The organism is Streptomyces sp. NPDC048462, from assembly GCF_043200175.1.
Lineage (GTDB): Bacteria > Actinomycetota > Actinomycetes > Streptomycetales > Streptomycetaceae > Streptomyces.
The window spans coordinates 1-54,516 of sequence record NZ_JBICXG010000026.1; the positions used below are offsets into that span (position 1 = coordinate 1).

Annotated in this window: 56 protein-coding genes, 2 pseudogenes and 1 riboswitch; of the genes and pseudogenes, 29 read left to right on the forward strand and 29 right to left on the reverse strand. The window is 70.3% G+C overall.

Annotated elements, in window-relative coordinates; translation table 11 throughout:
* Nucleotides 1-158: 158 nt before the first annotated feature.
* From ACGFU6_RS31420 to ACGFU6_RS31440, 5 genes are all read right to left on the reverse strand, one after another.
* Nucleotides 159-515 carry a GntR family transcriptional regulator gene (locus ACGFU6_RS31420; RefSeq protein WP_123523631.1) on the reverse strand — a complete coding sequence of 119 codons (357 nt, stop codon included), beginning with the start codon at nt 513-515 and terminating at the stop codon, nt 159-161.
* A gap of 2 nt (nt 516-517) precedes the next feature.
* Nucleotides 518-1,501, reverse strand: a complete 984-nt coding sequence (locus tag ACGFU6_RS31425) for a DUF1648 domain-containing protein (protein ID WP_393615875.1) — start codon at nt 1,499-1,501, stop codon at nt 518-520.
* A gap of 167 nt (nt 1,502-1,668) precedes the next feature.
* Nucleotides 1,669-2,337, reverse strand: coding sequence for a DUF6304 family protein (locus ACGFU6_RS31430; protein WP_393615877.1), 669 nt, complete (start codon nt 2,335-2,337; stop codon nt 1,669-1,671).
* 96 nt (nt 2,338-2,433) lie between these two features.
* Nucleotides 2,434-3,477: a family 2 encapsulin nanocompartment cargo protein polyprenyl transferase gene (locus ACGFU6_RS31435; protein WP_393615879.1), complete on the reverse strand. Its 1,044-nt coding sequence runs from the start codon at nt 3,475-3,477 to the stop codon at nt 2,434-2,436.
* A 231-nt stretch (nt 3,478-3,708) separates the two neighbouring features.
* On the reverse strand, nt 3,709-5,115 hold the full coding sequence (locus tag ACGFU6_RS31440) for a family 2B encapsulin nanocompartment shell protein (RefSeq protein WP_393615881.1): 1,407 nt from the start codon (nt 5,113-5,115) through the stop codon (nt 3,709-3,711).
* Between the two features lie 175 nt (nt 5,116-5,290).
* Here ACGFU6_RS31440 and ACGFU6_RS31445 point away from each other — a divergent pair, with 175 nt between their 5' ends.
* The 4 genes from ACGFU6_RS31445 (at nt 5,291) to ACGFU6_RS31460 (ending at nt 8,780) form a co-directional block, all read left to right on the forward strand.
* A complete protein-coding gene (locus ACGFU6_RS31445; protein ID WP_393615883.1) occupies nt 5,291-5,740 on the forward strand; it encodes an RrF2 family transcriptional regulator in 450 nt (149 codons plus the stop codon).
* 105 nt (nt 5,741-5,845) lie between these two features.
* Nucleotides 5,846-7,042, forward strand: coding sequence for a globin domain-containing protein (locus ACGFU6_RS31450; protein WP_393615884.1), 1,197 nt, complete (start codon nt 5,846-5,848; stop codon nt 7,040-7,042).
* A gap of 150 nt (nt 7,043-7,192) precedes the next feature.
* Entirely contained in the window at nt 7,193-7,783 is a 591-nt protein-coding gene (locus ACGFU6_RS31455) for an N-acetylmuramoyl-L-alanine amidase (RefSeq protein ID WP_393615886.1), read from the forward strand.
* A 40-nt stretch (nt 7,784-7,823) separates the two neighbouring features.
* Complete coding sequence (locus tag ACGFU6_RS31460; RefSeq protein WP_393615887.1) at nt 7,824-8,780, forward strand: 1-aminocyclopropane-1-carboxylate deaminase/D-cysteine desulfhydrase; 957 nt, start codon at nt 7,824-7,826, stop codon at nt 8,778-8,780.
* On the opposite strand, the gene ACGFU6_RS31465 is transcribed toward ACGFU6_RS31460, so the two are convergent.
* Nucleotides 8,759-10,354, reverse strand: a complete 1,596-nt coding sequence (locus ACGFU6_RS31465; RefSeq protein WP_393615889.1) for a Na+/H+ antiporter — start codon at nt 10,352-10,354, stop codon at nt 8,759-8,761. The genes ACGFU6_RS31460 and ACGFU6_RS31465 overlap by 22 nt on opposite strands.
* Nucleotides 10,355-10,389: 35 nt before the next feature.
* Between ACGFU6_RS31465 and ACGFU6_RS31470 the strand changes: the two genes are divergently transcribed.
* The 3 genes from ACGFU6_RS31470 (at nt 10,390) to ACGFU6_RS31480 (ending at nt 12,273) form a co-directional block, all read left to right on the forward strand.
* Nucleotides 10,390-10,650 carry a UBP-type zinc finger domain-containing protein gene (locus tag ACGFU6_RS31470; RefSeq protein ID WP_123523641.1) on the forward strand — a complete coding sequence of 87 codons (261 nt, stop codon included), beginning with the start codon at nt 10,390-10,392 and terminating at the stop codon, nt 10,648-10,650.
* Between the two features lie 232 nt (nt 10,651-10,882).
* Nucleotides 10,883-11,296, forward strand: coding sequence for an anti-sigma regulatory factor (locus tag ACGFU6_RS31475; RefSeq protein ID WP_014048265.1), 414 nt, complete (start codon nt 10,883-10,885; stop codon nt 11,294-11,296).
* Nucleotides 11,293-12,273, forward strand: coding sequence for an RNA polymerase sigma factor SigF (locus tag ACGFU6_RS31480; protein ID WP_393615891.1), 981 nt, complete (start codon nt 11,293-11,295; stop codon nt 12,271-12,273). Before ACGFU6_RS31475 ends, ACGFU6_RS31480 begins: the two co-directional genes overlap by 4 nt.
* A 63-nt stretch (nt 12,274-12,336) precedes the next feature.
* Here ACGFU6_RS31480 and ACGFU6_RS31485 read toward each other — a convergent pair whose 3' ends face one another.
* The gene (locus tag ACGFU6_RS31485; RefSeq protein WP_393616001.1) at nt 12,337-12,726 is read right to left on the reverse strand and encodes a hypothetical protein; all 390 of its coding nucleotides are present in this window, start codon (nt 12,724-12,726) and stop codon (nt 12,337-12,339) included.
* 235 nt (nt 12,727-12,961) lie between these two features.
* Between ACGFU6_RS31485 and ACGFU6_RS31490 the strand changes: the two genes are divergently transcribed.
* Together ACGFU6_RS31490 and ACGFU6_RS31495 are read left to right on the forward strand one after the other, a co-directional pair.
* The gene (locus ACGFU6_RS31490; protein ID WP_393615893.1) at nt 12,962-13,930 is read left to right on the forward strand and encodes a diacylglycerol/lipid kinase family protein; all 969 of its coding nucleotides are present in this window, start codon (nt 12,962-12,964) and stop codon (nt 13,928-13,930) included.
* A 319-nt stretch (nt 13,931-14,249) separates the two neighbouring features.
* Nucleotides 14,250-14,507 (forward strand): WhiB family transcriptional regulator, encoded by a 258-nt coding sequence (locus ACGFU6_RS31495; RefSeq protein ID WP_003953983.1) that lies wholly within the window; start codon nt 14,250-14,252, stop codon nt 14,505-14,507.
* A gap of 214 nt (nt 14,508-14,721) precedes the next feature.
* On the opposite strand, the gene ACGFU6_RS31500 is transcribed toward ACGFU6_RS31495, so the two are convergent.
* Entirely contained in the window at nt 14,722-16,188 is a 1,467-nt protein-coding gene (locus tag ACGFU6_RS31500) for a sensor histidine kinase (RefSeq protein ID WP_393616003.1), read from the reverse strand.
* Between the two features lie 353 nt (nt 16,189-16,541).
* Complete coding sequence (locus ACGFU6_RS31505) at nt 16,542-17,612, reverse strand: SIS domain-containing protein (RefSeq protein WP_393615895.1); 1,071 nt, start codon at nt 17,610-17,612, stop codon at nt 16,542-16,544.
* Nucleotides 17,613-17,839: 227 nt separating this feature from the next.
* Here ACGFU6_RS31505 and nagB point away from each other — a divergent pair, with 227 nt between their 5' ends.
* Nucleotides 17,840-18,625, forward strand: coding sequence for a glucosamine-6-phosphate deaminase (gene nagB / locus ACGFU6_RS31510; RefSeq protein ID WP_393615897.1), 786 nt, complete (start codon nt 17,840-17,842; stop codon nt 18,623-18,625).
* 280 nt (nt 18,626-18,905) lie between these two features.
* Here the strand turns inward: nagB and ACGFU6_RS31515 are convergent, their stop codons facing one another.
* The 4 genes from ACGFU6_RS31515 to ACGFU6_RS31530 form a co-directional block, all read right to left on the reverse strand.
* A complete protein-coding gene (locus tag ACGFU6_RS31515) occupies nt 18,906-20,462 on the reverse strand; it encodes a glycoside hydrolase family 3 protein (RefSeq protein WP_393615899.1) in 1,557 nt (518 codons plus the stop codon).
* Between the two features lie 8 nt (nt 20,463-20,470).
* On the reverse strand, nt 20,471-21,301 hold the full coding sequence (locus tag ACGFU6_RS31520) for a carbohydrate ABC transporter permease (RefSeq protein WP_393615901.1): 831 nt from the start codon (nt 21,299-21,301) through the stop codon (nt 20,471-20,473).
* The gene (locus ACGFU6_RS31525; protein ID WP_393615903.1) at nt 21,298-22,290 is read right to left on the reverse strand and encodes a carbohydrate ABC transporter permease; all 993 of its coding nucleotides are present in this window, start codon (nt 22,288-22,290) and stop codon (nt 21,298-21,300) included. Before ACGFU6_RS31525 ends, ACGFU6_RS31520 begins: the two co-directional genes overlap by 4 nt.
* A gap of 98 nt (nt 22,291-22,388) precedes the next feature.
* Nucleotides 22,389-23,672 carry an extracellular solute-binding protein gene (locus ACGFU6_RS31530; protein ID WP_393615905.1) on the reverse strand — a complete coding sequence of 428 codons (1,284 nt, stop codon included), beginning with the start codon at nt 23,670-23,672 and terminating at the stop codon, nt 22,389-22,391.
* A gap of 281 nt (nt 23,673-23,953) precedes the next feature.
* Here ACGFU6_RS31530 and ACGFU6_RS31535 point away from each other — a divergent pair, with 281 nt between their 5' ends.
* The 6 genes from ACGFU6_RS31535 to ACGFU6_RS31560 all read left to right on the forward strand — a co-directional run bounded on the left by ACGFU6_RS31535 (nt 23,954) and on the right by ACGFU6_RS31560 (nt 31,281).
* Nucleotides 23,954-24,724 (forward strand): GntR family transcriptional regulator, encoded by a 771-nt coding sequence (locus ACGFU6_RS31535; protein WP_123523651.1) that lies wholly within the window; start codon nt 23,954-23,956, stop codon nt 24,722-24,724.
* 338 nt (nt 24,725-25,062) lie between these two features.
* Nucleotides 25,063-25,269: a DUF3311 domain-containing protein gene (locus ACGFU6_RS31540; protein WP_037787228.1), complete on the forward strand. Its 207-nt coding sequence runs from the start codon at nt 25,063-25,065 to the stop codon at nt 25,267-25,269.
* Nucleotides 25,266-26,894, forward strand: a complete 1,629-nt coding sequence (mctP, locus tag ACGFU6_RS31545) for a monocarboxylate uptake permease MctP (RefSeq protein WP_393615907.1) — start codon at nt 25,266-25,268, stop codon at nt 26,892-26,894. The genes ACGFU6_RS31540 and mctP overlap by 4 nt, the downstream gene beginning before the upstream one ends.
* Before the next feature lie 143 nt (nt 26,895-27,037).
* Nucleotides 27,038-27,550, forward strand: a complete 513-nt coding sequence (locus ACGFU6_RS31550; protein WP_393615909.1) for a GNAT family N-acetyltransferase — start codon at nt 27,038-27,040, stop codon at nt 27,548-27,550.
* Nucleotides 27,551-27,591: 41 nt separating this feature from the next.
* Nucleotides 27,592-27,729, forward strand: a riboswitch (cobalamin riboswitch).
* A 139-nt stretch (nt 27,730-27,868) separates the two neighbouring features.
* Nucleotides 27,869-30,265, forward strand: coding sequence for a ribonucleoside-diphosphate reductase subunit alpha (locus tag ACGFU6_RS31555; RefSeq protein ID WP_393615911.1), 2,397 nt, complete (start codon nt 27,869-27,871; stop codon nt 30,263-30,265).
* Complete coding sequence (locus tag ACGFU6_RS31560) at nt 30,265-31,281, forward strand: ribonucleotide-diphosphate reductase subunit beta (RefSeq protein WP_393615913.1); 1,017 nt, start codon at nt 30,265-30,267, stop codon at nt 31,279-31,281. Before ACGFU6_RS31555 ends, ACGFU6_RS31560 begins: the two co-directional genes overlap by 1 nt.
* 193 nt (nt 31,282-31,474) lie before the next feature.
* On the opposite strand, the gene ACGFU6_RS31565 is transcribed toward ACGFU6_RS31560, so the two are convergent.
* Nucleotides 31,475-32,236, reverse strand: coding sequence for a GntR family transcriptional regulator (locus ACGFU6_RS31565; RefSeq protein WP_393615915.1), 762 nt, complete (start codon nt 32,234-32,236; stop codon nt 31,475-31,477).
* A gap of 289 nt (nt 32,237-32,525) precedes the next feature.
* Between ACGFU6_RS31565 and ACGFU6_RS31570 the strand changes: the two genes are divergently transcribed.
* Genes ACGFU6_RS31570 through ACGFU6_RS31585 form a run of 4 tightly spaced genes read left to right on the forward strand, consistent with a single transcriptional unit; the run spans nt 32,526 to nt 33,623 of the window.
* Nucleotides 32,526-32,786 (forward strand): hypothetical protein, encoded by a 261-nt coding sequence (locus tag ACGFU6_RS31570; protein ID WP_393615917.1) that lies wholly within the window; start codon nt 32,526-32,528, stop codon nt 32,784-32,786.
* Nucleotides 32,783-33,094, forward strand: coding sequence for a hypothetical protein (locus tag ACGFU6_RS31575; RefSeq protein ID WP_393615919.1), 312 nt, complete (start codon nt 32,783-32,785; stop codon nt 33,092-33,094). Before ACGFU6_RS31570 ends, ACGFU6_RS31575 begins: the two co-directional genes overlap by 4 nt.
* Complete coding sequence (locus tag ACGFU6_RS31580; protein ID WP_393616009.1) at nt 33,091-33,237, forward strand: hypothetical protein; 147 nt, start codon at nt 33,091-33,093, stop codon at nt 33,235-33,237. Before ACGFU6_RS31575 ends, ACGFU6_RS31580 begins: the two co-directional genes overlap by 4 nt.
* Nucleotides 33,234-33,623, forward strand: a complete 390-nt coding sequence (locus tag ACGFU6_RS31585) for a hypothetical protein (RefSeq protein WP_393615921.1) — start codon at nt 33,234-33,236, stop codon at nt 33,621-33,623. The genes ACGFU6_RS31580 and ACGFU6_RS31585 overlap by 4 nt, the downstream gene beginning before the upstream one ends.
* 85 nt (nt 33,624-33,708) lie before the next feature.
* Here ACGFU6_RS31585 and ACGFU6_RS31590 read toward each other — a convergent pair whose 3' ends face one another.
* Complete coding sequence (locus ACGFU6_RS31590; protein WP_393615923.1) at nt 33,709-33,921, reverse strand: hypothetical protein; 213 nt, start codon at nt 33,919-33,921, stop codon at nt 33,709-33,711.
* An 81-nt stretch (nt 33,922-34,002) separates the two neighbouring features.
* On the opposite strand from ACGFU6_RS31590, the gene ACGFU6_RS31595 reads away from it, so the two are divergent.
* Both ACGFU6_RS31595 and ACGFU6_RS31600 read left to right on the forward strand, forming a co-directional pair.
* Nucleotides 34,003-34,977, forward strand: a complete 975-nt coding sequence (locus ACGFU6_RS31595) for a helix-turn-helix domain-containing protein (RefSeq protein WP_393615925.1) — start codon at nt 34,003-34,005, stop codon at nt 34,975-34,977.
* A gap of 89 nt (nt 34,978-35,066) precedes the next feature.
* Entirely contained in the window at nt 35,067-36,983 is a 1,917-nt protein-coding gene (locus ACGFU6_RS31600) for a family 20 glycosylhydrolase (protein WP_393615926.1), read from the forward strand.
* Nucleotides 36,984-37,035: 52 nt separating this feature from the next.
* Here the strand turns inward: ACGFU6_RS31600 and ACGFU6_RS31605 are convergent, their stop codons facing one another.
* From ACGFU6_RS31605 to ACGFU6_RS31650, 10 genes and pseudogenes are all read right to left on the reverse strand, one after another.
* Nucleotides 37,036-37,767: a D-Ala-D-Ala carboxypeptidase family metallohydrolase gene (locus ACGFU6_RS31605; RefSeq protein WP_390087150.1), complete on the reverse strand. Its 732-nt coding sequence runs from the start codon at nt 37,765-37,767 to the stop codon at nt 37,036-37,038.
* Nucleotides 37,768-37,929: 162 nt separating this feature from the next.
* Nucleotides 37,930-38,568, reverse strand: coding sequence for a peptide deformylase (gene def, locus ACGFU6_RS31610; protein WP_393615928.1), 639 nt, complete (start codon nt 38,566-38,568; stop codon nt 37,930-37,932).
* 106 nt (nt 38,569-38,674) lie between these two features.
* Entirely contained in the window at nt 38,675-39,667 is a 993-nt protein-coding gene (locus ACGFU6_RS31615; protein ID WP_393615930.1) for a tetratricopeptide repeat protein, read from the reverse strand.
* Nucleotides 39,668-39,758: 91 nt separating this feature from the next.
* A pseudogene (locus ACGFU6_RS31620) lies at nt 39,759-40,028 on the reverse strand (metal-dependent phosphohydrolase); the annotation flags it as partial.
* Between the two features lie 153 nt (nt 40,029-40,181).
* Nucleotides 40,182-41,176: pseudogene (locus tag ACGFU6_RS31625) on the reverse strand (metal-dependent phosphohydrolase); the annotation flags it as partial.
* On the reverse strand, nt 41,173-42,648 hold the full coding sequence (locus ACGFU6_RS31630; RefSeq protein ID WP_393615932.1) for an HD-GYP domain-containing protein: 1,476 nt from the start codon (nt 42,646-42,648) through the stop codon (nt 41,173-41,175). The pseudogene ACGFU6_RS31625 and the gene ACGFU6_RS31630, both read right to left, overlap by 4 nt.
* A 104-nt stretch (nt 42,649-42,752) precedes the next feature.
* Complete coding sequence (rsrA, locus tag ACGFU6_RS31635) at nt 42,753-43,073, reverse strand: mycothiol system anti-sigma-R factor (RefSeq protein ID WP_393615933.1); 321 nt, start codon at nt 43,071-43,073, stop codon at nt 42,753-42,755.
* Nucleotides 43,070-43,726, reverse strand: a complete 657-nt coding sequence (locus ACGFU6_RS31640; RefSeq protein ID WP_018105559.1) for a sigma-70 family RNA polymerase sigma factor — start codon at nt 43,724-43,726, stop codon at nt 43,070-43,072. The genes rsrA and ACGFU6_RS31640 overlap by 4 nt, the downstream gene beginning before the upstream one ends.
* A 273-nt stretch (nt 43,727-43,999) precedes the next feature.
* Complete coding sequence (locus ACGFU6_RS31645) at nt 44,000-44,650, reverse strand: alpha/beta family hydrolase (RefSeq protein WP_393615934.1); 651 nt, start codon at nt 44,648-44,650, stop codon at nt 44,000-44,002.
* A 50-nt stretch (nt 44,651-44,700) separates the two neighbouring features.
* Complete coding sequence (locus ACGFU6_RS31650) at nt 44,701-45,516, reverse strand: SOS response-associated peptidase (protein ID WP_393615935.1); 816 nt, start codon at nt 45,514-45,516, stop codon at nt 44,701-44,703.
* A 65-nt stretch (nt 45,517-45,581) separates the two neighbouring features.
* Here ACGFU6_RS31650 and ACGFU6_RS31655 point away from each other — a divergent pair, with 65 nt between their 5' ends.
* From ACGFU6_RS31655 to ACGFU6_RS31670, 4 genes are all read left to right on the forward strand, one after another.
* Nucleotides 45,582-46,295, forward strand: a complete 714-nt coding sequence (locus tag ACGFU6_RS31655) for a M50 family metallopeptidase (protein WP_123523666.1) — start codon at nt 45,582-45,584, stop codon at nt 46,293-46,295.
* Between the two features lie 91 nt (nt 46,296-46,386).
* On the forward strand, nt 46,387-47,727 hold the full coding sequence (gene aroA, locus ACGFU6_RS31660; RefSeq protein ID WP_393615937.1) for a 3-phosphoshikimate 1-carboxyvinyltransferase: 1,341 nt from the start codon (nt 46,387-46,389) through the stop codon (nt 47,725-47,727).
* A gap of 3 nt (nt 47,728-47,730) precedes the next feature.
* Nucleotides 47,731-48,747 carry a ribosome small subunit-dependent GTPase A gene (gene rsgA / locus ACGFU6_RS31665; protein ID WP_393615939.1) on the forward strand — a complete coding sequence of 339 codons (1,017 nt, stop codon included), beginning with the start codon at nt 47,731-47,733 and terminating at the stop codon, nt 48,745-48,747.
* A 97-nt stretch (nt 48,748-48,844) separates the two neighbouring features.
* A complete protein-coding gene (locus tag ACGFU6_RS31670) occupies nt 48,845-49,168 on the forward strand; it encodes a multidrug efflux SMR transporter (RefSeq protein ID WP_024492250.1) in 324 nt (107 codons plus the stop codon).
* A gap of 28 nt (nt 49,169-49,196) precedes the next feature.
* On the opposite strand, the gene ACGFU6_RS31675 is transcribed toward ACGFU6_RS31670, so the two are convergent.
* Nucleotides 49,197-49,817 (reverse strand): TetR/AcrR family transcriptional regulator, encoded by a 621-nt coding sequence (locus ACGFU6_RS31675; RefSeq protein WP_393615941.1) that lies wholly within the window; start codon nt 49,815-49,817, stop codon nt 49,197-49,199.
* 157 nt (nt 49,818-49,974) lie between these two features.
* On the opposite strand from ACGFU6_RS31675, the gene hisN reads away from it, so the two are divergent.
* Nucleotides 49,975-50,775 (forward strand): histidinol-phosphatase, encoded by an 801-nt coding sequence (hisN, locus tag ACGFU6_RS31680; RefSeq protein WP_393615943.1) that lies wholly within the window; start codon nt 49,975-49,977, stop codon nt 50,773-50,775.
* Between the two features lie 37 nt (nt 50,776-50,812).
* Here the strand turns inward: hisN and ACGFU6_RS31685 are convergent, their stop codons facing one another.
* Entirely contained in the window at nt 50,813-51,034 is a 222-nt protein-coding gene (locus ACGFU6_RS31685) for an integrase (RefSeq protein ID WP_393615945.1), read from the reverse strand.
* 22 nt (nt 51,035-51,056) lie between these two features.
* Nucleotides 51,057-51,230: a hypothetical protein gene (locus ACGFU6_RS31690; RefSeq protein ID WP_393615946.1), complete on the reverse strand. Its 174-nt coding sequence runs from the start codon at nt 51,228-51,230 to the stop codon at nt 51,057-51,059.
* A gap of 264 nt (nt 51,231-51,494) precedes the next feature.
* Here ACGFU6_RS31690 and ACGFU6_RS31695 point away from each other — a divergent pair, with 264 nt between their 5' ends.
* Together ACGFU6_RS31695 and ACGFU6_RS31700 are read left to right on the forward strand one after the other, a co-directional pair.
* Nucleotides 51,495-51,713, forward strand: a complete 219-nt coding sequence (locus ACGFU6_RS31695; RefSeq protein WP_393615947.1) for a hypothetical protein — start codon at nt 51,495-51,497, stop codon at nt 51,711-51,713.
* 776 nt (nt 51,714-52,489) lie between these two features.
* Nucleotides 52,490-52,891 (forward strand): cyclic nucleotide-binding/CBS domain-containing protein, encoded by a 402-nt coding sequence (locus tag ACGFU6_RS31700; protein ID WP_393615949.1) that lies wholly within the window; start codon nt 52,490-52,492, stop codon nt 52,889-52,891.
* Nucleotides 52,892-52,957: 66 nt separating this feature from the next.
* Here ACGFU6_RS31700 and ACGFU6_RS31705 read toward each other — a convergent pair whose 3' ends face one another.
* Nucleotides 52,958-54,427 (reverse strand): catalase, encoded by a 1,470-nt coding sequence (locus ACGFU6_RS31705; RefSeq protein WP_393615951.1) that lies wholly within the window; start codon nt 54,425-54,427, stop codon nt 52,958-52,960.
* Nucleotides 54,428-54,516 lie beyond the last annotated feature (89 nt).

Consider the following 54,516-nt stretch of genomic DNA (forward strand, 5'->3'; position numbering starts at 1 on the left):
CATCTGCCCACCCCAAACACAACGTCGGCCTGACCCACCAACGAGATGGATCAGGCCGACGTCACGACGAAGGGGCATTCGCCAACAGCATCCGCAGGACGGGGGTGGCCCCTCACCCGTGCAGTCCGGTAAGCATCACCCGTTGAGTCCGGCACGGATCACCCGTTGAGTTCGGCACGTACGAGGGCCAGCAGCTCGTCCTCCGTCATCCCGAGCTCACGGGCGTCACCGACGACCTCGCGCACCCGCTCCAGCAGCCGGGCACGGTGCGGGGAGACGCCCGCGGCGACCATCGCGCCGCGCCCCCGGCGCAGTTCGATGAGCCCTTCCTCGCGGAGCCGCTGGTAGCCGCGCAGCGCCGTGTGCACATTGACGCCCAGCGATTCGGCGAGGACCCGGGCGGCGGGCAGCCGCTCGCCGGGGGCCACCGTCCCGTCGGCGACGGCACGGCGCACGCAGGCCGCGATCTGGTCACCGAGCGGCACGGTGGAGGTGGGATCGACCCGGAAAAGCATGGTCATTTTTCCGTTCGACGCTGATCGATCAGGGTGTTGAGAAGTGCTGCGGCGGTCGCCGAATCCTGGACGGTCACCGCGAAGGACCGTCCGCCCGCCAGTTGCGCCACGATTCCCTCTCCGGACCGCGTCATGACTCCGGTACGCCCGGGGCGGATCCGGTAGCCCCAGCCGCCGTATTCGGCCAGCGGGTTGATCCTACGGCTGCTCGCCGCCTCGATCCGGTCCAGCGGGACCCGTATCCGGGGCCACGGCAGCACTCCGGAGACCGTGATGCCACGCCGGTCCACCATGACGTACGGACGGGCGAAGACCGCGAGGAGCACACCCGCCACGAGAGCCGGAACCGCCGCGATCCAGCCGGCGGTGAGCAGCAGGGCGATGCCGCCCGCGCACACGGCGAGCGGGACCGCCGGCAGCCACCAGGCCGCGGCGTTGCGCGCCCACCCCGCGATCTCACCGTCGGCCAGCGCGATCCGTTCACCGCCACCGGCCGGTCCGCGGCCGGCCGGGGCCTCTTCCGGCGGGAGGAGCGCGGCAAGCAGCAGCCCGAGCCCGAAGGCGAGCGCGGCGACTCCCAGGGCAACGGCCATGTGCCACATCGGGAACGAGACGCCCTGGGCCCGGCCCTGCGCGTCCTTGGCGGCGTCCACGTTGATGAGCAGGGTGACCGCCATCAGGTAGCCGAGGCCGCCGGCGACGGCATAGCCACTGGCGACGGTCCTCCGGTACGCGGAGCCGGTGAACCTTCCCGCGACCGCCATCAGGGCCCACAGGGCCCCGATCCCGGCGAACAGCACCACGACGACGGCGATGTACGCCCCCTGGCTCGCATGGTCGTCCACCTCTCCGTTGCCCACGAAGTGGCTGGCCAGCCGCGCGGGAAGCCGGTCACGACGGGTGGCGAAGATGATGAGGTCGGCGGCCAGGGCGAGTGCGAACGGCAGCGCGGCGAGGCTCACGCGGCCAGCGTTTCGACGGTTCATAGAAACCTCCATTGTTTGCATGCTAGTAGAACAATGGAGGTGGGGCAATGCGGAGCCCGCCTGACGGTGACGCGCTGTCAGGCGGGCTCGGTGACGGTCGGGTACGGGCGCTGAGCGGTATGTGCGGTCAGCCGCCCTGCGGATCAGGCGGTCAGGCGGTCAGGCGGTCAGGCCAGTTCGAGGGGGAACGCTCCGCGGTGTCCGGTGCCCGCGCCGGCCGTCGGCCTCGGCTCGAACTCCGGGCAGCTCCAGGTCTCCTGGACGAATCCGCTGCGCCGGTCCCAGAGGTCGAGGACATCGCCCCGGCCGTCCGCTCCCCGGTACTCCTCCTTGGCACCCCGGAAGCAGGCGAGTCCACCGGAGAGACCCCGTTCGGGGGCCGGGAAGTAGTCCGAGAAGGCGCAGGCGATACAGGTCTGGAGCCGGACCCCGGGCGGAAGGACCCGCTGGATGGTGGCGAGCGCGGAGCCGAAGTCGCTCTCGGCCCGGTGGGACCGGAAGCCCGCTCCGCCGAACTGCAGCTCCAGGTAGAGGTACGGGTCCGGCCTGCGCAGGGACAACAGGCAGCTGAGCCGCGCCTGCTGGGGCACCCCGTCCGCGGTGACCGGGAACGGCAGGTCCCATTCCAGGACGCAGTCGTTGAGCACACCGTCCGCCAGGGCGAACACCTCGCCCTGGTCCGGCGTGCCCGCCGCGGGGCGCAGCCCGTCGAAGCTCTCGCCCTCGAAGTCCACTCCCCGGATACGGAGGCGGAGTTGCTGTCCGTCGGTGGTGAGGATGACGGCATCGGATCCCTGCCGGTCCCGGTACCACCCTGCCCACGACTCATCTGTCATGGGCAGGGACTGTAGCCCGTGCCTCGGACACTCCCTCCTGCCGCCCTCCACTTCCCCGTACGAGGCCTGTGACCTCGGCCGATCATTCCCTCCCGCTCAGTGGGTCCGGCGGGTGACGAACTCCGCCAGGGCCAGGAGATCGCCCGCCGCGGACAGATCGGGCACCGCGCGGGAAAGGTGGTGCACGGCGCGCGCCATCCGGTCCGCGGCGCAGCTCTGCGCCCAGTCGCGGCCGCCGGCCCTGTCGACGGCGTCGGACGCGCGGCTCACCTCGCCTGCGGTGTTCATCGCACCTCGGTAGAGCGCGGCCAGCTCCGTGGCCGCCGCCGTGCCGGAGGTGAGCGCGGCGACCACGGGCAGCGACTTCTTGTGGGCGGCGAGATCGGCCCCGACCGGCTTCCCGGTCTGGGCCGGGTCGCCCCAGATGCCAATGAGGTCGTCGATGAGCTGGAAGGCCAGCCCCGCCTCCCGGCCGAAACCGTCCATCGCGCCGACGGCACGCTCGTCGGCGCCCGCGTAGAGCGCACCCAGTGCGCAGGCGCAGCCGAGCAGGGCACCCGTTTTGGCCGTCGCCATGGTGAGGCACTCGTCCAACGAGACCTCCTCCGGGCCTCTTTCCTCGAAGGCGCAGTCGGCCTGCTGACCGGCACACAGTTCGATGATGCAGGTCGAGAGCCGGGCCGAGGCGCGCGGCGACACCGCTCGGGCGTCCTCGGCGAGCAGCCGCTGGGCGAGGGCCAGCACGGCGTCACCCGCGATGACGGCGTCCGGGATGCCGAACACCGTCCACGCCGTGGCGCGGTGACGGCGGGTCCGGTCCTCGTCGATGACGTCGTCGTGCAGCAGGGTGAAGTTGTGGGCCAGCTCCACGGCGACGGCCGCCCGCACGGCGTCCCTGGGGTCGCCCCCGAGCGCCCGGGTGGCGGCCAGCACGAGCGCGGGTCTGATCGCCTTGCCCGCACCGCCGTCGGCCGGGCTTCCGTCGGCGTGCTGCCAGCCGAAGTGGTACATGACGACGCGCCGGATCGATCCGGGCAGCGAGTCGACCGCCGCCCGCAGATGGGGGTCGACGAGGGCTCGGGTGTACTCCAGCAGAGCCGCGGCCTCGTTGCCCTCGGTCGCGGCGTCGGTACGGGTCATGGTCAATCGGTCACCCCGGTCGTTGCCGTCCCGGCCCGGTCGCTGTCGCCCCGGGCCGGGACGTGGGTGGTTGCTGTGTGTGCCGCGGACTGCGGCGCGTTCGGGGCGGGGCCGGCCGGTGGCGCCGGCCCCGCCCGGACACGCCCCAGGGGCTGTCGTCGAACTGCCGTCGTCGCCCGGAGGGCGGCCGCGCATGGCGCCGCGCGGCAGACGGCAGTTGGACGACAGGCCCTAACGCCAGCGGCTCACTTCGACGTTCTCCAGGACACCGAGGGCGTCCGGGACCAGTACGGCCGCCGAGTAGTAGGCCGTCACCAGGTAGGAGATGATCGCCTGCTCGTCGATCCCCATGAACCGGACCGACAGGCTGGGCTCGATCTCGTCGGGAATGCCCGTCTGCTGGAGCCCGACGACTCCCTGCTCGGACTCGCCGGTCCTCATGCAGATGATCGAGGTGGTGCGGGCGTCGCTGACCGGGATCTTGTTCGACGGGAAGATCGGCACTCCGCGCCAGGCCGCCATGCGGTGACCGCCGACGTCCACGCTCTCCGGGACCAGGCCGCGCTTGCTGCACTCCCGGCCGAAGGCGGCGATGGCCCGCGGGTGGGCCAGGAAGAGCTTCGATCCGCGGCGGCGGGACAGCAGTTCGTCCATGTCGTCCGGGCCGGGCACGCCGTCGTGGGGCTGGAGCCGCTGGTCGTAGTCGCAGTTGTTGAGCAGGCCGAACTCGCGGTTGTTGATCAGCTCGTGCTCCTGGCGCTCGCGCAGCGCCTCGACCGTGAGCCGCAACTGCTGCTCGGTCTGGTTCATCGGCTGGTTGTAGAGGTCGGCGACCCGGCTGTGGACCTTCAGCACGGTCTGCGCGACGCTCAGCTCGTACTCGCGCGGCGCGGCGTCGTAGTCGACGTACGTGTGCGGAACGAGGGCCTCCCCGACATGCCCCGCGGACAGGTCGATCGCCGCCTCGCCGTACTTGTTGGTGCGCTGCTGCGGGATGGCCAGCAGTCCGGCGAGATGCTCGCGCAGCGAGTCGGACCGCTCCGCGAGGTTGAACACGTCAGCCCGCTGCAGCGTCAGTACGGTGCAGTCGGTGACGGCGCGGGCCGTGTACTCCCAGAGGGCGTCGCCCTCGATGAGGGAGTGGTCACCGAAGTAGGCCCCGTCGGCATGCACTCCGAGCACCGTCTCGTCCCCGTAGGGACCGGTGCCGATCTTCTCGACCTTGCCGTGCGCCAGCAGGAAGACCCGGTCCGCCGCGTCACCGGCCGTGGCCAGGAGCTGGCCGGCGGGAATGTCACGCTGCTCGCACCTCCGGGCCAGCTCCGCGAGCGCCTCCTCGTCCCCGAAGTCCCGCAGGGCCGGGAGTTCACCGAGCTCGGCGGGGATGACCGCCACCCGGTCACCGGTCTGTACGAAGGTCACCCGGCCGTCGCCGACCGAGTAGCTCAGCCTTCGGTTCACCCGGTATGTGCCGCCCTGCACCTGGACCCACGGGAGCATCTTCAGCAGCCACCGCGAGGTGATCTCCTGCATCTGCGGGGCGGACTTGGTGGTCGTCGCGAGGTTCCGTGCGGCTGCCGTGCCAAGACTCTGCTGCGGCGGCACCTGCACGTTCTGAACCTCTTCACCAACGGACATCTGACGTCCTCTCGATCATCGGCTGACCTGCAGAAGAAGCCTTTCAGCACGTGACCCGGCGCGCCATTACACAAAAGAGTGTGACTAATCGGGCTTTGGGCTGGGCACAACGCTGCGCGATGCCCGACGAGCAGTTAATTTGCATCCCAGATACCAATTATCTACGGTGACGCTCATGCGGCTGACGAGATTCACCGACGTGTCACTGCGCGTACTCATGCGCCTCGCCGTCATGGAGAACGAAGAACCGCCGACCACCCGCGAGGTGGCAACGGCCATGCGGGTGCCGTACTCCCACGCCGCCAAGGTCGTGGCCCGCCTCCAGCACCTCGGCCTGGTCGAGGCGCGACGGGGCCGGGGCGGCGGACTCGCCCTCGCCGCGGGCGCCCGGACCGCCTCGGTCGGCGGGCTCGTCCGCGAACTGGAGGGCCCCGGCGACGTCGTCGAGTGCGAGGGCGCCACACCGTGCCCGCTGCGGTCGGCGTGCCGGCTGCGCGGCGCCCTGCGTGACGCGACGGAGGCCTTCTACGCCACGCTCGACCCGCTCACCGTCGCGGAGCTCGTCGCCTCCCCCACCGGGCCGCTCCTGATCGGCATCAGCAGCGGCCGGCCGCCCGGCGACTGAACCGCACCCGCACCCACTCCGGGTGAGAGGGCCGGCCCTCTCACCCGAATCCGGTGAACCCGTGAATATGCATCTCGGATACCAATTCAAACACGAGGAGTCACGATGCTCTCCGAGCCGTCGACCGTCACCGTCCGCGCCACCCTCCCCGCAGTCGGCGCGGCCATCGGAGACATCGCGGACCTCTTCTACCGCAAGCTGTTCGACGCCCACCCCGAGCTCTTGCGCGACCTCTTCAACCGGGGCAACCAGGCCTCGGGCGCGCAGCGCCAGGCGCTCGCCGGCTCCATCGCCGCCTTCGCGACCCAGCTGGTCGAGCACCCGGACACCCGCCCCGACGTCATGCTCGGCCGCATCGCGCACAAGCACGCCTCGCTCGGCGTCACGGCCGCCCAGTACGACGTCGTACACACCCACCTGTTCGCCGCCATCGCGGAGGTGCTCGGCGACGCGGTGACCCCGCAGGTCGCCGCCGCCTGGGACGAGGTCTACTGGCTGATGGCCAACGCGCTCATAGCCATCGAGGAGCGGCTGTACGCGCGGCGGGGCGTACTCGCCGGTGACGTCTGGCGGGACTGGGAGGTGGTTTCCCGGACCGAGGAGACCCCGGACGTCGCCACCTTCGGGCTCCGCCCCGCCGACGGGTCGCCCGCCCCCGGCTTCCAGCCCGGCCAGTACGTCTCGGTGCGGTGCGAGCTCCCGGACGGCGCACGCCAGATACGCCAGTACAGCCTCTCCTCGGCCCCCGGCTCCCCGCTCCGCGCCATCACCGTCAAGCGGGTGCGCGGCGAGGGCACCCCGGACGGCGAGGTCTCGCGCCGGCTCCACGAGCGGGTCCGGCCGGGCGGCCGGCTCCAGGTCTCGGCCCCGTACGGCGACCTCGTGCTGAAGTCGGCCCAGGCCCCGCTCCTGCTCGCCTCCGCGGGCATCGGATGCACCCCGATGCTCTCGGTGCTGGAGCACCTGGTGAGCGGCGGGCACCGCGGCCCGGTCACCGTCGTGCACGGCGACCGCTCCCCCGACGACCACGCCCTGCGCAGCGATCACACCGTGCTCACCGGCGAACTCCCGGACGCCTCGGCACACTTCTGGTACGAGAACCCCGGGCCGGGCCACCCCGCGAACCGCACGGGCCTGGTCGACCTGACGGGCCTGGCCATCGCCTCCGGCACCCACGCCTACCTCTGCGGCCCGCTGCCCTTCATGCGGTCGGTGCGCACCCAGCTGCTCGCCAAGGGCGTCCCCGCCGCCGACATCCACTACGAGGTGTTCGGCCCCGACCTGTGGCTCACCAAGGACTGAACCGGGTCCGGCGCTCGCGGAATTGACCGGATCGGCTCGCACACCGCCCGAACAGAACCCCGTGATCAGCCCATGACTGGCTCGGGGCCCGGTTCGCCGGGTACAAGCGCTGTACGGGCATCTCTCCCCCACGCGCAAAAGGAGTCGGCCATGTCCTCACCCATGTCCGCGAGCACCTTCCTCGCCGCCCTGAAGAACGAGGGACTCACCGTCGTGCAGGTAGGCGACTGGCGAACCCACAACCGCAACCAGCAGGGCGACTGGGGCCCGGTCAACGGCGTGATGATCCACCACACCGTCACCAAGGGCACCGACGCCACCGTCCGGCTCTGCCGCGACGGCCACAGCGACCTGCCGGGGCCGCTGTGCCACGGCGTCATCGCCAAGGACGGCCGCGTCCACCTGGTCGGCTACGGCCGCGCCAATCACGCCGGCCTCGGCGACGACGACGTGCTGCGCGCCGTCGTCGCGGAGAAGGGCCTGCCGCCGGACAACGAGACCAACACCGACGGGAACCGGCACTTCTACGGCTTCGAGTGCGAGAACCTCGGCGACGGCAAGGACCCCTGGCCCGACGTCCAGCTCGAAGCCATCGAGAAGGCCGCGGCCGCGGTCTGCCGTCATCACGGCTGGACCTCCAAGTCGGTCATCGGGCACCTGGAGTGGCAACCGGGCAAGGTGGACCCCCGCGGCTTCACGATGGCCGACATGCGGGCCCGGATCAACGCCCGCATGAAGTAGCCGCCTGCCTCCGGGACCGCGGCCCGTCCACAATGGGGACATGCCCGCCACACCACCCGGTCCCCCCGGTCCGTCCGGCCTCTCCCGGCTGCGGCCGGTACTTCCGTCACCCCTGCTGCCGGTCGAGGACGACCGCTTCGGGCGGTACGGCGTACGGCTGCTGCTCAAGCGCGACGACCTGATCCACCCGGATCTGCCGGGCAACAAATGGCGCAAGCTCGCCCCCAACCTGCTCGCCGCCGCCGGACGTCCCGTGCTGACGTTCGGCGGGGCGTACTCCAACCACCTGCGGGCCACGGCCGCCGCCGGACGGCTGCTGGGCTTCCGTACGGTCGGCGTCGTCCGCGGCGACGAGCTGGCCCACCGGCCGCTCAACCCCACGCTGGCGCGGTGCGCCGCCGACGGCATGCGGCTGCACTTCGTGGACCGCCGGACGTACCGCGCCAAGGCCGATCCAGAGGTCCTGGCCGGGCTGCTGAGCGCCCACGGGGAGTGCGAGGTCATCCCGGAGGGCGGCAGCAACGCCCTGGCCGCACAGGGCTGCACAGAGCTCGGGCACGAGCTGCGCGGGCGGGCCGACGTGGCCGCGGTGGCCTGCGGCACCGGTGGCACCCTGGCCGGCCTCGCCGCCGGTCTCGCACCGGGCCAGCGCGCGCTGGGCGTCCCCGTACTGCGCGGCGGCTTCCTGGGCGACGCGGTACGCGGCCTCCAGCAGGAGGCGTTCGGCGGACCGGCCGGCGACTGGTCCCTGGACGAACGCTTCCACTTCGGCGGCTACGCCCGCACCACCCCCGCCCTGCACGCCTTCGCGGACGACTTCGAGGACCGGCACGGGCTGCCGGTCGAACGGCTCTATGTGGCCAAACTCCTCCACGCGCTCACGACGCTGGCCGGGGAGGGCGCGTTCCCCGCCGGGAGTGCGGTCGCCGCCGTGATCACCGGGCGCCCGGACCCCGCCGAACCGTCCGGCGCCCCTCAGTCCGACTCCTCCCGGTAGGCCGCCGCCTCCTCCAGGTCGAGGCGCCTGAGCAGGGTCCGCATCATCTCGTCGTCGATGCCCCGCTCGTCCCGCAGCCGCACGAAGACCTCGCGCTCGGCCTCGATCATCTCGCCGGCCAGCCGCCGGTAGGTGTCGTCCGCCGACTCCCCCGTCACCGGGTTCGACGCCCCGAGCCGCTCCCACACGGCGTTGCGGCGCCGCTCCAGCACGGTGCGCAGCCGGTCGGTGAGCGGCTGGGGCAGCCGGTTGCGCTCGTCGCCGAGCAGCTCCTCCAGGCGCGCCTCGGCGGCCGTGGACGCCTCGCTCTGCGCCTGCGCCTCCGCGAGGGTCTCGGCCTGCCGGTCGCGCCCCGGGAGCCGCAGCACGCGCACCAGGAGGGGCAGCGTGAGCCCCTGGATGACCAGGGTGCCGATGACCGTGGTGAACGTCAGGAAGAGGACCAGGTTGCGGGCCGGGAAGTCCGCGCCGTCGGCCGTGACCATCGGGATGGAGAACGCGATGGCGAGCGAGACGACCCCGCGCATCCCGGCCCAGCCGACGATGAGCGGCGCGGTCCAGTCGGTCCCGGGCTCCCGGTCCCTGATCCGCCTCGACAGCCGGGGCAGATAGGTCGCCGGGTAGACCCAGATGAAGCGGACCACGACGACCGCCAGGAACACCGCCACCGCGTACCAGAGCGCGTCCGCGACGGCGTACGTACCGAGCCCCTTCAGTACGAAGGGCAGCTGGAGGCCGATCAGCGCGAAGACGGCGGACTCCAGGATGAAGGCGACCATCTTCCAGACGGCCGCCTCCTGGAGCCTGGTGGCGAAGTCGACCTGCCAGGAACGGTGGCCCAGGTAGAGCGCGACGACGACCACGGCGAGCACTCCGGAGGCGTGCACCCGCTCGGCCGCCGCGTACGCCACGAAGGGGATCAGGAGCGACAGGGTGTTCTGGAGCAGGGGCTCCTTCAGGTGGGTGCGCAGCCAGTGCAGCGGCACCATGAGCACCAGCCCGGCCGCGACACCGCCGACCGACGCGAGGAAGAACTCCCCGATCCCGGCGCCCCAGCTCATTCCCTCGCCCACGGCCGCCGCGAGGGCCACCTTGTACGCGGTGATCGCGGTGGCGTCGTTCACCAGGGACTCGCCCTGGAGGATGGTCGTGACCCTGGCGGGCAGGCCGACCCGGCGGGCGATGGCGGCGGCCGTGACCGCGTCCGGCGGGGCGATCACGGCGCCCAGCACCAGCGCGGCGGTGAGCGGCAGATCGGGCACCAGCCGGTATGCCAGCCAGCCGACCGCGACGGTCGCGAACAGCACGTAGCCGACAGAGAGCAGCGCGACCGGGCGCAGATTGGCCCGCAGGTCGAGGTAGGAGCTGTCGACGGCGGCGGTGTAGAGCAGCGGCGGCAGCAGGAGCGGCAGCACGATGTGCGCGTCCAGGGTGTAGGTCGGCACTCCCGGCACGTAGCTGCCGATGAGCCCCATGGCCACCAGCAGCAGCGGGGCCGGTACCGGAGTGCGGCGGGCCAGCCCCGCCATCGCCGCACTCGCCGCGACCAGTGCCACCAGTGGCAACGCGTCCATCTCAGGGTCCTCGCATCCGTCGTAACCTGGCAATCATGAGTGAGTGCCCGCACGTATCAGATCTGCCGCGCCCCGAGCCCGCACCCCTCGGCGAGACCTGTCCCGAATGCCGGGCAGCGGGCACCCACCCCGTGCAGTTGCGGCTCTGCCTGGTCTGCGGCCACGTCGGCTGCTGCGATTCCTCACCGATGCAGCACGCCACAGGGCACTTCAAGGAGACCGGTCATCCGGTGATGCGGAGCTTCGAACCCGGCGAAAGCTGGCGTTGGTGCTTCGAGCACGGTTCGATCGTCTGACGTCTGGGTACGTCAAACCGGCGCCTGTTGTTCGTAATTGACCGCCGCAGACCTCTAGCCACTGTGTGTACTCATGGGCTTACCATGAGTGACAGTCATGGGACGGGGTCTTGGCGACACGGCATCATGGATCGCGATAGCGTCGCCGGACCAAGAACCGAAGACGTACCGCATGGCTCCGGGGCACTCTTCCCGGATCCTCGAATGAGTTTGTGCCACCTTGGAGGTGAGGGTGTCCCAGATCGCAGGCGAGCCCGGGAATCAGGACTTCGTAGAGGTCCGACTGCCCGCTGCGGGTGCCTACCTGTCGGTGCTGCGTACGGCCACGGCCGGTCTCGCAGCGCGCTTGGACTTCACTCTCGACGAGATCGAGGATCTTCGCATCGCGGTCGACGAGGCCTGCGCGATCCTGCTTCAGCAGGCCGTGCCCGGTTCCGTCCTCAGCTGCGTCTTCCGTCTCATCGACGATTCTCTCGAGGTGACGGTATCGGCCCCCACGACGGACGGGCGGGCCCCGGAGCGTGACACCTTCGCCTGGACGGTGCTCTCCGCACTGGCGGGCAAGGTCGACTCCACGGTCGCCGACGACCGGACGGTCAGCATCAGCCTGTACAAACAGCGCGGCGCGGGACCCGGGCCGGCGTGAGCAACGGGAACGGGGACGGTCCTGTGCGGGACGAGACGATCCGACCAGGGGTGGTGCACGCGGCAGGCATCCCGGAGCAGCAGGCCATGACTCATCCGGTGGACGAGGCCGACCTGCCTCGTGCGGTGGACGGGGCGGACGGGCCCGCTGGCCGTACGGTCGCGGTGGAGCAGTCGCAGGCGGAGCGGGCAGGCCAGATGAGCGAGCACAGGCACCACGATCCGAACGACCGCAGCGCGGCGCGGGCGTTGTTCATCGAGCTGGGCAAGCTCCCCGAGGGCTCGCCCGAGAAGGCCGAGCTGCGCAATCGGCTGGTGCGGATGCATCTGCCGCTCGTGGAGCATCTGGCCCGGCGTTTCCGCAACCGGGGCGAGCCGCTGGACGATCTGACCCAGGTCGCCACGATCGGCCTGATCAAGTCGGTGGACCGGTTCGATCCGGAGCGGGGTGTCGAGTTCTCGACGTACGCCACGCCCACGGTCGTCGGTGAGATCAAACGCCATTTCCGTGACAAGGGCTGGGCGGTGCGGGTGCCGCGCCGCCTCCAGGAGCTGCGGCTCTCGCTGACCACGGCGACCGCGGAGCTCTCCCAGCAGCACGGCCGCTCACCCACGGTGCACGAGCTGGCGGAGCGGCTCGGCATCTCCGAGGAGGAGGTGCTGGAGGGGCTGGAATCGGCCAATGCCTACAGCACGCTCTCCCTGGACGTGCCGGACACCGACGACGAGTCCCCCGCGGTCGCGGACACACTCGGCTCGGAGGACGAGGCGCTGGAGGGCGTCGAGTACCGCGAGTCGCTCAAGCCGCTGCTGGAGGACCTGCCACCGCGAGAGAAGCGGATTCTGCTGCTCCGGTTCTTCGGCAACATGACCCAGTCGCAGATCGCGCAGGAGGTCGGCATCTCGCAGATGCATGTCTCACGGCTGCTGGCCCGCACCCTGGCCCAGCTGCGCGAGCGGCTGCTCGTCGAGGAGTAGCCGGACGGTGTGCGCGGCCCCGGGAGACCGGCGGCCGCCCGCACCCCGGTTCACCCGTACGCGTCAGGCGTCCGGGTCCGTGTCGGGCTCCGCGCCCGGCCGCCGGATGCCCAGCGCGACGATCGTCGTCGGCCTCGCCAGCTGGTACAGCGCCGTCAGCGACACCGCCGCCAGGACGATCCCGGCCGGGATCAGCACGCCCTGGGACCGCAGCAGCGTCCACGCCACCGGCAGCGCGATGATCTGGGTGATGAGGGCGGGGCCGCGGCTCCAGCTGCGCCGCAGCAGCAGCCCACGGGCGGCGAACAGCGGGATCAGCCCGAGGGCGATCAGCGTCAGACCGCCCATTTCGGCCTGCTGCGGGCTCTCGGGACGGCCGAGCAGCCCCATGACCAGCATGTAGATCCCGCCGATGACGAGGGCCGCGCCCTCCAGGGCGTTGAGTCCGGCCACGAGCGTGATCCTGGCCGGCTTCGGCGGCTCGGCCAGAGGCATCGACGAGGGCGCGTTCTGCTGAGTACTCACCCATGCAGGTTGGCACCCCGGAGCCGCCGAAGCGAAGCCGGGGTCACGGATCCACCGGAAAGATGCCGTCGCGATCGGCCCACCGCGCCCGGGCCGTCACCCTGCGTGAGGGTCAACGGGCAGGAATTCAGGCCTGTATCCCGCGGTAGGTAGTCTGGCGGTCATGCGCGCACTTCTTGTGGTCAATCCAGCTGCTACCACCACCAGTGCACGCACCCGTGATGTGCTCATCCACGCACTGGCCAGCGAGATGAAGCTGGAGGCCGTGACCACCGAGTACCGCGGGCACGCCCGCGATCTGGGGCGTCAGGCCGCCGACAGCGACGACATCGATCTCGTGGTGGCACTCGGCGGTGACGGCACGGTCAACGAGGTCGTGAACGGCCTGCTGCACAAGGGCCCCGACATCGACAACCTGCCGAAACTCGCCGTCGTCCCGGGTGGCTCCACCAATGTCTTCGCGCGCGCCCTCGGCTTGCCCAACGACGCGGTGGAGGCGACCGGCGCCATCCTGGACGCACTGGCAAACCGCACGGAGCGCACCGTCGGCCTCGGCCTGGCGGCCGGCACCCCGGGCACGGAGGACGAATCCGTACCCGAACGCTGGTTCACCTTCTGCGCCGGCCTCGGATTCGACGCCGGAGTCATCGGCCGGGTCGAACAGCGACGGGAACAGGGAAAGCGTTCGACCCATGCGCTGTACGTCCGCCAGGTGCTGCGTCAATTCCTCGAGGAACCGCACCGGCGGCAGGGAATGATCACGCTGGAGGTTCCCGGACACGAGCCGGTCACCGATCTCGCGCTCTCCATAATCTGCAACACGGCACCCTGGACCTACCTGGGGAATCGCCCGATGTACGCCTCCCCGAAGGCCTCGTTCGACACCGCCCTGGACGTCCTCGGCCTGCAGCGGCTGTCGACGGCTGCGGTCACCCGCTACGCGACCCAGCTGCTCACTTCGAGTCCCGAGAAGGGTCCACACGGTAAGCACGCGGTTTCACTGCATGACCTCACAGACTTCACCTTGCATTCAAAGGCGCCACTGCCCTTCCAGATGGACGGTGACCACCTGGGGGTGCGCACAAGTGTGACGTTCACAGGCGTACGCCGTGCACTGCGTGTGATTGTGTGAGTGGAAGGGACCAAAGTCCTTTGACTCGAACGTTTGGACTGGCTTCCACCCTCTAGAAGTACGGCTGTGACCTAGCCGACACCGAGGAATCAAAAAAAACTTTCCTGAAGGGGTTGTATCCGCCGCCGAGGTTTGCGAATCTCTACATGGCGATCGGGACGGCCCGCAACAACGGCCTCCACTGAGAGCCAGAACCCCTCCTCACTTAAACAGGACCACATCCAGTTCATCTGGGCGTCGGCCCGACAGCTGCGGGGGGATTCGTGAAAGCGTTCACATTCACAAGCCACAGTACGTATACCAAGGAGAGGTAGCAGCCATGGACTGGCGTCACAACGCCGTTTGTCGTGAGGAAGACCCGGAGCTGTTCTTCCCCATCGGCAACACCGGTCCTGCGCTGCTGCAGATCGAGGAAGCCAAGGCCGTCTGCCGTCGCTGCCCCGTCATGGAGCAGTGCCTGCAGTGGGCGCTCGAGTCCGGCCAGGACTCCGGCGTCTGGGGTGGCCTCAGCGAGGACGAGCGCCGCGCAATGAAGCGCCGCGCCGCTCGCAACCGGGCGCGCAACGCCAGCGCCTGACGCCACCGCTACGAACCTCAGCCAGGCGGCGCGTACGGAGTGTACGCATCACCCCGCCCCCCGAGTCGCAGCGCGCAGTACCCCCGAAGCGCATGCTTGACCAGAGAGCCCGGACCGTTCACCAACGGTCCGGGCTCTCTGCTGTGCCGCTCGCCCCGAGCGCTGTGCCGCTCGCCCTGAAGGGGTTGCCGCTGCTTGCCGGCGGGAGTGCCGCTTACTTGTCGGCGCTGACCGGGATGTCGAGGATGACCTGGGTGCCGCGCTCGGGCGCCGGCACCATGCCGAACGTCCCGCTCAACTCGCCCTCCACCAGCGTCCGCACGATCTGGAGCCCCAGATTTCCGGTGCGCTGCGGGTCGAATCCCTCGGGCAGCCCGCAGCCGTCGTCCTGGACCGTGATCAGCAGCCGCGTCTCCGTGGGCGAACCGCCCCGTACCGCGGAGACCTCGACGGTGCCGGACTCGGCGACACCGAAGGCGTGCTCCAGCGCGTTCTGCAGCACCTCGGTGAGGACCATCGCCAGCGGAGTGGCCACTTCCGCGTCGAGGATGCCGAAGCGCCCGGTCCGGCGGCAGGTGACCTTGCCCGGTGAGATCTCCGCGACCATGGCGATGACCCGGTCCGCGATCTCGTCGAACTCCACCCGCTCGTCCAGATTCTGGGACAGCGTCTCATGAACGATGGCGATCGAACCGACGCGCCGAACCGCCTCGTTGAGCGCCTCGCGGCCCTGCTCGGAGTCCATCCGGCGGGACTGCAGCCGCAACAGGGCAGCCACCGTCTGGAGGTTGTTCTTCACCCGGTGGTGGATCTCCCGGATGGTGGCGTCCTTGGTGATCAACTCACGCTCGCGGCGGCGCAGTTCCGTGACGTCGCGCAGCAGCACCAGGGAGCCGATCCGCACCCCCTTGGGCTTGAGCGGGATCGCCCGGAGCTGGATCACCCCACCCGTGCACTCGACCTCGAACTCACGGGGCGCATAGCCACTGGCCAGTTTGACCAGGGCCTCGTCCACCGGCCCCCGGGAGGGCGCCAGTTCGGCGGTGATCCCGCCGAGGTGCTGGCCGACGAGGTCGGAGGCGAGGCCGAGACGGTGGTAGGCGGAGAGGCCGTTGGGGCTGGCGTACTGGACGACGCCGTCGGCGTCGAGCCGTACCAGGCCGTCACCGACCCGCGGCGAGGCGTCCATGTCGACCTGCTGGCCGGGGAACGGGAAGGACCCGGCGGCGATCATCTGGGCCAGGTCGGACGCGGACTGGAGGTAGGTGAGTTCCAGCCTGGACGGGGTACGGACGGTGAGGAGGTTGGTGTTGCGCGCGATCACGCCCAGCACCCGGCCCTCCCGGCGTACGGGGATCGACTCGACCCGTACGGGAACCTCTTCGCGCCACTCCGGGTCGCCCTCGCGCACGATCCGGCCCTCGTCCAGCGCCGCGTCGAGCAGCGGACGGCGGCCGCGCGGCACCAGGTGGCCGACCATGTCGTCCTGGTAGGAGGTGGGGCCGGTGTTGGGCCGCATCTGGGCGACGGACACGTAGCGGGTGCCGTCGCGGGTGGGGACCCAGAGCACCAGGTCGGCGAAGGAGAGGTCGGAGAGCAGCTGCCACTCCGAGACCAGCAGATGGAGCCACTCGAGGTCGGTGTCACTCAGGGCGGTGTGCTGGCGGACGAGGTCGTTCATGGAGGGCACGCGTGTGAGCGTACCTGTGGATGTGCGCAGGTACCGAACCGGACGGCCCGGCCGCACGTGCGGTAAGAAGGGCCGGAAATTACCGTGCCCCATGGATGGACAGGCATGAATGGTCTAGTCCACAATGCAGGAGACAGAGCCTCCGCTCTCCCCGCACAGGAGAGCGGAACGAGGTACCCGCGCTCTCTGCCCTGACTGCGCCGGTACCTCTCCCGGGCCGGGGGCACCGCACACCGCCGGCCTGGCTGACCGCCCTTCGGGCGGTCTTACTCCGGGCTGCGGTGCTGGTCGGGCTGAGGGTCCCGGCCCGGCGCCGTGGCCCGCGGGTGTTTCCGGGGGCGCGCTCAGCGCGTTTCGGTGACCTTCGCCAGCGCGCGCGGGGCGTCCGGGTCCTGGCCCCGGGCGATCGTCACCTCGTACGCCAGCATCTGCAGCGGCAGGATCTCCAGGATCGGCTGGACCTCCTCCGCGACTCCGGCCGTCGGCAGCACGAACCCCGCCGACGCCGCCTGCACCTGGGCCTTCGGGCCGACCACGAAGAGGTCGGCGCCGCGCCCGCGGAGCCGGTCGAGCACCGGCTGGAGGGCCTCGCCGCCCCGGCCGTCGGTGACCACCGCGATCACCGGGGAGATGTTGTCGACCATGGCGAGCGGGCCGTGCAGCAGGTCGGCGCCGGAGTAGGAGAGGGCGGGGATGTAACTCGTCTCCATCAGCTTCAGGGCGGCTTCCTTGGCCGTGGGATAGCCGTAACCGCGCGAGGTGATGACCATGCGCTCGGCAAAGCGGTAGCGCGACGCCAGGGCCTTGACCTCGTCCTTGCGGGCCAGGACCGCCTCGGCCAGCTCCGGCAGGATCGCGGCCGCCGCGCCGTCGCCGCCGCGCAGCCCCTCCACGAACAGGTACAGGGACAGCAGCGAGGCGGTGTACGTCTTGGTGGCCGGCAGGGCCTTCTCCGGGCCCGCCAGGATGTCGATGTGGTACTCGGAGACGGCGGCCAGCGGCGAGTCCGGGTTGTTGGTCACCGCCAGTGTCACCGCGCCGGCCTCCCGGGCGGCCTTGGTGGACGCGACCAGGTCGGGCGAGCCGCCGGACTGGCTGACGGTGATGACCAGGACGTCCCTCAGATCCGGCTTCGCGCCGTACGCGGTGGTGGTGGACATCGAGGCCAGACCGCAGGGCAGCCCGAGGGTGATCTCGATCAGGTACTTCGCGTAGAGCGCGGCGTTGTCCGACGTGCCACGGGCGGTGAGCAGGACGAAGCGGGGCCTGCGCGCCGCGACCTCGGAGGCGACCGCCCGGATGGCGGGGGCTCCCTCGGCGAGGATGCGGCGGAGCATCCCGGGCTGCTCGGCCATCTCTCCGGACATGATCCGGCCGGGGAGTTCGCCCTCGTCTGCCGGGTACGTGACGGACATGTCTGGTGCCTCCCGGGGATGTGCCGATGCGTCGGCCGGAGCCGGTCCAAGTCGAACACGGGGCACCGAGGGGCCGCCAGCGGTGGGCACCCGGCGGGATTGCGCACGGCGCACAAGGGGTTCACCCGGCGAGCGCCCGGGGGCATCGTCCGCGTGCGCCGGGTCTGCTAGATTAGGACTTTGATTGGTCTATACCACATGATTCACTCCAGATCGGCAGGCCCCGCGTGGAAGTTGTCATCGTCCCGGACGCCAAGGCAGGCGGCGAACTGATCGCGGGGGCCATCGGCGCCCTGCTGAGCCGTAAGCCCGACGCCGTTCTCGGCGTTGCCACCGGCTCGACCCCGCTGCCCATCTACCAGGCACTCGCGGACAAGGTCCGCTCCGGTGCCGTGGACGCCTCGCGCGCCCGCATCTGCCAGCTCGACGAGTACGTCGGGCTGCCGACGGGCCACCCGGAGTCGTACCGCTCCGTGGTCCTGCGCGAGGTCGTCGAGCCGCTCGGGCTCTCCGAAGCCTCCTTCATGGGTCCCGACGGCTCCGCCGAGGACGTCCAGGCCGCCTGCGAGGCGTACGACAAGGCGCTCGCCGAGGCCGGCGGGGTGGACCTCCAGCTCCTCGGCATCGGCACCGACGGGCACATCGGCTTCAACGAGCCGTGCTCCTCGCTCGCCTCCCGCACCCGGATCAAGACGCTGACCGAGCAGACCCGGGTCGACAACGCGCGCTTCTTCGACAACGACATCACGCAGGTGCCGCACCACGTGATCACCCAGGGCATCGGCACGATCCTGGAGTCCCGCCACCCGATCCTGCTCGCGACGGGCGAGGGCAAGGCCGATGCCGTGGCGGCGACGGTCGAGGGTCCGGTCGCCTCGGTGGTGCCCGCGTCGGCGCTGCAGATGCATCCGCACGCGACGATCGTGGTCGACGAGGCGGCGGCGTCGAAGCTGAAGCTGGCGGACTACTTCCGCGCCACGTATGCGGCGAAGCCGCTGTGGCAGGGTATTTAGTACTTCGCGGTACGCGCGAGGGGCCGGGCACCTGGTGGTGTCCGGCCCCTCACGTCTGTACGGGTGCGTCGTGGTGGACGCCTTGTCCTCAATCGCCGGACGGGCTTGATTTTCGGCCCTGCTCGTCCGGCGCGAGGGCATGTCCTCAATCGCCGGACGGGCTGGGATTTCGGGCCTGCTTGATTTTCGGCCCGGCTCGGATTTCGGGCCTGCTCGTCCGGTGGGAGGTGTCGTCCTCAATCGCCGGACGGGCTTGAAGTGCCCGGCGCCCGGAGTGGTCTCAATCGGCCGACGGGGTGGATTGCGTTGACGCGATCTTCTCTGCCGCTGCCAGGCCGCAGACGCGGGCGGCTCCGTGGGTGGCGATGTAGAAGGCTCCCCTCGGTTCGGCCTGGGGTACGCCCATCTCGACCACGATCGTGTCCGCACGCGCCGCCAGCAGCGCGTCGAGGGCCTCCGTCATCCACGGGTGGCGGTGCGCGTCGCGGACGACCGCGACGATGCGCCGCTCCCCCGCGGCCCGCAGCACCTCGGCCGCGAGTGCCTCGTGCTCGCTGCCGTAGGTGTCCGTCCCGGTGCCCGGCACCAGCCGGGCCAGTTCGGCGGCGACGCCCCAGGGCGTCTCGTCCCCCACCGCGATGTTCGCGACCGGGGTGAGCGCGGCGACGTAGGCCGGACCGGTCAGCGGTTCGGCCGGGCCCGTCACCACGACGGCTCGGCGGGCCGCGACCAGGCCGATGTCGGAGCTGATGCGCGTGCTGCCCCCGGTGCCGGGCGCGGTCCCCTCCTGCACCGCCGCGCCCGGCTCCGGGACAGCCCCCCCGGCCCGTCGCGTCCAGGACGCGAGGGCCCGTACCCGGGCGGCGGCGTCGGCCAGCCGCTCCTCGGGCAGTTCACCGGCACGGACCGCCTCGACCAGCGCGTCGCGCAGCCGGAGCACCGTGCTGTCGTCGTCGAGGCCGCCGCCGACACAGAGCGCGTCGGCGCCCGCCGCGATCGCGAGGACCGAGCCTCGCTCGATCCCGTACGTCGAGGCGATGGCCTGCATCTCCACGGCGTCGGTGACGATGAGTCCGTCGTAGCCCAGCTCCTCGCGCAGCAGACCGGTGAGGATCTGCGGGCTGAGGGTCGCCGGGCGGTGCGGGTCGAGCGCGGGAAGCAGGATGTGCGCGCTCATCACGGATTTGGAACCCGCCGCGATCGCCGCCCGGAAGGGCACCAGTTCACGCGCGTGCAGGGTTTCCAGGTCCACGTCGATGCGCGGCAGCGCGTGGTGCGAGTCGACCGCTGTGTCGCCGTGCCCCGGGAAGTGCTTGGTACAGGCGGCGACGCCGGCGGCCTGGAGGCCCTCGATGTACGCGGCGGTGTGCCGGGCGACCAGCTGGGGTTCGGCGCCGAAGGACCGCACCCCGATGACCGGGTTGCCGGGATTGGAGTTCACGTCCGCGGACGGCGCCCAGTTGAGGTTGACGCCGCACGCGGCGAGCCGGCGGCCCAGCTCCTGGGCGACGGCGCGGGTCAGCGCGGTGTCGTCGACGGAGCCGAGCGCCAGGTTGCCGGGGAAGGACGAGCCGTGGCGCACCTCCAGCCTGGTGACGTCCCCGCCCTCCTCGTCGATCGCGACGAGTACGTCATCGCGTTCGGCGCGGAGCTGGGCGGTGAGCGCGGTGAGCTGTCCGGGCGTCTCGATGTTGCGGCCGAACAGCCCGACGGAGGAGAGGCCTTCGCCGATCCGGCGCAGCAGCCAGTCCGGTGCCGTGGTGCCGGTGAACCCCGGCTGCAGGACGGCGAGGGCGTCGCGGGTGACGGTGTCCGTGGTGGATACGAGGGTGGTCATGGGGTGCGTTATCCCTTCACGGCACCGTCGGTGAGACCGCTGACGGCCTTACGCTGCAGGAAGACGAAGAGGATCAGGATCGGGATCGCGAAGATCGAGGCCGCCGCCATGGTGGCGCCCCAGTCGTCGCCGAACTGACTCTGGAACTGGGAGAGCCAGAGCGGCAGCGTCTTGGACTCGGGCTCCTTGTTGAGGATGAGCACGAGCGGGAACTCGTTCCACGCCGTGATGAAGCCGAAGAGCGAGGTCGCCATCAGACCGGGGGCGAGCAGCGGCAGGATCACCTTGATGAAGGCCTGCGGGCGGCTGCACCCGTCGACCATGGCGGACTCCTCCAGCTCCTTGGGCACGGCGGCGACGTAGCCGCGCAGCGTCAGGATCGTGAAGGGCAGCACCATGACCATGTAGAAGAGGGTCAGCGGGACCAGGCTGTTGAGCATGTCCGCGTCGCGGACCAGCATGTAGATCGCGATGACCATGACTTCCCACGGGGCCATCTGCGCGATCATGAAGACCAGGATCATGCTCTTGCGGCCCTTGAACCGCATCCGCGCCAGGGCGAACGACGCGAAGAGCGCGATGATGAGCGAGAAGACGACCGCGAGCACGGTGACGGTCAGTGAGTTCCTGACCAGCGTGAAGAAGTCCGGTGCGTGGTACGCCGTCTTGAAGTGGTCGAACGTGACGTCGGTCGGGAACCAGACCGGCGTCTCCGTGATGATGTCGCCGGTCGGCTTGAACGCCGTGCTGAACATCCAGTAGACGGGGAAGACGAAGACGGCGAAGAGGAAGATCGCCGCTGCGTTGGGCCAGATGCGGCTGAGCAGTGAGCGCTTCACAGCTCGTCCTCCTCTTGCTTGAGAACGATGCGGAGGTAGTACGAGGTCAGCCCCAGCATGATCAGGATGGTGAGCAGTGAGATCGCGGCGCCCATGCCGTAGTGCTGGTTTCCGACCCCTTCGACGAAGGCGTAGATGGGCAGCGTCTCGGTGAGGCGGTTGGGACCGCCCTCGTTGATGGTGAAGAGCTGCGGGAACGCCTTGAACACCCAGATGACCTCAAGGAAGGTCGTGGCGTAGAGGAAGGGCCGGATGAACGGGAACGTCACCGAGGTGAAGCTCTTCCAGCTGCCGGCTCCGTCGAGCGAGGCGGCTTCGTACAGTTCCTTGGGGATCGTCGTGGTGGCGGCGTAGAGGTTGATCGCCACGAAGGGGACCGACCCCCAGACGATCAGCAGCCCGACCACGAAGAAGGTGGAGAGCTGCGAGCCGGTCCAGTTGTACTCGGCCATGGAGTGGAAGCCGATTTTGTCGAGTACGTAGTTCACGATGCCGAACCGCGAGGCGAAGAGCCACTGGTAGACCGTGGACGCCGCGACGACGGGCATGGCCCAGGCGAGCACGAGGCCCAGCAGCAGCGTCAGCCGCATTCTCTTGCCGAGGCGTGCGAGCAGCAGTCCGACCAGCGTGCCGAGCAGCATGATCAGCGCGACGTTGATGCTGGTGAAGACGATGGTGCGGACGGTGACGCGCCAGAAGTCCTCACCACCGAGGATCTCCTTGTAGTTCTTGAACCCGTTCCATTCGGTGGCGTGCCGGATCAGCTGCCCCATATTGAGGTTCTGGAACGACAGCATGCCGTTCTTCACCAGGGGATAGCCGAGGAGGAGCGCCGTCACGGCGAGCGCTGGTACGAGCAGCAGATAGGCCGCTGTCCCCGCGCCCAGCTTCCGCCCGGGTTTGCCGCCCGGTCCGGCGGGTGGCTGCCCGCCGTGGCCCCCGCCTGCGGCTGTCTTAGCCACGTCCGACGGATTGGTCTCTACTGCCATGCTCGTCATCACTTCCAACAGAGCCCTACAGGAACGGTGCGTACAGCCGGGGCGGCGGGTGGATGCCCGCCGCCCCGGAGTGTGTCGCGCTGCTGCGACTACTGCTGCTGGCTCAGGCGCTTGTTGAGCTCGCCCTCGACCTGCTTGGCTGCTGCGGCGGACGACTTACCCTGCAGGACCAGTGTCATGTAGGTCTTGATCGGGTTCGGCGGGTTCTCGACCGGCGCCCATTCCGGGATCAGCGGCGTCGTGCCACCGGACTTGGCGGCGGCGGGGCCGGCGGCCTCGGCGGCGGGCTGGCCCACGGCGAACTTCTGCATGGCCTCGGACTTCGGGGTCCAGCCGGCCTCCTTGACGAGAGCGCCGTCGTTCGCCTCGCTGAGGGCGATCTTCAGGAACTCCTTGGCGAGGTCCTGCTTCTTGCTGCCCGCGGCGACGGCGAAGTTGGAGCCACCGAGGAAGACACCCTCGGGCTTCTCGGCGGTCTCACCGGGGATGGTGAAGAAGCCGATGTCCTTCTCGAGCTTCGGGTTGGCCTTGATGGCCGTGCCGGCCTCGTAGCCCATCGCGATGATGGCGCCGGTCTTGCCCTTGGCGAAGACCTCGGCCTGCTGCGGGGTGGCCTCGTCCTTGTCCTTGGGGGCCTTGGAGTAGGACTGGTACTTCTTGTACACGTCCATGGCCGCGGCGACCTTCGGGTCGGCCAGGTTGGAGACGTACTTGTCGCCTTCCTTCTTGACCGGCTCGACACCCTGGCCGACGAGCAGACCGTCGAAGAAGTACCAGTTCTGGCCGGGCAGGTAGATCGGCTCGGCGTCACCCTTCTTCTTGATGGCGTCGAAGGCCTTGAAGAGATCCGCGCGGGTCTTCGGCGTCTCGGTGATACCGGCGTCCTTGAAGACCTTCTTGTTGTACATGACGACGCGGTTACCGAAGTACCACGGCAGCGCGTACTGCTTGCCCTCGAAGACGGAGGGGGCGTTGACCGCGTCGGGCCAGGCGCCGCCGATCTCCTTCTTCACGTCGGCGAGCTCGGCGAGACCGCCGGTCTTGGCGTACGCCGGGGTCTGGGTGTTACCGATCTCCAGCACGTCGGGCGGGTTGGACTCGGAGAGCGCCGTGGTGACCTTCTGCTGAATACCGTTCCACTGCTGGACTTCGATCTTCAGCTTGGCCTTGGTCTTCTTCTCGAACTCGTCGGTGACCGTCTTGGTCCAACCGGGCGGGTTCGAGCCGGACATCGTCCAGACAGTCAGGGTCTGGCCCGCGTATCCTTCGGCACCGGCCTTCTTGCCGTCGCCGCTGTCGTCGTCCGAACCACAGGCCGCCATGCCGAACACCATGCCCGCGACGCCGATCGCCGCGATGAGCTTGCGCTTCACGCCACCCTCCTCAGGGATGCTGCAACCCCCGCCCACCGCGCAAATAACGTCGACGAGTACTACTGGGGCTGGAACCTGGTCTTTAATGGTTTAGACCAGTACCGGGAGCTTGGCCTAGACCTTTAGGGGTGTCAAGGGTGTATAAGAAGTGCACTCGCGTCCGTTATAGGACCGACATCTGAGGGAGGGCGACGAGCCGTGACCGGACCGTGCCACCATGTGAGCCGCGACAGACGGAGGAGCCGGTGACGGCAGCAGCGCAGCAGTCGGGAAGGCGGGCCATGGGCGTCGACGGGGGCAGTTCGGAGACCGAGACGGGCGGGGGCGCCGGGACGCGTACCGCGCGCGTTCCGAAGTACTACCGGCTGAAGCGGCATCTCCTCGACATGACGGACACGATGCCGCCCGGCACCCCCGTACCCCCGGAACGGACCCTGGCGGCCGAGTTCGACACCTCGCGCACCACCGTGCGCCAGGCGCTCCAGGAACTGGTCGTCGAAGGCCGGCTGGAACGCATCCAGGGCAAGGGCACCTTCGTCGCCAAGCCGAAGGTCTCGCAGGCCCTGCAACTCACCTCGTACACCGAGGACATGCGCGCCCAGGGACTGGAACCGACGTCCCAGCTGCTGGACATCGGCTACGTCACGGCCGACGACACGCTCGCCGGACTCCTCGACATCACCGCCGGCGGCCGCGTGCTGCGGATCGAGCGGCTGCGGCTGGCGAGCGGTGAGCCGATGGCGATCGAGACCACCCACCTCTCGGCCAAGCGCTTCCCGGCGCTGCGGCGTTCACTGGTGAAGTACACCTCCCTCTACACGGCCCTGGCCGAGGTGTACGACGTCCGGCTGGCCGAGGCCGAGGAGACCATCGAGACCTCGCTCGCCACCCCGAGCGAGGCCGGACTGCTCGGCACGGATGTGGGCCTGCCGATGCTGATGCTCTCCCGTCACTCGCTGGACGAGCAGGGTGAGCCGGTCGAGTGGGTCCGTTCGGTCTACCGAGGTGACCGCTACAAGTTCGTGGCCCGCCTGAAGCGTCCGCTGGACTGACCGGCACCCCCGGCGCACCACCCCGACAGCCCCCGTGGAACGGCTTCCGCGGGGGCTTTCCCGTCCCCCGGTCAGCCCTTCGTCCCGCCATTGGTCTGAACCACATCCCCCACCACTTGGCCGGCGCCGGGGACCATTCCTGCCACCCGCCGCCGGCCGGAGGACCGTTGCCGGACCGCAATGCGGACAGGGGGTGACGCTGGCCGGGACCCTCGCCTAGATTTCCTGCGCATTGCAAAGGTGATCAGCGAGGGGACGGAGTCGCCGCCATGTCAGCAGACCCAGAAGGAAAGCCAGCGGACCCAGGAGGAAAGCCGCCCACGGTCACACCCGTGCGGGTGGTCATCGCCCTCTGCCTCATCGCGCCGTTCGTGGCGATGCTCTGGGTGAGTTCGTACGCCAAGATCGACCCGACCTTCATCGGCATCCCGTTCTTCTACTGGTACCAGATGCTCTGGGTGCTCATCTCGACCGCACTCACGATGATCGCGTACAAGCTGTGGCAGCGTGACCAGCGCGCCCGCAAGGGGGGTGCGTCCGCATGAAGGACGGCGTGAACGGCATCGCGCTCGGCGTCTTCATCTTCTTCTTCCTGGCCGTCACGGTCGTCGGCTTCATGGCCGCCCGGTGGCGCAAGGCGGAGAACGAGGCCAGCCTCGACGAATGGGGCCTGGGCGGACGGTCCTTCGGCACCTGGGTCACCTGGTTCCTGCTCGGCGGCGACCTCTACACCGCGTACACCTTCGTGGCCGTACCGGCGGCGATCTACGCGGCCGGCGCGGCCGGCTTCTTCGCGGTGCCCTACACCATCCTGGTGTACCCGCTGATCTTCACCTTCCTGCCGCGCCTGTGGTCGGTCTCGCACAAGCACGGCTACGTCACCACCTCGGACTTCGTCCGGGGCCGGTTCGGCTCCAAGGGGCTCTCGCTGGCCGTCGCGGTCACCGGCATCCTCGCCACCATGCCGTACATCGCGCTCCAGCTCGTCGGCATCCAGGCGGTGCTGGACGTGATGGGCGTCGGCGGCGGCGAGGACACCAACTGGTTCGTCAAGGACCTGCCGCTGCTGATCGCGTTCGCGGTGCTCGCCGCGTACACGTACTCCTCGGGCCTGCGCGCACCCGCGCTGATCGCGTTCGTCAAGGACGGGCTGATCTACCTGGTCATCCTCGTGGCGATCATCTACATCCCGATCAAGCTCGGCGGCTTCGACGACATCTTCGCCGCCGCGCAGGAGAAGTTCAACGGCCCGCCGGGCTCCAAGCCGACCGGTGCGCTCGCGCCCGGCGTGGACGGCCAGTGGGGTTACGCCACGCTGGCGCTGGGCTCGGCGCTGGCGCTCTTCATGTACCCGCACTCCATCACGGCGACGCTCTCCAGCCGCAGCCGCAACGTGATCCGCCGCAACACCACGATCCTGCCGCTGTACTCGCTGATGCTGGGGCTGCTCGCGCTGCTCGGCTTCATGGCGATCGCCGCCGGGGTCAAGGTGGACAACGGCCAGCTGGCCATCCCGCAGCTCTTCGAGAACATGTTCCCCGACTGGTTCGCGGGCGTGGCGTTCGCCGCCATCGGCATCGGCGCCCTGGTCCCCGCGGCGATCATGTCGATCGCGGCGGCGAACCTCTTCACCCGGAACATCTACAAGGACTTCATCAAGCCCGACGCGACGCCCGCCCAGGAGACCAAGGTCTCCAAGCTGGTGTCGCTGCTGGTGAAGGTCGGCGCGCTCGCGTTCGTCCTCACCATGGACAAGACGGTCGCGATCAACTTCCAGCTGCTCGGCGGGATCTGGATCCTCCAGACGATGCCCGCCCTGGTCGGCGGCCTCTTCACCCGGTGGTTCCACCGCTGGGCGCTGCTCGCGGGCTGGGCGGTCGGCATGGTCTACGGAACGGCCGCGGCCTACGGGGTCGCCAGCCCCACCCAGGCGCACTTCGGCGGCTCGTCCAAGGAGATCCCGGGCATCGGCGAGATCGGCTACATCGGCCTGACGGCGTTCGTGCTGAACGTCGTGGTGACCGTCGTCCTCACCTTCGTCCTGAACGCCGTGAAGGCGCCTGCGGGGATCGACGAGACCTCTCCCGCCGACTACACCGCCGACGCGGGCGACCCGGGCGTGAAGACGGAGCTCCCGCCGGCCACGGCCGGTGCGCCCGGCGGTCACTGACCGAGGCGCCACGGGCCGCCGCACCCCAGCACGTGGGGAGCGGCGGCCCGTTCGCGCGTCCGGGGAACCCTCGGGCAGCGCCGCCGGAGCCGCCGGGGAAAACCCGTGCCGGCGCCGCCCGCGGGTGCGGCAGACTTCCGTGCATGGACATAACCATCAGGCCGGTCGAGCCCGCCGAGTACGCCGCCCTCGGCGAGATCACCGCCGAGGCCTATCTCGGGGACGGGCTGCTGGACTTCGGCGCCGACGACCCGTATCTGGTGCAACTGCGCGACGTCCCCCGGCGGGCCGCCGAGGCCGAGGTGCTCGTCGCGGCGGACGCGCGGGGCCGGGTCCTCGGCGGGGTCACCTACGCGCCGCCGGGCAACCGCTGGGCCGACATCGCGGCGCCGGACGAGGCCGAGTTCCGGATGCTCGCGGTCTCGCGCGAGGCACGTGGGGCCGGGGCGGGCGAGGCGCTCGTCCGGGCCTGTATCGACCGCGCACGAGCCACCCCGGGGGTCACCGGCATCGTCCTGTCGACGCAGCCGGCGATGCGCGGGGCCCATAGGATCTACGGGCGCCTCGGCTTCGTCCGGACCCCCGAAAAGGACTGGTATCCCATCGAAGGGCTCTCGCTGCTGACATACCGCCTGGAGTTCCCGGCGGTCTCTTGATCGGTCACGCGACACAACATGTGGGGGCTGCCTCATCCAGCGGCCCCCACATGTATGCTCGTGCTCGCTGTCGCCGCAGGGAAATCCGGTGCGAATCCGGAACTGTCCCGCAACGGTGTATTCGGTGTGCTTTTGCGCACCTCCGAGTCCGAGGACCTGCCGACAGCGCATCCGGCTCGACCGAACCGGATGCCCAGACGTCCGGGCCTCGTGGATGGGCCGGTGGACGCCGCACGGAGTGCTGCCCCGACCGGGCCCCGCTCCGCCCGGCTGCCCCGCTCCCCCGCCGGCCCAGAGCCGAGCGAGGGAGAGCACCACGTGACCATCGCGCCAGCCGATCCGGTTTCAGCGGCCGAATCAACGGGACCCACGAGCGACGGACCGGGCACCGCACTTCTGCGGACCCTCACCGCCCTCACCGCGGACCTGCCCGACACCGACCCCGGACGCGTCGCCGGCGCCGCGCTGCGCGGCCGCAACGCCCGGTCGGACGAGGCCGAGCTGAGCTCGCTGGCCACCGAGGCCGCGGCGGGCCTGATCTCCGAGGATCCCGCCTACTCCCGGCTCGCCGCCCGCCTCCTCACCCGCACCATCGCGGACGAGGCGGCCGGCCAGGGCGCGACGTCCTTCTCCGCGTCCGTCGCCGTGGGCCACCGCGAAGGCCTGATCGCGGACCGCACCGCCGAGTTCGTGACGCTGCACGCGGCCGCTCTCGACGCGCTGGTCGACCGGGCCCTCACCGACGGCGCCGACGACCGGTTCGGCTACTTCGGGCTGCGCACCCTGCACAGCCGCTACCTGCTGCGCCACCCGATCACCCGCCAGGTCGTCGAGACCCCGCAGCACTTCATGCTGCGGGTGGCCGCCGGGCTCGCGGAGGACGACTCCGAGCGCGCCCTGGACGAGGTCGCGGCCCTGTACCGGCTGATGAGCCGGCTGGACTACCTGCCCTCCTCCCCCACGCTCTTCAACTCCGGCACCCGGCACCCGCAGATGTCCTCCTGCTACCTGCTGGACTCGCCGCTGGACGAGCTGGACTCGATCTACGACCGCTACCACCAGGTGGCGCGGCTGTCGAAGCACGCGGGTGGCATCGGCCTCTCGTACTCCCGCATCCGGGCCCGCGGTTCGCTGATCCGGGGCACCAACGGGCACTCCAACGGCATCGTGCCGTTCCTCAAGACGCTCGACGCCTCCGTCGCCGCGGTCAACCAGGGCGGCCGGCGCAAGGGCGCCGCCGCGGTCTACCTGGAGACCTGGCACGCGGACATCGAGGAGTTCCTGGAGCTGCGCGACAACACGGGCGAGGACCAGCGGCGCACGCACAACCTGAACCTGGCGCACTGGATCCCGGACGAGTTCATGCGCCGGGTGGACGCGGACACCGAGTGGTCGCTGTTCTCCCCGGCCGACGTGCCCGAGCTGGTCGACCTGTGGGGCGACGCGTTCGACGCCGCCTACCGGGCGGCCGAGGCCAAGGGCCTGGCCCGCAAGACGATGCCGGCCCGTGAGCTGTACGGCCGGATGATGCGGACCCTCGCCCAGACCGGCCAGGGCTGGATGACGTTCAAGGACGCCTCCAACCGGACCGCGAACCAGACCGCCGAGCCGGGCCGCGTCGTGCACTCCTCGAACCTGTGCACCGAGATCCTCGAAGTCACCGACGACGGCGAGACGGCCGTCTGCAACCTGGGTTCGGTCAACCTCGGCGCGTTCGTCGAGGGCGGCACGATCGACTGGGAACGGCTGGACGCCACCGTGCGCACCGCCGTGACCTTCCTGGACCGGGTCGTCGACATCAACTTCTACCCGACCGAGCAGGCCGGCCGGTCCAACGCCCGCTGGCGGCCGGTGGGGCTGGGCGCGATGGGTCTCCAGGACGTCTTCTTCCAGCTGCGGCTGCCCTTCGACTCCCCCGAGGCCCGCGCGCTCTCCACGAAGATCTCCGAGCGGATCATGCTCGCCGCCTACGAGGCGTCCTGCGAGCTGGCCGAACGCTCGGGCCCGCTGCCCGCGTGGTCCGAGACGCGGGCCGCGCGCGGTGTGCTGCACCCCGACCACTACGAGACCGAGCTGAACTGGCCGGAGCGCTGGGACACGCTGCGCGCCCGGGTCGCGAAGAGCGGCATGCGGAACTCGCTGCTCCTGGCCATCGCGCCGACCGCCACGATCGCCTCGATCGCGGGCGTGTACGAGTGCATCGAGCCGCAGGTCTCCAACCTCTTCAAGCGCGAGACGCTCAGCGGTGAGTTCCTCCAGGTCAACGCCTACCTGGTGGACGAGCTGAAGAGGCTCGGCGTGTGGGACGCGCGGACCCGCGAGGCGCTGCGCGAGGCGAGCGGCTCGGTCCAGGGCTTCGCGTGGATCCCGGAGGACGTGCGGGCGCTGTACCGCACGGCGTGGGAGATCCCGCAGCGCGGACTGATCGACATGGCGGCGGCCCGTACCCCGTTCCTGGACCAGAGCCAGTCGCTGAACCTGTTCCTGGAGACGCCGACGATCGGCAAGCTCTCCTCGATGTACGCGTACGCCTGGAAGCAGGGGCTGAAGACGACGTACTACCTGCGCTCGCGCCCGGCGACCCGGATCGCGCGTGCCGCGTCCGGCCAGACGGCCGCCGCCGCCCCCATTCCCGTACAGCAGGCGACCGCGCCCGACGCGGACGCGATCGCCTGCTCCCTCGAAAACCCCGAGTCCTGCGAGGCCTGCCAGTAATGAGCACATCCGAGAACAAGAACCTGCTGGACCCGGGCTTCGAACTGACCCTGCGGCCGATGCGCTACCCGGACTTCTACGAGCGCTACCGGGACGCGATCAAGAACACCTGGACGGTGGAGGAGGTCGACCTGCACTCCGACGTCGCCGACCTCGCCAAGCTGTCGCCGGGCGAGCAGCACATGATCGGGCGGCTCGTCGCGTTCTTCGCCACCGGTGACTCGATCGTCTCCAACAACCTCGTGCTGACGCTGTACAAGCACATCAACTCCCCCGAGGCGCGGCTGTACCTGTCGCGGCAGCTGTTCGAGGAGGCCGTGCACGTCCAGTTCTATCTGACGCTGCTCGACACCTATCTGCCCGACCCGGCCGACCGGGCGGCGGCCTTCGACGCGGTCGAGGAGATTCCCTCGATCCGTGAGAAGGCGCAGTTCTGCTTCAAGTGGATGGACTCGGTCGAGAAGATCGACCGGCTGGAGACGAAGGCCGACCGCCGCCGCTTCCTGCTGAACCTGATCTGCTTCGCGGCGTGCATCGAAGGGCTGTTCTTCTACGGCGCGTTCGCCTACGTCTACTGGTTCCGCTCGCGCGGCCTGCTGCACGGCCTCGCCACGGGGACGAACTGGGTCTTCCGCGACGAGACCATGCACATGAGCTTCGCGTTCGAGGTCGTGGACACCGTCCGTAAGGAGGAGCCCGAACTCTTCGACGACGCCCTCCAGCAGCAGGTCACCGACATGCTGAAGGAGGCCGTCGAGGCGGAGCTGCAGTTCGGCCGTGACCTGTGCGGCGAGGGCCTGCCGGGCATGAACACGGAGTCCATGCGCGAGTACCTGGAGTGCGTGGCCGACCAGCGGCTCGCCCGGCTGGGCTTCCCCGCGGTGTACGGATCGCAGAACCCGTTCTCGTTCATGGAGCTCCAGGGCGTCCAGGAGCTCACGAACTTCTTCGAGCGCCGCCCGTCGGCCTACCAGGTGGCGGTCGAGGGCACGGTCGGCTTCGACGACGAGTTCTAGACCCCGCTCTTACGGCAGCGCCGCTCCACTGTGCGTTCGGCACGGTGGGGCGGCGCTGTGGCGTTGAGTCAGGCGACGTCGAACGTTCCGGCCCGCGCGCTGGCGACGAACGCGGAGAAGGGCCCCGTGCGAAGTCGACAGCAGAACGCATCACCACGCGCGCGAGGTGGGGCGGTGCTCGGAACTGGACCCGTCACGCGTCGAAGTCGTACTCCAGGACGTAAGCCGCCGCGTCCAGGACCATCTCGTTGACCTCCACGGGGCGGCGGCCCTCCTCCGCGAACGCGGTCCGGCAGATGAGCATGACGGGCGTACCCGCCGGAAGGCTCAGCTGCGACGCCTCCTCCGGCAGGGGCATCCGAGAGCGGATCTCCTCCCGGAAGTGGACCGGGGCGTGGCCCAGTTCGGCCAGTCGCGCGTAGATGCCTCCCGGGCCCGTGTCCGGCTGGGTGATGGCTGAGCCCGCGACCAGGGATGCGGGGAGGTACGAGGTCGACAGCAGCACCGGCTTACCTTCCAGGACGAACCGGCGGCTCCTCACGCAGACCTTCTCCCCCGCCTCAAGGCCGAGCACCCGCGCTGCGTTCTCCGAGGCGATCCCCTCGCGTACTTCCACCTGATCCACCGCCAGGTCTCGCCCCTGAAGGTCCGCTTCCCAGACGGAGCGTCCGGACCCCCACCGCTCGCTCGCCAACCGCTGAATCCCACTCCGCCTCAGTGGCTGGAAGGCACGAACGAAAACGCCCACACCTTTCCGGGCTTCCGTCAGCCCTTCGCTCTGGAGCACGCTCAGCGCCTGCCGAACCGTCATGCGCGCTACGCCGTACTGCGTCATGAGGTCGTTCTCGCCTGGGAGACGGCTCCCCGCCCCCAATGCTCCAGACCGGATCTCCGCCTTCAAGGCGTTCGCGATCCGCTGGTACTTGGGCTCACGGCGGCCGGCGTCGGTGGCCATCAACGGGTTCCTCTCCTTTCCGGACAGCTTAGGCCCGCCAGTCACTCACGCGACATCCGGGCACGACCCCGTGCGCCGATCAGCAGGCCCACCTGGGCGTTTGTAGGGGTGCGTAAGTCGACTCACGCACCCCTACCCAGATGCGAACAGCAGAGCCACACGAATGCAAGCCGATCGGTTAACATCTCTAGAGACCTCTAGTTCTCTAGAGATGTCACGAGATTCGGCCCCACGCTGAGCGGCTCCATCTGTCGCCCGGCAAACACCGCGACGGCACGAGGAGCGATCGATGTACGGCGAGAACTTACGTCCGCATATCCAGGAACCCCCTGACCTCCCCGCCCCTGGAACCCTCCTGGTCGACACCAGCCGCAACAACCGCGTCGGCGAGTTCCGGGGGGTCGCCGGCTTCCACTGGTCGCTGCGGCCGATGGGCGGCGGCACCGAGTGGGAGGCCGAGCCCCGTTACGTACGGCCCGCGCTCCCCATAGAGCAGCTCCGTGCCCGTACCGCGCGGGCCAACGCCCGCAGCCGGGGGGAGGTTCTGTGAACCCCACCGTACGGTTGCGGGCTCGGCTGGTCCTGCTCTTCGGAGCCGCCGAGATTCACCTACGGCTCCGGCTCCCCCGACTCACCTGGGCTCTCACCCGGCGTTCGCACCACCCCGCCAGACCCTTCGACGAACTCGTACGCATCGAATCCGACCCCGCCTATCGGGCCCTGTTCTTCGCGGAGTTGGACGCGGCCCTCGGCGAACGCCTCGCCGCCCACACCGACGTGGCGGAGGCGATCGAGGCGGCGGCCGACCGGCTCCGGGACCTGCTCATCGACTCCGGCGACCACGAGCGTGCCGCATGAACCGCCTGGGTTACGCCGCCGAGGTCACCGTGTCGGACAGGCAGCGGTTCGCCTCGCTCGGTGGCGTCACCGTACGCAGCCGTCGGCTCGCCCTCCTGTCCGACGGCACCACAGACGATCTACGAGGACGCCCCCAGCCATGAACCAGTGCACCGCCGTCGCCCTCCTCCCACCCCCGGACAACGTCGTCGCCCTGTCCGTCCCCGGACACCGCCCCGAAGCCGGATACATCCTCTGTGAACTCGGCGAGGACCACGACGACCAGCACGCCGCCATGCTCTGGGACGAGGGCGGGCGGCCCGGAAGTGCCGTCTGGGTCCGATGGAAGGGCGCAGGGCACGCCCGGCTCACGCCGCTCCCCTGGTGTTCCGCGCGCGATCCCTTCGACGAAGCCTGCGAACTCTTCGCCGCACACCCCTCCGCACACAGCTGGGGCGTCACCGACCCCACCGATGAAGCCATCACCCACAGCCTCGCCCATCAGCATCCTCATCTGTTCCCCGAGTACCGGGACGAGGACGGGAGGTAGGGCCGCGCCCGGAGGCTTCTGCTAACCCACCGAACCCGGCCCCGGCCCAGCCACGCAGGGCGATACACCGAGGCCTCCAAGCCCTTCAGATCCTCGCCCAGCTCCTCACGTACGGACGCCGTGCGGCCTTCACCGGCTGCGCGGCGTCCGCCGTTGTCGGTGGTGCTGTTCTCCGGCTCCGTTCCGCGTCCCGGAGCTCGCGGTCGATGCGGAGCTCGCGGGCGATCCCGATCAGCGCCGGGAGCAGGACGAGGACGATAACAGCGGATATGCCCAGGACGTTCTGGAATGTGTTCATGCCTCTACTGTCGTCCGTCCGGGCAGAATCCGGCAGTGGCAGGACTGTCATGGAGCATCGAATTACTGCCACACTGGGGCCATGCTGAAAAACGTCGCCGTCCTGCTGCTCGACGAGGTCCACCCCTTCGAACTCGGCGTGCTCTGCGAGGTGTTCGGCCTCGACCGCAGCGAGGAGGGCCTGCCGGTGCACGATTTCGCCGTGGTCTCCGCCGACGGCCCGGTGCTCCGGACACACGCGGGGTTCACCATCAGCACCCCGCACGGCCTCGACCGCCTGGAGGAGGCCGACCTCATCGCCGTACCGGCCGGCAGCCGCTTCACGGACCGGGAGTACCCGGAAGAGGTGCTGGAGGCCCTGCGCAGGGCCGTGGACCGGGGCGCCCGGGTGCTGAGTGTCTGCTCGGGGGCGTTCGTGCTGGGCGCGGCCGGACTGCTGGACGGCCGCCGCTGCACCACGCACTGGCGCCACTCCGACGCGCTGGCCCGCCGCTTCCCGCGCGCCTGCGTCGAGCCCGACGTGCTGTACGTGGACGAGGGTTCCGTCATCACGTCGGCGGGCACGGCCGCGGGCATCGACGCCTGCCTGCACCTGGTCCGCCAGGCGTACGGGCCCGCCGCCGCGAACACCATCGCCCGCCGCATGGTGGTGCCGCCGCACCGCGACGGCGGGCAGGCGCAGTACATCCAGCGGCCGCTGCCCCGCGACCGCTGCGACACGGTCGGCGAGACCCTGGTCTGGATGGAGCGCCATCTGAACGAGGAGATGACCGTCGAACAGCTCGCCGCCCAGGCGCACATGTCGCCGCGCACCTTCGCCCGGCGCTTCCAGCAGGAGACGGGCACCACGCCCTACCGCTGGCTGCTGCGCCAGCGGGTGCTGCTGGCCCAGCACCTCCTGGAGACATCGGACGAAACGATGGACACGATCGCGGGACTGGCTGGCTTCGGCAACGCCGCAGCCCTGCGTCATCAGTTCGTGCGTTCTTTGGGCACCACGCCGAACGCCTACCGGCGGACGTTCCGCGGGCCGTCGGAACTGACCGAAGTCGCCTGACCCCGGCAGCGTTGACATCCGATCATTCGTCCAACCCTTTCCCTCACCTGTCCATGGACCCGGGCCCGGCGACGGGCCAGGGTCGGACGATGGACATCCGGACGGCAAGACGAAGGACCATCGGGGCCGTGGTGGCCGCGCTCGCCGCCACTCTGCTGCCCTGGCAGAGCGCTGCGGCCGTGGACAAACCGGCCGCCGCTCCGCCGCCCGAGGTGCTGCCCTCGCTGCGGCAGTGGCAGCCGGGCGAGGGGGAGTTCACCCTCACGGACCGGGCCAGGATCGTGCTGGACGGGGTGCGGGAGCAGCGCACCGCCGATGACGCGAAGACGTTCGCGGGCGAGCTGAACGGCGGCGCTCCGGTGTCCCGGGGCCGGGCGCGGGCCGGCGACGTGGTGCTGCGCCAGGACGCCTCCCTGAAGGGGTCGCTGGGCGCGGAGGGCTACCGGCTCGATGTCGGGGACCGGGTCACGGTCACCGCGGCGACCTCCACCGGCGTGTTCTACGGCTCGCGCACCGTGCTCCAGCTGCTGAACGACGACGGCCGCGCGGCCCGGGGCTCGGCCACCGACGTGCCCGCGTACCGGGAGCGCGGCGTCGGGGTCTGCGCCTGCTACATCAACGTGTCCCTCCCCTGGTTCGAGCGGCTGATGAAGGACATGGCCTCGCAGAAGCTCAACCAGCTCTGGATCGAGGCGAAGGTCAGGAGCGACACCGACCCCGAGTCGGCGTTCTGGGGGTACTACACCAAGCCGCAGATCCGGTCCCTGGCCGCGATGGCGAAGAAGTACCACATCGAGCTGGTGCCGGAGATCAACTCCCCCGGCCACATGGACACCTATCTGGAGAACCATCCCGAGCTCCAGCTCAAGGACAAGGACGGCGTCGCCTCACCGCCCCGGCTGGACATCTCCCGGCCCGAGGCGCTGACGTACTACACCTCCCTGGTGGACGAGGCTCTGAAGGTGTGGGACAGCCGCACCTGGCACATGGGCGCCGACGAGTACATGATCGGCTCCTCGTATCCGGACTACCCGCAGCTCCAGGCGGCCGCGACCGCGAAGTTCGGCGCGTCGGCCACCCCCGACGATCTCTTCGTCGACTTCATCAACCAGGTCAACGCACATGTGAAGGCCGGCGGCCGCTCGCTGCGGATCTGGAACGACGGCCTGACCGGCCACAACGCCACCGTGCCGCTGGACCGCGACATCACCGTCGAGCACTGGCTGGGCGGCGGCGCCATCCAGCAGCCGTCAGAACTGCTGGCCGAGGGCCGTCCGGTGATGAACTCCGCCTACTCCCTCTACCTGGTGCGCGGCGGCTTCACGATGGACACGCGCAAGCTGTACGAGAGCGACTGGACGCCGTTGGGCTTCGAGGGCGAGACGCTGCCCGCCGCGGCGGCGAACCTGACCGGCGCGAAGATCAGCCTCTGGCCGGACAGCGCGGCCGCCGAGACCGAGAACGAGGTCGAGGCGAAGGTCTTCATGCCGCTGCGCTTCATCGCCCAGGCCACCTGGGGCGGCCCGAAGCCGAGTGACACGTACGCCGGTTTCGAGGCCCTGGCCCGGCGGATCGGCCACGCGCCCGGCTGGGCGAACACCGACCGCACCCCGCTCCCCGACGGCACGTACCGGCTGACGTCCGGCGCGAAGGCGCTCGCGCCCGGCGCGGACTCCGGGGTGTCGCTGACCCGGGGCGCGATGGCGGGCTGGACGCTCACCGCTACCGCCGACGGGTACTACACCGTCCGCTCGGCCGGGAACGGGACGTGTCTGGACGCGGTACGGGGGAAGAAGTACCTGGGCGCACCGCTGGAGGTGGGTGCCGAGCTGTCGCTCGGGACCTGCTCGGCGGGCGCGCGCACCCAGCGCTGGCAGCTGGACACCGGGGCCGGTGCGCTGGTCCTGCGCAACGCCGTCTCGCAGCTCCGGCTGACGGAGCGGGCCGCGGACGGCGCGGCGGTACAGACGACGGGCGGGACGCGCCTGACAGCGAAGTCCGCCTGACGCGCGACTGTGGGGCCCGCCGTGACGGCGGGCCCCACACGTGCGCCGGAGGTCAGATACCGCAGTTCGGCGCCGACCAGAAGTGGCTCGGGCCCTGGTTCACGTGGACGTGGTCGTTGTGGTCCGGGTACCCCGGGCCGAGGATGCCGTTGAACCCGTGGTTACGGGCCTCCTTGGCCAGGGTGCAGAAGGCGATGCCACCCAGGTCGGCCGCGTCGCCGTACAGGTGCCGGCTGTTCGAGGCACCACCGACCGAACTGTTGCAGGACGTGGAGCGGAAACCGCTGTTGATGGTGATGGGGTGGTCGCCGAGCGCGTGGCGCAGCGCCTCCAGTTTCCACATGGTGCTCAGCGCGTTGGCCTTCGCCGTTCCCGCCGCGACCGCGCCACCGGCCCAGGTGCTGTTGCACTTGTTGAGTTCGGCGTAGGTGAAGTGGACGGGCGTGCAGTCGTTGTCCTGGAGGGCGTAGAGCTTGGCCTGGGTGGCCGGGCCCGCGACGCCGTCGGCGGCCAGCCCGTAGGCGGCCTGGAAACGCTTGACGGCGGCTGTGGTGGCCGGTCCGTAGGAGCCGTCGACGGCCAGTACGGAGTTGTACCCGGGGTATCCGGCGACCCTGATCTGGAGCTGGACGACATCGTTGCCGGTGGCGCCCGGCGAGAGGGTCCGGGTCCAGGTGTAGCAGCCGTCGGCCTGGGCGGTGCCGGCCGTGACCACGGCCCCGCCCAGCGCGAAAGCCATGGTCATGACAAGGCCGAGCAGAAGTCTCGCGGAACGTCTGAGCATGAGGGCTCCCTACCACGACGAAGGTGTGAGCAGAGAGACTGTCGGACGAGTCGACGCGCGTCAACTACGCCCAGGAGAAGGCTGGTTGACGGACGGGAGACAGCGGGGCCCTGCCCCGGCGTACCGGAACAGGGCCCCGCGTCAGCTGCGAAGCCGCCGGTGTCAGTCGTTCGGCACGATCTCGTAGCGCGGGGTGTTCTCCTCCATCTGCCGGAGCGCGTCCTTGCGGTCACGCTTGGAGAGCCGGTCGATGTACAGGTACCCGTACAGGTGGTCCGTCTCGTGCTGGAGGCAGCGGGCGAAGTAGCCGTTGCCCCGCACCTTGACCGGATTGCCCTTCGCGTCCTGTCCGCGCACCACCGCGTAGTCCGGGCGGGCCAGCGAGGCGTACGCCGTCGGGACCGAGAGGCAGCCCTCGTTGGCGTCGTCCAGGACGCGCTCCTCGGGCGCCAGCTCGTCCAGCACCGGGTTGCAGATGACGCCGGTGTGCCGCACTCCGTCGTCGTCGGGGCAGTCGTAGACGAAGACCTTGAGGTCGACGCCGATCTGGTTGGCGGCCAGGCCCACGCCCTCCGCCGTCCGCTGGCTGGCGAACATGTCGTCGATCAGCGTGGCCAGCTTGTCGTCGAACGCGGTGACGTCCTTGCACTCCTTGTGCAGGACCGGGTTGCCCACCACCGTGATCGGGCGCGAGGTGCCGCGCTCGCGGTAGGCCGCCTCACGCGCCTCACAGTCCTCGGTGTCGACGAGGAAGCCCTCGCCGTCGACGCTGATCTGCTCGTCCGTCTGGTGCTGCGCCATGTCCGCCGTACGCCTTCCTCACAACGTGAAACCCGGGATCCGCGGCTCACGAGGACCCGGGCACCCGAACACCGGAATCGGTGCGCACACAGCCTACGGGTAGCGGTCAGCAGACCTCTTCCAGATCCCGCCACTCGCGGCTGTCCGGACTGTCCGCGACCCATCCGTCCAGCAGCCCGCGCACCAGCCCCGCGGGCGCCGCGAGCCCGCACTCACGCTCCGGTACCCACAGCTCACCCGCGGTGCGGTGACCCAGCGGGCCGGGGTGACCCGGCTCGCTGTGGTCGTGCGGGTCCAGGTGCTCGCCGTCGCCCTCGTCGCTCTCCATCCGGCTCTCCGAGCAGGCCCGGCAGAGCAGCCGGACGGACGAGGACCAGTCCTCGGCGGCGAAACCGGCGTCGGAGGCCAGCTGCTCCAGGGCGTCCCGGTCCTCCTCGGTGGCGGCTTCGAGGAGCACCACCCAGGTCGGCACGGGGGACGGCGCCCACAGCTCGATCTCGTCGAACACGGGGTAGGAGGGCCCGGCCGCGGTGATCCGTTCACCGTTCGGCACCCCGTCGTGCAGCACGACCTCGCCCCAGCGCCGCCCGGAGGACGGCAGCGGGATCGACAGCACTTCCATCCGCGCCGGGTCCAGCCTGCGGCCCCACACGACCTCGGCCTCGCCCTCGGGCGACAGCCGTACGGCCGCGCTGCCCAGGTCCAGGCCGACCGGCTCGCTGTTGGAGGCGGGGGTCTGCTGCCCGCCTCCGGGCACCCTCAGCCCGTAGGCCTGCCAGGCCCGGCGCGCCAGCGGCCAGTCCTGCAGCGCGGTGGCCGCGATCCCGACGTTCCACCAGTCGGGGGCGCCGGATTCCTTGTCGAGCAGCGCCACGGCGCGCAGCCCGGCGGCCCGCGCCTGCTCCCAGTCATGCCGGAACTTGTGCAGCAGCGCCAGGTTGAACCATGACTCGGAGAGCCAGGGCTCCAGGTCCGCCGCACGCGTCAGCAGTGCGCCCGCGTCCTCGTACCGGCCGTCGCCGATCAGCGTGAACGCGCGGTCCGTGGCCTGCCGCCAAGAGGCGGAGGGCCGATGCCGTACCTTCCCGAAGATCCTCACGATTCCCGCCTGTCCCGACTGGACACCCTCGTTTTCCGCTCTCCTTCGCATCCAACCATGCCTGGCCGGACGCTCGCTCATTACCCATGGGTTACCCAGGCGGGACGGGGGTCAGACCGCCCCTGGCCAGAACCCGGGCGAGCGATTCCACGACCTGGGGCTGGTAGTCGTGGCCGGTCCCGAGCCTGAGCCGCTCCAGCGCGCCGAGCGGCCCGCCGGCGCTGTCCCCGCACAGGTCGTCGTACGCGTTGACCGCCCTGACGATCCTGGCGGACAGCGGCTGCTCGCGGAAGGGGTCCGCCTGCTGCTCCACGACGACGGCGACCCTCGCGTCCACCCCGGTCTGGCGGACCACGGCCCCGGGGGGGGGGGGGGGGCGGGGGGGGGGGGGGGGGGGGGGGGGGGGGGGGGGGGGGGGCCGGCGGCCGGGGGGGCGCGCGGGGCGGGCGGGGGGCCCGGCCCCCCCCCCCGCCCGCCGCCCCCCCCCGCCCCCCCCCGGGGGGGGCGCCCCCCGCCCCGGCGGGCCCCCGGCCGGCGGGGGGGCGCGCCCCCCGGCAGGGTGGCGGTGGCCCCCTCCGGGACCGGGTCGACCAGCGAGAGCTGCCCGATGTCGTGCATCAGGGCCGCGTACTCCAGGACCGTGAGATCGGGCCCGGAGAGCCCCAGCTCACGGCCGACGGCCGTGCAGAGCGCCGCCACCCTGCGGGCGTGGCCGTGCGGGGTGTACCCGGCGATCTCGGTGGATCGGGCCAGCGAGGCGATGGTCTGCCGGTAGGTGGTGCGCACCGCGGCGTAGCGGCGGAAGGAGAGCTGGGTGAGCAGCAGCGGTACGCACAGGACGGGCAGCGCCCACAGCCCGGCCGCGGCGACCCCGAGCGCCATCACCGCACCGGTCGCGCAGACCGCCGATCCGATGCCGATCAGGGCCCGCAGCTCGTCGCGGAGCAGCGGGCCGTACGGGACGGTGGTACCGGCCCGCAGCACCAGGGCGCCCAGGACGGCGTCGCACAGCGCGGTGAGGCCGAGCAGCAGGAGCAGGAAGGCCGCGTAGTACGGGCCGTCGCCGAACCAGGTCTCGGACCGGCCGGAGTTGTAGAGCGGCTGGAAGCACACGGCCGCGAATCCCACGGTCAGGATGCGGCGTGCCACCTGGTCCGGGCCGGGCCCGCTGCCGCGTGCCACATGGGGCACCGAGGCGACGAGCTGGGCCGCGACGAGCACGGCGATCACCTGGAGTGCGCCCTGGCCGGTGGGCTGCCCGCCGCTGCGCCCGAGCAGGGCGTACGCGAGGGCTCCGGCGGCGCCGAGCGGCGCGGGCTCCCGCTCCCCGGGGAGGGCGCCCCAGCGGGCCAGCTCGCCGATGGCGATGAGCACCCCGAAGGCGAGGGCGTGGCCCGGGTCGTGGATCCCGTGCCAGAGGGTGTGCCCGAGCGCGGCGGCGGTGAGCGCGAGGGCGGCGCCGCGCACGAGCGGGGTGACGGGTGCCGGCCGGACCCGCTGTGCCCTCACCGCCGCCGGCCCGGCCGTCGGGGGGCCGGCGGGGGCGGCACGCCGAATCCGGCCCCGCCGTCCGCCGAATCCGGCGACGCGCCGGGACCGGGCCCGTCCGGCGGCTGTGGACGAGCCGGCCCCCGGGCGGCGCCGGAGCCCACGCCCGGCTCCCCGCCGCGCGCTCCCGGCACCTCCGCCCCCGTAACGGCGGACGACACCCACCCGTGCCGTTCCAGGCCGCGCGCCAGCGCCCGCACCATCTGCGGATCGAACTGGGTGCCGGCACACCGCTTGAGCTCCGCCACGGCGGCCGGCACCGGGCGCCCCGGCCGGTAGGACCTGGTCGAGGTCATCGCGTCGAAGGCGTCGGCCACGGCGACCACCCGGGCGAACTCGGGGATCTCGCGGCCGGTGAGCCCGTACGGGTAGCCGCTGCCGTCGAGCCGTTCGTGGTGGTGCAGGATCGCGGCCCGTGCCTCACCGAGGAATCCGATGCCGCGCACGATCTCGTGCCCGTACTCCGGGTGCAGCTCGATCACCCGGCGCTCGTCCGGGGTCAGCGGCCCGTCCTTGCGCAGTACCCGGGTCGGCACGCCGAGCTTGCCGACGTCGTGCAGGATGCCGGCGAACCGGAGCACTTCGACGCGGTCCCGCGCCATGCCCAGCTCATCGGCGATCAGCACGGAGGCGCGCCCCACGCGCTCGCTGTGGCCCCGGGTGTAGGTGTCCTTGATGTCGACGGCCTGCACCAGGGCCCTGATCGTGGCGCGGTGCGCGGCGTGCTCGCGGTGGTACTGGGCGAAGACCCAGCAGGAGATGTACATCGGCAGCAGGACGAAGAGCGCGGCCAGCGGCCCGTACGAGCTGTTCCACAGGACCGCCATCATCAGTCCGGCGAAGCCGTGCACGAGGTGCGGGCCGAGCGAGCGGGGCAGCAGCCCGCTCCAGGCGCGGCGCAGCGGCAGCTGTTCGGCCGCGGCCAGGATCGAGCCGTCCAGCGCGCTCAGCACCAGGCTGAAGGCGAGGGCGGCCGCACAGGCGGGCAGCAGCGCGTACGGGAGGTCGGGCAGCCGTCCGGCTCCCGATCCGCCGAGTGCGGCGGGCCCGCCGAGCAGGGCGTGGACCCGGGAGGCCGCCCAGACGGTGAGGGCGAGCTGTGCCGCCCGCCAGATCCGGCGGGCGGCGGCCGGGGGGTTCTCCACCCGCCCGGCGAACGAGCCGGGTATCGCGACCAGCGCCGCCGCTCCCGGCGGCAGCAGGAAGGCGGCGGCGAGGAGCAGCGGGAAGAACGATCCGGCGCTGACCGGCACGGAGCTGCCGAAGAAGGGGCAGCGGCCGGGAAGTTCACAGAGGAGGTAGAGCCCGGTGAGCAGTGCGAGGGTGGTCCACGGGGTGCCCGCGCCGGGGCGCAGCGCGGGCAGCACGCAGAGGGTGGCGCAGAGCGCGACGGCCAGGATGTACGCCCGCGCCGCGCCGCGTGTGGCTCTCACCCGTTCCGCCCGCCCCCAGCATCGCCAAATGGAGGCGCCAGGCTAGCGAGTTGGGTGGCCGGGCTCGGTGCCGACAGCCAGGATTAGCACGTTCGGGTGATGCGTCAGTCCTTGGCGCCGGCCGGCAGCTCGCTGTCGGAGACCGTCACGTCCTGCTCGGGCACGGCCTGGCCGGAGCGGATCAGGTCGATCCGCCCCATCACCTTGGAGCGCAGGTCGGTCGGCACGTCGTCCTGACCGCAGCAGCGCTTCACCAGCTTCTTCACGGCCTGCTCGAGACCGTACTTCTCCAGGCAGGGCGAGCACTCACCGAAGTGCGTCTCGAACTTGGTGCAGTCGCTGTCGGGCATCTCCCGGTCGAGGAACTCGTAGAGGTGGTCAAGGACCTCCGAGCAATCCGTCTCGTGCGGCTCTCCGCAGCTCATGAGCCCGAGCCTTTCCGATCGTCCGACTCACCGGCGCCCGCCGGGACGAGCCCGCGGTCACGGGCGTAGTCCTCCAGCATGCCGCGCAGTTGACGGCGGCCCCGGTGCAGTCGGGACATCACCGTACCGATGGGAGTCCCCATGATGTCCGCGATCTCCTTGTAGGCAAAGCCCTCGACATCGGCAAGATAAACCGCGATGCGGAACTCTTCGGGGATCGCCTGCAGCGCAGACTTCACATCGGAGTCGGGCAGGTGGTCGAGGGCCTGGGACTCGGCGGAGCGCAGACCGGTCGACATGTGCGACTCGGCACGCGCCAGCTGCCAGTCCTCGATCTCCTCGGCCGCGCTGCGCTGGGGTTCGCGCTGCTTCTTGCGGTACGAGTTGATGAACGTGTTGGTGAGGATGCGGTACATCCACGCCTTGAGGTTGGTGCCCTCACGGAACTGGTGGAAGGAGCCGTACGCCTTGGCGTACGTCTCCTGGACCAGGTCCTCGGCATCCGCGGGGTTGCGCGTCATGCGCAGCGCGGCCGAGTACATCTGGTCGAGGAAACCGAGGGCATCGCGCTCGAAGCGCGCGTTGCGCTCGGCGGTCGTCTCCTGCGGGCGGCCGTCGTCGGTCCCTGTGTCGGTCCCAGTGACCGGACCCACCTCCTCCAACGCTGTGGCGGATCCGAAACCGGACCCGCTCGAATCGGAGAATAGTCGACCTTGGTCGAGCGCGGGCTGTCGATCCGATCCGCTCAGTGCCCGCTCGGGAGTGGTCTTGGCCGCATGCAGCACCGTCCACTCCAGGTCAGCGGCGTTCGAGCGACGCGGGCAGATGGTCGAACCCATGCGACGGACTCCCTCTCCACATACGACGTTGGTGTACCGACACACGGCACAACAGTGGCCCCCCGCCCAACATTCCCGGCTGCCGTGTCAGACGATTCCGGCCAGCCATCCGGTCACGGCCGAGGTGAGGATCTCCATCGCCTGATCCTCGGTCACCCCCGACCGCTTCGGTACGGCGAACCCGTGGTCCCCGTGCGGCACCTCGGTGATCCGGTACTCCCCCGACGGGAATTCGGCGGGCCTGCCGAACGGGTCGCTGCCGCCCTGGACGACGAGGGTGGGTACGCCGGAGCCCAGCAGTTCGTCCGCGCGGGACTTCTCCGGCCGGCCCGGCGGGTGCAGCGGGAAGCTGAGCGCGAGGACGGCACGGGCGCCGAGTCCGGCCGCGGTCCGGCAGGCGACCCGGGCCCCGGCGCTGCGCCCGCCGGCCACGACCGGGAGCCCGGCGGCCGCCAGGGCGGGCCACAGGCCGCGCCAGCCGGTGTCCAGGGTCTTCGGGGCGGGCGCGAGCTTCTTCCCGGCGACCCGCCAGGGCTGCTCCACCAGAGCGACGCTCACTCCGTGGGCGGGCAGTGCGGCGGCCAGGGCCCGCAGGTCCCGGGCCTCGATGCCGCCGCCGGCGCCGTGGCCGAGGGCGAGCAGGAGGCGGGGTTCCTTCGCGGGCAGCCAGCTGATCCGGGCGGTTCCGGCCTCGGTGTCTACCGTCTCGGTGCGGGGGTCCTTCTCGGTGGCTTTCACACCCCCATCCAACCAACCCGTGGCGGGCCGGCCGGGGTCCGGCGCGTACCTCAGAACAGCGTGCTGACCTCGGGCGCGGCGAGCTCGTCCTTCAGCTCGGGTCCGTTGTTGCGGACGTTGCTGACGGCGGTGGCCACCGGGTAGGCGCGCATCAGGCCGCCGGGCGGGGGCGTGAGCAGGCCCCGCAGTTCCTCCATGTCGGTGTGCGAGGGGTCCAGCCAGTCGTCCCAGCGGTCCGGGGTGAGCATCAGCGGCATCCGGGGGTGGATGTCGGCGAGCGCGGCGGGCCCCTCTGCTGGGGCGACGGCGAGCGGGCTCGTCTCCGCCTCGGTGGTGATCACCGAGCAGGTCACCCACCAGGCCTGCGGATGGTCGTCGGGCAGGGTCCGGTCGCGCCAGAACTCGTAGAGCCCGGCCATGGCGAAGACCGATCCGTCGGCCGGGGTCACGAAGTAAGGCTGCTTGCGGGGCCGCTTCTTGCGCCCCTTCTCCTCCAGCTGCCGTTCCTCGCTGCCGGTCACCCACTCGTAATAGCCGTCGGCCGGCAGGATGCAGCGGCGCGAGACGAAGGGGCGGCGGAAGGACGGCTTCTCGTGCACCGTCTCGGCGCGGGCGTTGATCATCCGGGCGCCGCCCTCCGGCGATTTGGCCCAGGAGGGGACGAGCCCCCATTTCAGTGCGCGCAACTGGCGAACCGGACGCTGGTCATCCGCGTCTTTCACCGGACGCTCCAGTACGGCGTAGACCTCCTTGGTCGGCGCCACGTTGTAATCGGGCTCCAGCGTCTCGGCCGGTTCCCACTTCTCCACCTGGAAGAGTCCGGTCAGATCCTCGGGCCGCCGACTCGCTGCATACCGTCCGCACATAAGTGCCAGACTGCCACGACCGTCACCCCGACCGGACGTCAATACCGCAAGGAGCCGCCCGCGCCATGGACAGCACCGATCTCGGCAATCTCTGGGACCGCGTCTTCGGCACCCAGCCGGCCCCCGAGCAGTGGCTGGTCGTGGTGACCGCCACGGCCGCGCTCATCGCCGTCGTGCCGAACTTCATATGGCGGCTGACCCGCAACGCGATCACCATCGCCCACGAGGGCGGTCACGGACTCATCGCGCTGCTGAGCGGGCGGCAGCTGTCGGGCATCCGGCTGCACTCGGACACCAGCGGGCTGACGGTGAGCCGGGGCAAGCCGACCGGTATCGGCATGGTCCTCACCGCGGCGGCGGGCTACACCGCGCCGCCGCTGCTGGGGCTCGGGGGCGCCTGGCTGCTGGCCAACGGCCGGATCACGCTGCTGCTCTGGCTGGCGACCGCGCTGCTCGCGGTGATGCTGGTGATGATCCGCAATGTGTACGGGGCGCTGACGGTGATCCTCACCGGTTCGCTCTTCCTGCTGATGTCATGGCTGGCCTCACCCGCCTGGCAGTCGCTGTTCGCGTACAGCGCGGTCTGGTTCCTGCTGCTGGGCGGCGTGCGTCCGGCGTTCGAGCTGCAGTCCAAGCGGCGTCACGGCGGTGCGCCGGACTCGGACGCCGACCAGCTGTCCCGGCTGACGGACGTACCGGCGGCGCTGTGGCTGTTCCTGTTCCACGCCGTTTCGCTCTGCTCGCTGATCGGCGGCGGGCGCTGGCTGCTGGGGCTGTGACCCCTCTCCCTCTACCACTCCCGTAATTACGTCCCGGTTTCCCCGCATTTGATCAAGATCCGGGTTTGCGAAGAGCCATTAAAGTGAGCCCATGACCGAAAGTTCCGTGCACCCCGCCCTCTGGCCCGCCCCTCACGCGAGCGGAGCCGTCGACGCGACCGTCACCGTGCCCGGATCGAAGTCGGTCACCAACCGCGCGCTGGTACTGGCCGCGCTCTCCTCGGAGCCCGGCTGGCTGCGCCGGCCGCTGCGCTCGCGCGACACCCTGCTGATGGCGGACGCGCTGCGCGCGATGGGCGTCGGCATCGAGGAGACGGTGTCCTCCAGCTCGTCGGTCGCGGGCGGCCCGGACGGCTCCGGCGAGGCCTGGCGGGTCATCCCGGCCGGTCTGCACGGCCCGGTCACCATCGACGTCGGCAACGCCGGCACGGTCATGCGCTTCCTGCCCCCGGTGGCGGCCCTCGCGGACGGCCAGGTCCACTTCGACGGCGACCCGCGCTCCTACGAGCGCCCGCTGAACGGGGTGATCGACGCCCTGCGGGTGCTCGGCGCCCGGATCGACGACGACGGGCGCGGCTCGCTGCCGATGACGGTGCACGGCGGCGGCGCGCTGGACGGCGGCCCGGTCGCGATCGACGCGTCCTCGTCCTCCCAGTTCGTCTCGGCGCTGCTGCTGTCGGCGCCGCGCTTCAACCAGGGCGTGGAGGTGCGCCACACCGGCACCCGGCTCCCGTCCATGCCGCACATCCGGATGACCGTCGACATGCTGCGGGCCGTCGGCGCCCAGGTCGACGAGCCGGAGACGGGCGGCGAGCCGAACGTCTGGCGGGTCTCCCCCTCCGCACTGCTCGGCCGCGACCTGACCATCGAGCCGGACCTCTCCAACGCCCAGCCGTTCCTGGCCGCGGCGCTGGTCACCGGCGGCCGGGTCACCGTGCCGGACTGGCCGCTGCACACCACGCAGCCCGGTGACGCGCTGCGCGAGATCTTCACCGCGATGGGCGGCAGCTGCGAGCTGACCGAGCACGGGCTCACCTTCACCGGCTCCGGCCGGATCCACGGCATCGACGTCGACCTCGGCGAGGTCGGCGAGCTGACCCCGGGCATCGCGGCGGTCGCGGCCCTGGCCGACTCCCCCTCCACCCTGAGCGGCGTGGCCCATCTGCGGCTGCACGAGACGGACCGGCTCGCCGCGCTCACCAAGGAGATCAACGAGCTGGGCGGCGAGGTCACCGAGACCGCCGACGGCCTCCACATCCGGCCGAGGCCGCTGCACGGCGGTACCTTCCATACGTACGACGACCACCGGATGGCCACCGCCGGGGCGGTCATCGGCCTTGCCGTCCCCGGAGTGGAGATCGAGAACGTGGCGACGACCGCCAAGACCCTGCCCGACTTCCCGCAGATGTGGACCGGAATGCTCGGGGCCTGAGACATGCGCCGCTACGGCAAGAACCCCGACGAGGACGACATCCGCGTCCGCCCCAACCGCAAGGGCAACCGGCCCCGTACGCATACCCGTCCCAAGCACGAGGACGCCGAGGACGGCATGGTCCTCACCGTCGACCGAGGCCGCCTCACCTGTCTCGTCGAGGGCCGCACGGTCATCGCGATGAAGGCCCGTGAGCTGGGCCGCAAGGCAGCCGTGGTGGGCGACACCGTTTCCATCGTCGGCGATCTGTCGGGCGACAAGGACACCCTCGCCCGGATCGTCCGGATCGGTGAACGCCGCTCGGTGCTGCGCCGGACGGCGGACGACGACGATCCGTTCGAACGGGTGGTGGTCGCCAACGCGGACCAGCTCGCGATCGTCACCGCCCTGGCCGATCCGGAACCCCGCCCGCGCATGATCGACCGCTGTCTGGTCGCCGCGTACGACGGCGGGCTCTCGCCCCTCCTGGTGCTGACCAAGTCCGATCTGGCCTCACCGGACAAGCTGCTGGAGGCGTACACCCCGCTGGGCGTGCCGTTCATCGTCACCAACCGCGAGGAGCTGGAGAACGGCGACGCGGCGGAGCGGGTACGCGAGCAGCTCAACGACCGGGTGACGGCGTTCGTCGGGCACTCCGGTGTCGGGAAGACCACGCTGGTCAACGCATTGGTGCCGAAGGACAGGCGGCGCACCACCGGGGTCGTCAACGCGGTCACCGGGCGCGGCCGCCACACCACCACCTCGGCACTGGCCCTGCCGCTGCCGGACTACCGGGGCTGGGTCATCGACACCCCGGGCGTCCGTTCCTTCGGCCTGCACCACATCGACCCCTCCCGGGTCATCAACGCCTTCCCCGACCTGCAGCCCGGCACCGAGAACTGCCCGCGCGGCTGCACCCACGACAGCCAGCAACCGGAATGCGCGCTGGACGCCTGGGTGGCCGACGGGCACGCCGATCCGGCCCGGCTGGACTCACTGCGCCGGCTGCTCTCCACCCGGGAGCGACGCGAAGGCGACTGATCCGGGCACGTTTGCGATCACTCGCCACCGGTAAGTGCATAATCACGAATCACGCCCAGCGGTACGAGGCGGTCACCGATGCGGGAGGGCACTGACGATGGCGTGGCTGCTGGTGGTGGTCGCCGGACTTCTGGAGACGGGCTTCGCCGTCTGCCTGAAGCTCTCGCACGGCTTCACCCGGCTCTGGCCGACCATCGCGTTCTGCGTCTTCGCGCTCGGCAGCTTCGGTCTGCTGACCATGTCGCTGAAGAAGCTCGACGTCGGACCCGCCTACGCGGTGTGGACCGGCATCGGGGCCGCGGGCACCGCCATCTACGGCATGATCTTCCTCGACGACGTGGTCTCCACGCTCAAGCTGATCTCGATCTCGCTGGTGATCCTCGGCGTGATCGGGCTCCAGCTCTCGGGGTCCTCGCACTGAGCACCGGCTCCTGCGGCCGCGAGATCGCTCAGGCTGCGGAATCCGCAGTGCGCTCGACCACCTCACGCACCAGTGGCACCCCGTCCCCCGCCGCCCCGGGCTGCGGGGGCACCAGCGCGTAGGACAGGGCGAGCCGCAGGGCGAGCTCGCAGGTCACGGCCAGGGCCGCCGGGTCGTGCGGCGGGCGCCCGCCGTCCAGGACGGCCACCGCGCGGTCCCTGACCTGCCCGAGCAGTTCGGCGGGGGTCGGCGGTCCGGCCTCGGCCGACCGCTGTGACGGTAGGGGTGAGCCGGCCGGGCGGGCCCGGTGGGCGGGTCGCGGTAATCGGTCCTCCCAGCAGCCCGTGAGCAGCCCTCGCAGCAGGTCGTCCGTCCGGGTGGCCCGGACCGTCCAGGCCGCGGTGGCGGCCAGCCTGTCGCCGGTGCCGCCGGCTGTTCCCAGCGCCCGCTCGACACCGGCCAGGTAGGCGTCGGCGGCCCGCCGGACCAGGGCACGGGCCAGTCCGTCCTTGCTGCCGAACTCGTTGTAGAGGGTCTGCCGGGAGACTCCGGCGACGGCTGCCACGTCGACCATCCGCACGGCCGGCCAGGGCCGGCTGCCCAGGGCCGCGTGGGCGGCGTCCAGCAGTGCGTCTCGCGCTGTCGGCATCGTCGCCTCCCACGCCGGGTCCTGCGTTTCAGAGTTGACGCGCTCCCCCGGACTGTCAAGAGTCCGGGCAGCGTCCGGGGCCCTGCGGCCCCTGTTCGCCGACGGCCGGTCCGGGGCCCTGTGGCTCCGCTCACCCATGGTCGATACTGTGACGGTCATGCCCGATTACCACGATGATCTGCGCCTCGCCCACGTGCTGGCCGACGCCGCCGACGCGACGACGATGGACCGGTTCAAGGCTCTGGACCTCAAGGTCGAGACGAAGCCGGACATGACGCCGGTGACCGAGGCCGACAAGTCCACCGAGGAGCTGATCCGCGGTCAACTCCATCGGGCCCGCCCGCGCGACGCGATCCTGGGCGAGGAGTACGGGATCGAGGGGACCGGTCCCCGGCGCTGGGTGATCGACCCGATCGACGGAACGAAGAACTACGTACGCGGCGTGCCCGTCTGGGCGACGCTGATCTCGCTGATGGAGGCCGGTGAGGACGGTTTCCAGCCGGTCGTCGGCCTGGTGTCCGCGCCCGCGCTGAACCGGCGCTGGTGGGCGGCGAAGGGCGCGGGGGCGTTCACCGGCCGCAGCCTGACCTCGGCGTCCCGGCTGCAGGTGTCGAAGGTGGAGCGGATCGCGGACGCGTCGTTCGCGTACTCCTCGCTCACCGGCTGGGAGGAGCAGGGCCGGCTCGACGGCTTCATGGATCTGACCCGGGCCTGCTGGCGTACCCGCGGGTACGGGGATTTCTGGCCGTACATGATGGTCGCCGAGGGATCGGTCGACATCTGCGCCGAGCCGGAACTGTCACTCTGGGACATGGCGGCCAACTCGATCATCGTGGACGAGGCGGGCGGCCGGTTCACCAGCCTGGACGGGGTCTCCGGGCCGGGCGGCGGCAACGCGGCGGCCTCGAACGGAACGCTCCACCACGAACTGCTGGGCTATCTGAACCAGCGCTACTGAAGCCGCCTACGGCCTGACCAGCGTGTTTGCCCCCTCTTCACTCCTGCTGGGCCGGCTGTGGGCCGTCGTCGGTGTCCGCGCCGCTCTCGAAGGCCCGGTTCACCGCCTCCCGCGTCCGCTTCTCGCTGCTGGGCATCAGGTGCGTGTACGTCCGCAGCGGGAAGCCCGGATCGTGGTGCCCCAGGTACTCGGACAGCGCCTTGATGCTCTCTCCCGCGTCCAGCAGAACGGACGCGTAGAAGCGCCGTACGCGCCTCACTGCCGGACGCCGATAAAAACAATCAACCGAGCCCCACACTGTTTGCTACACAGACCCCGAGCACGGTGATTCGCGCATCTGCATTGTCGCTCTCCAGCACCTGAAGTCTGTCGCGTGCGCTGCTCAAGTCTTCAGAAAGGTCCAGGATGTCTGCGATCAAACTGTTTATTCGCCGCGCGTTCTCGTCGCCGTTCAACGGCGCTACCCCTTCCGATGAGTGGCCGGATAGGCCACAAATCGGAGCCACACCGATGGCATTGTCTGCGGCGTGAACTTCAATCCACTGGTGCTATTCGTATTGATGGCCGGGCTTGCCCCTTTGGGTCTAGGATTGCGGCTCATTCACTTGCGACTTCGGCAGAACCGTTTCTACGCGAGCGGAAGAGGGCGGAGGTCGACCGGGGTCTGCGTACGATTGCGGTGGACGTCCGGAGGTATGGTTTCCAGCGGAATCCGCTACGTGGACGAGCAGGAAAGTGAATTCATGGCCTGGTCTGCGCCGACCGGGGTTGCGCTGGTGGAAGTAGGTGAATCCGCCCGTATTCTCTATGATCCGCTGCATGCCGCGACCCCGATCGTCAACGACCAGCATCGAAAAGTCGGGTCATATTCCTTCGGAGGAATACTCTGCGGGATCGGTATTGTGCTCGTCTGGCTCCTGGGGGGCAGCATGTGGTGAATCCATGCGCGGTTCGCTTCTTTTTCGTCACGTTCGATCCGACGCCTCCCGGAACGCGCATCGGTAATCTTCGGTTTCGAAGTGGAGCGTTCATCCGGATGGGAGAGCGGAGGTGCGTGAGGTGCCCCGCGTCCACTTGAAGCGGACGTCGGACGGATCCGTAGCGGATCGCCGCCGCAGCCCTCGCCCTGCTCCAGCTCGGCTACGGCCGAGCCATCCGAACGATCACGCAACGCCCTGCTCCGTTACTGGGGACAGCTTGTAATGCGTAGGTCTCGGGTTCGGATCCGGACGGCGGCGCCAGAATCCTTCGTCGACACTCGCCAACCAGGGGCCTCCTGTTGCTCGGGCGTAGCGCATCACACAGCGGCGACCGCCTGTGCGAGCAGCGGAGCGTTCGAGCCCTGCAGCATGGCCCTTCTTGGCGCGCTTGGTCTTCTTCTGGGCCGCCTGCGGGCCGTCCGAGGGGGCCCACGATGACCGACAACGACCAGTGACGCCCACAACCACGCAGCTCACCGGCATACTACGGAGCGATGCCGCACCCCATCGGAGGGGCAATTCACCACCAGCGCTACTGCCCGTTGCGGACCGGACCGTACGGCGCTGAGCAGGCGCACCGGTCACACGAGGGGCCTGCCGCACCACCGCGCGCCCCTCGGACGATCTTCACCCCCCTTGTTGCCGCCCCTGAACAGTGCGACTCTGAGAGTCCCCCCGCTTGTGAACTTGTGAACCGACTCACAGAGTCGCTCACGAAGGAGGTGGCTCCCTTCATGCTCGTCCGTGACGCCATGAGCACGGTGGTCCTCACCATCGGCCCCGCCCACACCCTCCGCCAGGCAGCCCGGCTGATGTCGGCGCGCCGGATCGGAGCAGCAGTCGTCCATGACCCGGACACCTGCGGTCTCGGCATCATCACCGAGCGCGACATCCTGAACGCGGTCGGATCCGGCCAGAACCCCGACGTCGAGACCGCCGCCAAGCACACCACCACCGATGTGGTCTTCGCCGCGCCGGGCTGGACCCTGGAGGAGGCGGCCGAGGCCATGACGCACGGCGGCTTCCGGCATCTGATCGTGCTGGACGACCACGGCCCGGTCGGCGTCGTGTCGGTGCGCGACATCATCCGCTGCTGGGCACCGGCGGGCCGCCATCCGGTGGAGCTGGTCGGCTGAGCGCGCGTACGGAAACGGCCGGCCGGCCCCCGTACTGGGGGACCGGCCGGCCGGGGCAGGCGGCTGTCAGCCGCGGAGGGCCTGGACCGCCGCTTCCAGTCGCTTGCCGAAGTCTCCGTCGGCCTGACGGAAGTTGCTGACCGCCCGCTCGGCGATGTCGTCGCGCGAGACCTTCGAGATGAACCCGGCGAGGTTGTCGATCAGCCGGGCCTTCTCGTCCTCGGAGTAGAGCCGGTAGAGGTTGCCCGCCTGGACGAAGTCGTCGTCCTCGGCGTGCACGGCGGCCTCGTGGTCGCCGGTGCCGCCGGTGACCTGGGTGGGCTCCCACAGCGGGCGGCCGGTCTGGGCCGGGCCGCCGAAGCTGTTCGGCTCGTAGTTCTTGGCGCCCTTGTGGCGGCCGTCGTACAGGTACCCGTCACGGCCGTACGTCCGCGCCTCGGCGGCGTGCGGCCGGTTCACCGGCAGGTGGTCGGCGTTGATGCCGACGCGGTAGCGGTGCGCGTCGCCGTACGCGAAGAGACGGCCCTGGAGCATCTTGTCCGGGGACGGGCCGATACCGGGCACGAAGTGCGCGGGGCTGAAGACCGACTGCTCGGTCTCCGCGAAGACGTTGTCCGGGTTCCGGTTGAGCTCCAGCTTCCCGATCTCGACCGGCGGGTAGTCCTCGTGCGGCCACACCTTGGTGAGGTCGAACGGGTTGAAGCGGTAGGCGGCCGCCTCGGCAGCGGGCATGATCTGGACCTGCACGGTCCAGGACGGGAAGTCGCCGCGCTCGATGGACTCGCGCAGATCGCGCTGGTGGCTGTCCGGGTCCTCGCCGGCCAGCTTGTTGGCGTCGTCCTGGGTCAGGTTCTTGATGCCCTGGTCGGTCTTGAAGTGGTACTTGACCCAGAAGACCTCACCGGCCTCGTTGTTCCACTGGTAGGTGTGCGAGCCGTACCCGTTCATGTGACGCAGCGTGGCCGGGATGCCTCGGTCGCCGAAGAGCCAGGTCACCTGGTGGGTGGACTCGGGCGACAGCCCCCAGAAGTCCCAGACGTTGTCCGCCTCCTGCGAGCCGGTGTACGGATCGCGCTTCTGGGTGTGGATGAAGTCGGGGAACTTGATGGCGTCCTTGATGAAGAACACCGGGGTGTTGTTGCCGACGAGGTCGTAGTTGCCGTCCTCGGTGTAGAACTTCAGCGCGAAGCCGCGGGGGTCACGCACCGCGTCGGCGGAGCCGAGGTTGCCGGCGACGGTGGAGAAGCGCAGGAAGGTCTCGGTCTGCTTGCCGACCTCGGAGAGGAACTTCGCCCGCGTCCACTGGGAGACGTCGCGGGTCAGCGTGAACGTGCCGTACGCACCGGCGCCCCGGGCGTGCACGATGCGCTCCGGAATGCGCTCCCGGTTGAAGTGCGCGAGCTTCTCCATCAGCGACTGGTCCTGCACCAGTACCGGACCACCGATGCCGGCGGTCTGGCTGTTCTGGTTGTCGGCGACCGGTGCTCCGGTCTCTGTGGTGAGCGGTCCCTGCGTCACGTGCGCCTCCTGCGTCATTCCTGCACATTCGTCATGTCTTCATGGCGTGCACAGCCTGTCCCCTGGCCTGCGTCGAACTCGATCCTACATTGGACTTAATCCAAGTC

What these genes read in the sequence shown, in the direction of transcription:
- ACGFU6_RS31460 (WP_393615887.1), top strand. Translation starts at nt 7,824, where the DNA reads ATGCCCGCCACACCACCCGGTCCCCCCGGTCCGTCCGGCCTCTCCCGG.
- ACGFU6_RS31495 (WP_003953983.1), top strand. Translation starts at nt 14,250, where the DNA reads ATGGACTGGCGTCACAACGCCGTTTGTCGTGAGGAAGACCCGGAGCTG.
- rsgA (WP_393615939.1), top strand. Translation starts at nt 47,731, where the DNA reads ATGCGCCGCTACGGCAAGAACCCCGACGAGGACGACATCCGCGTCCGC.
- ACGFU6_RS31465 (WP_393615889.1), bottom strand. Translation starts at nt 10,354, where the DNA reads ATGGACGCGTTGCCACTGGTGGCACTGGTCGCGGCGAGTGCGGCGATG.
- ACGFU6_RS31650 (WP_393615935.1), bottom strand. Translation starts at nt 45,516, where the DNA reads ATGTGCGGACGGTATGCAGCGAGTCGGCGGCCCGAGGATCTGACCGGA.
- ACGFU6_RS31420 (WP_123523631.1), bottom strand. Translation starts at nt 515, where the DNA reads ATGCTTTTCCGGGTCGATCCCACCTCCACCGTGCCGCTCGGTGACCAG.
- ACGFU6_RS31455 (WP_393615886.1), top strand. Translation starts at nt 7,193, where the DNA reads ATGTCCTCACCCATGTCCGCGAGCACCTTCCTCGCCGCCCTGAAGAAC.
- rsrA (WP_393615933.1), bottom strand. Translation starts at nt 43,073, where the DNA reads ATGAGCTGCGGAGAGCCGCACGAGACGGATTGCTCGGAGGTCCTTGAC.
- ACGFU6_RS31565 (WP_393615915.1), bottom strand. Translation starts at nt 32,236, where the DNA reads ATGGCCACCGACGCCGGCCGCCGTGAGCCCAAGTACCAGCGGATCGCG.
- ACGFU6_RS31435 (WP_393615879.1), bottom strand. Translation starts at nt 3,477, where the DNA reads ATGACCCGTACCGACGCCGCGACCGAGGGCAACGAGGCCGCGGCTCTG.
- ACGFU6_RS31470 (WP_123523641.1), top strand. Translation starts at nt 10,390, where the DNA reads ATGAGTGAGTGCCCGCACGTATCAGATCTGCCGCGCCCCGAGCCCGCA.
- ACGFU6_RS31705 (WP_393615951.1), bottom strand. Translation starts at nt 54,427, where the DNA reads ATGACGCAGGAGGCGCACGTGACGCAGGGACCGCTCACCACAGAGACC.
- ACGFU6_RS31450 (WP_393615884.1), top strand. Translation starts at nt 5,846, where the DNA reads ATGCTCTCCGAGCCGTCGACCGTCACCGTCCGCGCCACCCTCCCCGCA.
- ACGFU6_RS31535 (WP_123523651.1), top strand. Translation starts at nt 23,954, where the DNA reads ATGGGCGTCGACGGGGGCAGTTCGGAGACCGAGACGGGCGGGGGCGCC.
- ACGFU6_RS31670 (WP_024492250.1), top strand. Translation starts at nt 48,845, where the DNA reads ATGGCGTGGCTGCTGGTGGTGGTCGCCGGACTTCTGGAGACGGGCTTC.
- ACGFU6_RS31550 (WP_393615909.1), top strand. Translation starts at nt 27,038, where the DNA reads ATGGACATAACCATCAGGCCGGTCGAGCCCGCCGAGTACGCCGCCCTC.
- ACGFU6_RS31655 (WP_123523666.1), top strand. Translation starts at nt 45,582, where the DNA reads ATGGACAGCACCGATCTCGGCAATCTCTGGGACCGCGTCTTCGGCACC.
- ACGFU6_RS31430 (WP_393615877.1), bottom strand. Translation starts at nt 2,337, where the DNA reads ATGACAGATGAGTCGTGGGCAGGGTGGTACCGGGACCGGCAGGGATCC.
- ACGFU6_RS31600 (WP_393615926.1), top strand. Translation starts at nt 35,067, where the DNA reads ATGGACATCCGGACGGCAAGACGAAGGACCATCGGGGCCGTGGTGGCC.
- ACGFU6_RS31440 (WP_393615881.1), bottom strand. Translation starts at nt 5,115, where the DNA reads ATGTCCGTTGGTGAAGAGGTTCAGAACGTGCAGGTGCCGCCGCAGCAG.
- def (WP_393615928.1), bottom strand. Translation starts at nt 38,568, where the DNA reads ATGGCGCAGCACCAGACGGACGAGCAGATCAGCGTCGACGGCGAGGGC.
- ACGFU6_RS31570 (WP_393615917.1), top strand. Translation starts at nt 32,526, where the DNA reads ATGTACGGCGAGAACTTACGTCCGCATATCCAGGAACCCCCTGACCTC.
- aroA (WP_393615937.1), top strand. Translation starts at nt 46,387, where the DNA reads ATGACCGAAAGTTCCGTGCACCCCGCCCTCTGGCCCGCCCCTCACGCG.
- ACGFU6_RS31580 (WP_393616009.1), top strand. Translation starts at nt 33,091, where the DNA reads ATGAACCGCCTGGGTTACGCCGCCGAGGTCACCGTGTCGGACAGGCAG.
- ACGFU6_RS31605 (WP_390087150.1), bottom strand. Translation starts at nt 37,767, where the DNA reads ATGCTCAGACGTTCCGCGAGACTTCTGCTCGGCCTTGTCATGACCATG.
- ACGFU6_RS31445 (WP_393615883.1), top strand. Translation starts at nt 5,291, where the DNA reads ATGCGGCTGACGAGATTCACCGACGTGTCACTGCGCGTACTCATGCGC.
- ACGFU6_RS31425 (WP_393615875.1), bottom strand. Translation starts at nt 1,501, where the DNA reads ATGAACCGTCGAAACGCTGGCCGCGTGAGCCTCGCCGCGCTGCCGTTC.
- ACGFU6_RS31585 (WP_393615921.1), top strand. Translation starts at nt 33,234, where the DNA reads ATGAACCAGTGCACCGCCGTCGCCCTCCTCCCACCCCCGGACAACGTC.
- ACGFU6_RS31490 (WP_393615893.1), top strand. Translation starts at nt 12,962, where the DNA reads ATGCGCGCACTTCTTGTGGTCAATCCAGCTGCTACCACCACCAGTGCA.
- ACGFU6_RS31590 (WP_393615923.1), bottom strand. Translation starts at nt 33,921, where the DNA reads ATGAACACATTCCAGAACGTCCTGGGCATATCCGCTGTTATCGTCCTC.
- ACGFU6_RS31595 (WP_393615925.1), top strand. Translation starts at nt 34,003, where the DNA reads ATGCTGAAAAACGTCGCCGTCCTGCTGCTCGACGAGGTCCACCCCTTC.
- mctP (WP_393615907.1), top strand. Translation starts at nt 25,266, where the DNA reads ATGAAGGACGGCGTGAACGGCATCGCGCTCGGCGTCTTCATCTTCTTC.
- ACGFU6_RS31675 (WP_393615941.1), bottom strand. Translation starts at nt 49,817, where the DNA reads ATGCCGACAGCGCGAGACGCACTGCTGGACGCCGCCCACGCGGCCCTG.
- ACGFU6_RS31505 (WP_393615895.1), bottom strand. Translation starts at nt 17,612, where the DNA reads ATGTCCGTCACGTACCCGGCAGACGAGGGCGAACTCCCCGGCCGGATC.
- ACGFU6_RS31525 (WP_393615903.1), bottom strand. Translation starts at nt 22,290, where the DNA reads ATGGCAGTAGAGACCAATCCGTCGGACGTGGCTAAGACAGCCGCAGGC.
- ACGFU6_RS31500 (WP_393616003.1), bottom strand. Translation starts at nt 16,188, where the DNA reads ATGAACGACCTCGTCCGCCAGCACACCGCCCTGAGTGACACCGACCTC.
- hisN (WP_393615943.1), top strand. Translation starts at nt 49,975, where the DNA reads ATGCCCGATTACCACGATGATCTGCGCCTCGCCCACGTGCTGGCCGAC.
- ACGFU6_RS31700 (WP_393615949.1), top strand. Translation starts at nt 52,490, where the DNA reads ATGCTCGTCCGTGACGCCATGAGCACGGTGGTCCTCACCATCGGCCCC.
- ACGFU6_RS31515 (WP_393615899.1), bottom strand. Translation starts at nt 20,462, where the DNA reads ATGACCACCCTCGTATCCACCACGGACACCGTCACCCGCGACGCCCTC.
- ACGFU6_RS31560 (WP_393615913.1), top strand. Translation starts at nt 30,265, where the DNA reads ATGAGCACATCCGAGAACAAGAACCTGCTGGACCCGGGCTTCGAACTG.